General features: G+C 73.0%; 48 protein-coding genes, 1 tRNA gene and 1 pseudogene (1 of these 50 only partly in view). 18 read left to right on the forward strand and 32 right to left on the reverse strand.

Going from position 1 to position 53,978, the window contains the following annotated elements:
- The 4 genes from ABGB11_RS25575 to ABGB11_RS25590 form a co-directional block, all read right to left on the reverse strand.
- Positions 1-1,110: the 5' portion of a nucleotide disphospho-sugar-binding domain-containing protein gene (locus ABGB11_RS25575; protein ID WP_347636588.1), read on the reverse strand. The gene continues 111 nt to the left of window position 1, outside the view; 1,110 of the gene's 1,221 nt are visible here — the first part of the coding sequence; its start codon is at positions 1,108-1,110; its stop codon lies off the left edge, out of view.
- 43 nt (positions 1,111-1,153) lie between these two features.
- A complete protein-coding gene (locus ABGB11_RS25580; RefSeq protein ID WP_347636589.1) occupies positions 1,154-5,455 on the reverse strand; it encodes a beta-ketoacyl synthase N-terminal-like domain-containing protein in 4,302 nt (1,433 codons plus the stop codon).
- Complete coding sequence (locus ABGB11_RS25585; protein ID WP_347636591.1) at positions 5,452-11,928, reverse strand: SDR family NAD(P)-dependent oxidoreductase; 6,477 nt, start codon at positions 11,926-11,928, stop codon at positions 5,452-5,454. The genes ABGB11_RS25580 and ABGB11_RS25585 overlap by 4 nt, the downstream gene beginning before the upstream one ends.
- 215 nt (positions 11,929-12,143) lie before the next feature.
- Positions 12,144-13,166, reverse strand: coding sequence for an alpha/beta fold hydrolase (locus ABGB11_RS25590; protein ID WP_347636592.1), 1,023 nt, complete (start codon positions 13,164-13,166; stop codon positions 12,144-12,146).
- Between the two features lie 257 nt (positions 13,167-13,423).
- Here ABGB11_RS25590 and ABGB11_RS25595 point away from each other — a divergent pair, with 257 nt between their 5' ends.
- Together ABGB11_RS25595 and ABGB11_RS25600 are read left to right on the forward strand one after the other, a co-directional pair.
- The gene (locus tag ABGB11_RS25595; protein ID WP_347636593.1) at positions 13,424-15,157 is read left to right on the forward strand and encodes an HD domain-containing protein; all 1,734 of its coding nucleotides are present in this window, start codon (positions 13,424-13,426) and stop codon (positions 15,155-15,157) included.
- A gap of 32 nt (positions 15,158-15,189) precedes the next feature.
- Positions 15,190-15,633 (forward strand): universal stress protein, encoded by a 444-nt coding sequence (locus tag ABGB11_RS25600; RefSeq protein WP_347636595.1) that lies wholly within the window; start codon positions 15,190-15,192, stop codon positions 15,631-15,633.
- 13 nt (positions 15,634-15,646) lie between these two features.
- Here the strand turns inward: ABGB11_RS25600 and ABGB11_RS25605 are convergent, their stop codons facing one another.
- Together ABGB11_RS25605 and glnII are read right to left on the reverse strand one after the other, a co-directional pair.
- Positions 15,647-16,276, reverse strand: coding sequence for a hypothetical protein (locus ABGB11_RS25605; protein ID WP_347636596.1), 630 nt, complete (start codon positions 16,274-16,276; stop codon positions 15,647-15,649).
- Between the two features lie 159 nt (positions 16,277-16,435).
- Positions 16,436-17,449, reverse strand: coding sequence for a glutamine synthetase (gene glnII / locus ABGB11_RS25610; protein WP_347636597.1), 1,014 nt, complete (start codon positions 17,447-17,449; stop codon positions 16,436-16,438).
- Positions 17,450-17,855: 406 nt separating this feature from the next.
- On the opposite strand from glnII, the gene ABGB11_RS25615 reads away from it, so the two are divergent.
- Complete coding sequence (locus ABGB11_RS25615) at positions 17,856-18,917, forward strand: right-handed parallel beta-helix repeat-containing protein (RefSeq protein WP_347636599.1); 1,062 nt, start codon at positions 17,856-17,858, stop codon at positions 18,915-18,917.
- Positions 18,918-18,965: 48 nt separating this feature from the next.
- Here the strand turns inward: ABGB11_RS25615 and ABGB11_RS25620 are convergent, their stop codons facing one another.
- Positions 18,966-20,177: an MFS transporter gene (locus tag ABGB11_RS25620; protein WP_347636600.1), complete on the reverse strand. Its 1,212-nt coding sequence runs from the start codon at positions 20,175-20,177 to the stop codon at positions 18,966-18,968.
- An 88-nt stretch (positions 20,178-20,265) separates the two neighbouring features.
- Here ABGB11_RS25620 and ABGB11_RS25625 point away from each other — a divergent pair, with 88 nt between their 5' ends.
- The 4 genes from ABGB11_RS25625 to ABGB11_RS25640 are packed head-to-tail and all read left to right on the forward strand — an operon-like array spanning position 20,266 to position 22,873.
- Entirely contained in the window at positions 20,266-20,778 is a 513-nt protein-coding gene (locus tag ABGB11_RS25625) for a MarR family transcriptional regulator (protein WP_347636601.1), read from the forward strand.
- A gap of 52 nt (positions 20,779-20,830) precedes the next feature.
- Positions 20,831-21,538 carry a DUF899 family protein gene (locus ABGB11_RS25630; protein ID WP_347636603.1) on the forward strand — a complete coding sequence of 236 codons (708 nt, stop codon included), beginning with the start codon at positions 20,831-20,833 and terminating at the stop codon, positions 21,536-21,538.
- 22 nt (positions 21,539-21,560) lie between these two features.
- A complete protein-coding gene (locus ABGB11_RS25635; protein WP_347636604.1) occupies positions 21,561-22,481 on the forward strand; it encodes an RNA polymerase sigma-70 factor in 921 nt (306 codons plus the stop codon).
- Between the two features lie 38 nt (positions 22,482-22,519).
- Complete coding sequence (locus tag ABGB11_RS25640; protein WP_347636605.1) at positions 22,520-22,873, forward strand: DoxX family protein; 354 nt, start codon at positions 22,520-22,522, stop codon at positions 22,871-22,873.
- 95 nt (positions 22,874-22,968) lie between these two features.
- On the opposite strand, the gene ABGB11_RS25645 is transcribed toward ABGB11_RS25640, so the two are convergent.
- The 8 genes and pseudogenes from ABGB11_RS25645 to ABGB11_RS25680 all read right to left on the reverse strand — a co-directional run bounded on the left by ABGB11_RS25645 (position 22,969) and on the right by ABGB11_RS25680 (position 28,342).
- Positions 22,969-23,043: transfer RNA gene (locus ABGB11_RS25645), tRNA-Val, on the reverse strand.
- 235 nt (positions 23,044-23,278) lie between these two features.
- Positions 23,279-23,437: pseudogene (locus ABGB11_RS25650) on the reverse strand (FAD-dependent oxidoreductase); the annotation flags it as partial.
- The gene (locus ABGB11_RS25655; protein ID WP_347636607.1) at positions 23,437-24,072 is read right to left on the reverse strand and encodes a dienelactone hydrolase family protein; all 636 of its coding nucleotides are present in this window, start codon (positions 24,070-24,072) and stop codon (positions 23,437-23,439) included. The pseudogene ABGB11_RS25650 and the gene ABGB11_RS25655, both read right to left, overlap by 1 nt.
- Positions 24,069-24,488 (reverse strand): CBS domain-containing protein, encoded by a 420-nt coding sequence (locus ABGB11_RS25660; RefSeq protein WP_347636608.1) that lies wholly within the window; start codon positions 24,486-24,488, stop codon positions 24,069-24,071. The genes ABGB11_RS25655 and ABGB11_RS25660 overlap by 4 nt, the downstream gene beginning before the upstream one ends.
- A gap of 51 nt (positions 24,489-24,539) precedes the next feature.
- Positions 24,540-25,448, reverse strand: a complete 909-nt coding sequence (locus tag ABGB11_RS25665; protein WP_347636609.1) for a PAC2 family protein — start codon at positions 25,446-25,448, stop codon at positions 24,540-24,542.
- A 79-nt stretch (positions 25,449-25,527) separates the two neighbouring features.
- Positions 25,528-26,484 (reverse strand): CbbX protein, encoded by a 957-nt coding sequence (cbbX, locus tag ABGB11_RS25670; RefSeq protein ID WP_347636611.1) that lies wholly within the window; start codon positions 26,482-26,484, stop codon positions 25,528-25,530.
- Positions 26,481-26,909: a ribulose bisphosphate carboxylase small subunit gene (locus ABGB11_RS25675; protein WP_347636612.1), complete on the reverse strand. Its 429-nt coding sequence runs from the start codon at positions 26,907-26,909 to the stop codon at positions 26,481-26,483. Before ABGB11_RS25675 ends, cbbX begins: the two co-directional genes overlap by 4 nt.
- A complete protein-coding gene (locus ABGB11_RS25680; protein WP_347636614.1) occupies positions 26,909-28,342 on the reverse strand; it encodes a form I ribulose bisphosphate carboxylase large subunit in 1,434 nt (477 codons plus the stop codon). The genes ABGB11_RS25675 and ABGB11_RS25680 overlap by 1 nt, the downstream gene beginning before the upstream one ends.
- 182 nt (positions 28,343-28,524) lie before the next feature.
- Here ABGB11_RS25680 and ABGB11_RS25685 point away from each other — a divergent pair, with 182 nt between their 5' ends.
- Entirely contained in the window at positions 28,525-29,430 is a 906-nt protein-coding gene (locus ABGB11_RS25685; protein WP_347636615.1) for a LysR substrate-binding domain-containing protein, read from the forward strand.
- On the opposite strand, the gene ABGB11_RS25690 is transcribed toward ABGB11_RS25685, so the two are convergent.
- Positions 29,387-29,563 (reverse strand): hypothetical protein, encoded by a 177-nt coding sequence (locus tag ABGB11_RS25690; RefSeq protein ID WP_347636616.1) that lies wholly within the window; start codon positions 29,561-29,563, stop codon positions 29,387-29,389. The genes ABGB11_RS25685 and ABGB11_RS25690 overlap by 44 nt on opposite strands.
- A gap of 124 nt (positions 29,564-29,687) precedes the next feature.
- Here ABGB11_RS25690 and ABGB11_RS25695 point away from each other — a divergent pair, with 124 nt between their 5' ends.
- Complete coding sequence (locus ABGB11_RS25695; protein WP_347636618.1) at positions 29,688-30,866, forward strand: saccharopine dehydrogenase NADP-binding domain-containing protein; 1,179 nt, start codon at positions 29,688-29,690, stop codon at positions 30,864-30,866.
- Here the strand turns inward: ABGB11_RS25695 and ABGB11_RS25700 are convergent.
- A complete protein-coding gene (locus tag ABGB11_RS25700; RefSeq protein ID WP_347636619.1) occupies positions 30,838-32,007 on the reverse strand; it encodes a sensor histidine kinase in 1,170 nt (389 codons plus the stop codon). The genes ABGB11_RS25695 and ABGB11_RS25700 overlap by 29 nt on opposite strands.
- The gene (locus ABGB11_RS25705) at positions 32,004-32,660 is read right to left on the reverse strand and encodes a response regulator transcription factor (protein ID WP_347636621.1); all 657 of its coding nucleotides are present in this window, start codon (positions 32,658-32,660) and stop codon (positions 32,004-32,006) included. The genes ABGB11_RS25700 and ABGB11_RS25705 overlap by 4 nt, the downstream gene beginning before the upstream one ends.
- 159 nt (positions 32,661-32,819) lie before the next feature.
- Between ABGB11_RS25705 and ABGB11_RS25710 the strand changes: the two genes are divergently transcribed.
- Positions 32,820-33,791 carry a phosphoribulokinase gene (locus ABGB11_RS25710; protein WP_347636622.1) on the forward strand — a complete coding sequence of 324 codons (972 nt, stop codon included), beginning with the start codon at positions 32,820-32,822 and terminating at the stop codon, positions 33,789-33,791.
- Positions 33,792-34,017: 226 nt separating this feature from the next.
- On the opposite strand, the gene ABGB11_RS25715 is transcribed toward ABGB11_RS25710, so the two are convergent.
- From ABGB11_RS25715 to ABGB11_RS25740, 6 genes are all read right to left on the reverse strand, one after another.
- Entirely contained in the window at positions 34,018-35,076 is a 1,059-nt protein-coding gene (locus tag ABGB11_RS25715; protein ID WP_347636623.1) for an ion channel, read from the reverse strand.
- 81 nt (positions 35,077-35,157) lie between these two features.
- A complete protein-coding gene (locus tag ABGB11_RS25720) occupies positions 35,158-35,508 on the reverse strand; it encodes a hypothetical protein (RefSeq protein ID WP_347636625.1) in 351 nt (116 codons plus the stop codon).
- A gap of 82 nt (positions 35,509-35,590) precedes the next feature.
- Positions 35,591-36,052: a peroxiredoxin gene (locus ABGB11_RS25725; RefSeq protein ID WP_347636626.1), complete on the reverse strand. Its 462-nt coding sequence runs from the start codon at positions 36,050-36,052 to the stop codon at positions 35,591-35,593.
- 20 nt (positions 36,053-36,072) lie between these two features.
- Positions 36,073-36,501 (reverse strand): DUF3052 domain-containing protein, encoded by a 429-nt coding sequence (locus ABGB11_RS25730; protein ID WP_347636627.1) that lies wholly within the window; start codon positions 36,499-36,501, stop codon positions 36,073-36,075.
- 218 nt (positions 36,502-36,719) lie between these two features.
- The gene (locus ABGB11_RS25735) at positions 36,720-37,127 is read right to left on the reverse strand and encodes a YjbQ family protein (RefSeq protein WP_347636629.1); all 408 of its coding nucleotides are present in this window, start codon (positions 37,125-37,127) and stop codon (positions 36,720-36,722) included.
- 70 nt (positions 37,128-37,197) lie between these two features.
- Positions 37,198-37,395 carry a DUF1918 domain-containing protein gene (locus ABGB11_RS25740; RefSeq protein WP_347636630.1) on the reverse strand — a complete coding sequence of 66 codons (198 nt, stop codon included), beginning with the start codon at positions 37,393-37,395 and terminating at the stop codon, positions 37,198-37,200.
- A 218-nt stretch (positions 37,396-37,613) separates the two neighbouring features.
- On the opposite strand from ABGB11_RS25740, the gene aceE reads away from it, so the two are divergent.
- Positions 37,614-40,403 (forward strand): pyruvate dehydrogenase (acetyl-transferring), homodimeric type, encoded by a 2,790-nt coding sequence (aceE, locus tag ABGB11_RS25745; RefSeq protein ID WP_347636631.1) that lies wholly within the window; start codon positions 37,614-37,616, stop codon positions 40,401-40,403.
- 86 nt (positions 40,404-40,489) lie between these two features.
- Here the strand turns inward: aceE and ABGB11_RS25750 are convergent, their stop codons facing one another.
- Together ABGB11_RS25750 and ABGB11_RS25755 are read right to left on the reverse strand one after the other, a co-directional pair.
- Positions 40,490-40,864: a VOC family protein gene (locus ABGB11_RS25750; protein WP_347636633.1), complete on the reverse strand. Its 375-nt coding sequence runs from the start codon at positions 40,862-40,864 to the stop codon at positions 40,490-40,492.
- The gene (locus ABGB11_RS25755) at positions 40,861-41,343 is read right to left on the reverse strand and encodes an ATP-binding protein (protein ID WP_347636634.1); all 483 of its coding nucleotides are present in this window, start codon (positions 41,341-41,343) and stop codon (positions 40,861-40,863) included. The genes ABGB11_RS25750 and ABGB11_RS25755 overlap by 4 nt, the downstream gene beginning before the upstream one ends.
- Positions 41,344-41,554: 211 nt before the next feature.
- Between ABGB11_RS25755 and ABGB11_RS25760 the strand changes: the two genes are divergently transcribed.
- Genes ABGB11_RS25760 through ABGB11_RS25770 form a run of 3 tightly spaced genes read left to right on the forward strand, consistent with a single transcriptional unit; the run spans position 41,555 to position 42,785 of the window.
- Positions 41,555-42,409: a helix-turn-helix transcriptional regulator gene (locus tag ABGB11_RS25760; RefSeq protein ID WP_347636635.1), complete on the forward strand. Its 855-nt coding sequence runs from the start codon at positions 41,555-41,557 to the stop codon at positions 42,407-42,409.
- Positions 42,406-42,603: a DUF397 domain-containing protein gene (locus ABGB11_RS25765; RefSeq protein ID WP_347636637.1), complete on the forward strand. Its 198-nt coding sequence runs from the start codon at positions 42,406-42,408 to the stop codon at positions 42,601-42,603. Before ABGB11_RS25760 ends, ABGB11_RS25765 begins: the two co-directional genes overlap by 4 nt.
- Complete coding sequence (locus tag ABGB11_RS25770; protein WP_347636638.1) at positions 42,600-42,785, forward strand: DUF397 domain-containing protein; 186 nt, start codon at positions 42,600-42,602, stop codon at positions 42,783-42,785. Before ABGB11_RS25765 ends, ABGB11_RS25770 begins: the two co-directional genes overlap by 4 nt.
- 20 nt (positions 42,786-42,805) lie before the next feature.
- Here ABGB11_RS25770 and ABGB11_RS25775 read toward each other — a convergent pair whose 3' ends face one another.
- On the reverse strand, positions 42,806-44,293 hold the full coding sequence (locus tag ABGB11_RS25775; protein ID WP_347636639.1) for a DHA2 family efflux MFS transporter permease subunit: 1,488 nt from the start codon (positions 44,291-44,293) through the stop codon (positions 42,806-42,808).
- Between the two features lie 99 nt (positions 44,294-44,392).
- Here ABGB11_RS25775 and ABGB11_RS25780 point away from each other — a divergent pair, with 99 nt between their 5' ends.
- Positions 44,393-45,007 (forward strand): TetR/AcrR family transcriptional regulator, encoded by a 615-nt coding sequence (locus ABGB11_RS25780; RefSeq protein WP_347636641.1) that lies wholly within the window; start codon positions 44,393-44,395, stop codon positions 45,005-45,007.
- Between the two features lie 429 nt (positions 45,008-45,436).
- Complete coding sequence (locus ABGB11_RS25785) at positions 45,437-46,678, forward strand: hypothetical protein (protein ID WP_347636642.1); 1,242 nt, start codon at positions 45,437-45,439, stop codon at positions 46,676-46,678.
- Positions 46,679-46,749: 71 nt separating this feature from the next.
- On the opposite strand, the gene ABGB11_RS25790 is transcribed toward ABGB11_RS25785, so the two are convergent.
- From ABGB11_RS25790 to ABGB11_RS25810, 5 genes are all read right to left on the reverse strand, one after another.
- Positions 46,750-47,829 (reverse strand): endonuclease/exonuclease/phosphatase family protein, encoded by a 1,080-nt coding sequence (locus ABGB11_RS25790; RefSeq protein ID WP_347636643.1) that lies wholly within the window; start codon positions 47,827-47,829, stop codon positions 46,750-46,752.
- Between the two features lie 29 nt (positions 47,830-47,858).
- Positions 47,859-48,023 carry a hypothetical protein gene (locus ABGB11_RS25795; RefSeq protein WP_347636645.1) on the reverse strand — a complete coding sequence of 55 codons (165 nt, stop codon included), beginning with the start codon at positions 48,021-48,023 and terminating at the stop codon, positions 47,859-47,861.
- A 127-nt stretch (positions 48,024-48,150) separates the two neighbouring features.
- Positions 48,151-49,014, reverse strand: a complete 864-nt coding sequence (locus ABGB11_RS25800) for a DUF1963 domain-containing protein (RefSeq protein WP_347636646.1) — start codon at positions 49,012-49,014, stop codon at positions 48,151-48,153.
- Between the two features lie 21 nt (positions 49,015-49,035).
- Positions 49,036-49,743: a YafY family protein gene (locus ABGB11_RS25805; RefSeq protein WP_347636648.1), complete on the reverse strand. Its 708-nt coding sequence runs from the start codon at positions 49,741-49,743 to the stop codon at positions 49,036-49,038.
- A 240-nt stretch (positions 49,744-49,983) separates the two neighbouring features.
- Positions 49,984-50,934 carry an alpha/beta hydrolase gene (locus ABGB11_RS25810; protein ID WP_347636649.1) on the reverse strand — a complete coding sequence of 317 codons (951 nt, stop codon included), beginning with the start codon at positions 50,932-50,934 and terminating at the stop codon, positions 49,984-49,986.
- 161 nt (positions 50,935-51,095) lie between these two features.
- Here ABGB11_RS25810 and ABGB11_RS25815 point away from each other — a divergent pair, with 161 nt between their 5' ends.
- Both ABGB11_RS25815 and ABGB11_RS25820 read left to right on the forward strand, forming a co-directional pair.
- On the forward strand, positions 51,096-51,884 hold the full coding sequence (locus ABGB11_RS25815; RefSeq protein ID WP_347636650.1) for a 3-hydroxybutyrate dehydrogenase: 789 nt from the start codon (positions 51,096-51,098) through the stop codon (positions 51,882-51,884).
- An 11-nt stretch (positions 51,885-51,895) separates the two neighbouring features.
- On the forward strand, positions 51,896-53,779 hold the full coding sequence (locus ABGB11_RS25820; RefSeq protein ID WP_347636652.1) for a GAF domain-containing protein: 1,884 nt from the start codon (positions 51,896-51,898) through the stop codon (positions 53,777-53,779).
- The last annotated feature ends 199 nt before the right edge of the window (positions 53,780-53,978 follow it).

A 53,978-nucleotide genomic window follows, 5' to 3' on the forward strand; every position in this document is an offset into this window, starting at 1 on the left:
CGCGAGGGCGCCGCGCAGCTCGTCCGGACCGGCCTCGGCGAACGGGACGCGGACCCCGGCGCCGGCGGCCTCCACCCGACCGGCGATGACCGGCTGGTCGCCCCGAACGGGTGCCACGACCAGCGGGCGGCCGTGGGCGAGGGACTCGCAGACCGTGCCGTGGTCGCCGTGGCACACGACCGCGGCGACGCGATCGAGCAGCTTGTGCGCCGGGACGGCCTCGCGGACGAGGACGTTCGGCGGCGGCTCCCCCACCGCTCCGGGAGGCGCCACGAAGACCGCCTGGACGTCCATGTCCCGGACGGCATCGAAGGCGGCCTGAAGGAACCCCTCGCAGGGCGCGCCGCCGTCCATGCCCGCCGAGACGAGGACCGCGGGGCGGCCGTCCAGCCACTCCCACGGGAACGCGGCGGGCGCGGACCGTCCCGGGATCGGCCCGACGAACGCGAAATGGTCGGGGAAGAACGAGACGTCGCCGACCAGCGCGCCGGTCGAGAAGCACAGCACCAGGTGGTCGGAGAAGCGGAGGTCGAGCAGGTCGTCGATGCCGTGGTCGAGCTGGAAGTCGCCGATGCGGTCGCGCACCCACTGCTCGACCTCGGGCATGCCCGCGAGCGGCCGGGTGAACTCGGCCGGCGACGCCGCGGCGGTCGCCCAGGGGATCTCCCGCAGCCGCGCCGCGACCGGGGCGGCGAGGACGAGCTGGTCGCAGACCACGGCGTCCGGGCGGAACCGGTCGATCGCCCGCTCCACCCCGGGCATCATCGCCTGGCCGAGCGGGACGAGGAACTCCTCCCAGAAGAAGCGCAGGGCGGGGACGTCGCGGAGCCCCTCCCAGCGCGCCAGCACGGCTTCCGCGCGGGCGCCGAACTCGTCGGCGGCGCCGAAGACGCGGGAGCCCGGACGCAGCAGGGGCTCCAGGGACGGCCGGTGCCCCGTCCAGGCGATCTTGTGGCCCCGGCGGGCGAGCTCGGCCGCGACCGCGGCGACCGGGGCGACGTTCCCGGCGAGCGGCGGGACGGCGAACAGGAAGCGGCGCTCCGGTGCGCCCGCCCGCCGGATCCCGGGGTCGCCGAGCAGGGACGGGACCCGGACGCGGCGGGCGCTCATCGGACGGCCCCCGCGGGCGCGGCGGCGCGGTCCAGCTCGGCGTTCATGTTCGGCTCTCCTCCATGTCCGGGCCACCGGACTCCGCCGTCCAGGCGACGACGTGCCCGTCGACTTCGCGTGTCTCCACGGTGGTGACCGTGCCGCCGGCCGCGATCAGCAGCCGTTCGGCGTCGGCGACGGTCACGACCAGCTCGGGGCGGTCCGCTCCGGCGCCCAGCGCCCGCAGCACCGCCTGCTTGGCCGCGCGGACCCGCGCGTTCCTCTCGTCCTGCACGAGGGCGATGCCGGCCGGCACCCGGCCCGGTCGCACCAGGGCCGCGCCCAGCTCGTCGTCCGAGGCGACGGCGACCGTCAGCGGCTCGTCGAACGGTCCCGTCACCTGCGGGCCGAGGGGGCCGTCCCGGACGGTGAGCTCCGCCGCGAACAGGGGCCCGTGGCCGTCGCTCCACAGGTGGTGCCGGACGGCGTCCTTGGCCGCCATCCGTCCGAGGAGCCACGGCCCCTGCGCGTAGGACGGGAGCGCCTCGTACTCGGCTCGTTCGCTCGCGCACAGGTACTGGCGCATCAGCAGGTCACGGGACGCGCTGCCGTCCCAGCGCCGGCGGGCCAGGCACCAGCCGCCCGGTTGCGGTTCCCCCGTTCCCGACACCTCGGGGGTGAACTTCATCCGCCAGAGGGCTTCGTCGGTGTAGAAGCGGTGCGTCGTCCATCCGTCGATGCGGGCCCACACCGTGCCGTTGTCCCGGACCAGTTCCGCAGAGCAACGCATGGTCGTATCGGTCAGGGACTGGTTCCAGACCGTCGCCTCCAGGTGTTCACCCGGGGGCGGCAGCGGCCCGTAGAGGGAGAGCCGTTCGATCCCTACCGGGAACACCGTCTGGTTGGTGTCGCCGTAGACCTGGAGCCAATGGGCGCACAGTTGCCCCGCGCTGTCTATGAGCGCGCCCGGCGTGGGCAGAGAGGTCAGGACGGCGCGCACGCCGTCCTCCGCGAGCGCGGTGATCTCGCTGATGCCGCGGAAGAGCGGCCCCTGGAACATCCAGCGTTCCTCGTAGAGCCGTTCGGCGGTGACGATGGGCGGCCCTTCGATGGTGAGCGAGGTGTGGTCGGGTGCGGGCGGCATCGGGTAGTGCCCGGCGAGCAGGACCGTCCCGTCGGCGTGGCCCTCGACGACGACCTTCACCTTGCGCGGCCGGCCGCCCTCGCCGACGACATGGGCGCGGACGCGCGCCGCTGTCGGCGGGGCCGCGACGATCCAGCGGACCGCGCGGACGTCCTCGAACCCGGCGACCACCAGGTCCGGGACAAGTTCGCGCGCGGCGCCCGCCATGGTCTCCAGCAGCGTGGCCAGCGGGACGATGGGGAACCGGTCCGACATGTCCGGCCAGTTCGGCGGCTGGGGGACGACGCAATGGTGGGCCAGGTAGGGCATCGCGTCGAGCGAGAAGACGCGGGAGGCGTCCAGCTCCGCCGCCACCGGGGATCCGCCCGTCTGCGGCACCCGCGCTCCAGGCGGGTCCGTCTCCGGCGGGTCCGGCTCGGGTGCGCCCGCCGGCGCCGTCCGGCCGCCGTACGCCTCCACCACGGACTGCGCCCCGCTCGCGGCGTCGTCGAGCAGCGCCTCCAGCTCCGCGAGGACGGGATCACCGGGCGGCAGCGTCGGCTCCCCGGGCGTGAGCCGGATCGGCGGCACCGCCCCGTCCAGCGTGACCAGCGGCGTGCCGAGGTCGAGGCGCATCCCCGCGACCGGCGGCGGGGACGGCGGGGCCGCGCCGTAGCCCTCCGCCCAGAGCGCGGCGACGACGCGGCGGAGCTGGGCCATCCCGTCGCGTTTCGGTACGTTGACGGCCATCGCGAGGTGCTCGCGGCCGCCGAGCCGGTCGGCGACGAACCCGGTCAGGCTCCCCGGTCCCACCTGCACGAACGCGCGCACGTGCGCCGCGCCGTACAGCTCCTCGACCAGCTCGCCGAACCGGACCGGTTCGAGCAGGTGGCGGACGGCGAGGTCCCGCGCGTCGGGCGCGGACCGCGGGAACGGCGCGACCGCCGTCGCCGACCACACCGGGACGCGGGGCTCGTGGACCGCCAGTGCCTCGAAGGCGTGCCTCACCTGCTTCTCGAAGGCTTCGGCGAGCGGGGTGTGGAAGCCCGTCGCGAACGGGAGCTCCTGCCCGAGCACCCCCTCCGACGCCAGCCGGGCGAGGATCTCGCGGATCTCGCCGCGCCCGCCGCAGATCACCGACTGGTGCGGGCAGTTGTCGTGGCTGACGAAGACGCCGGGCCGCCCGCCGGCCGCCTCCCGCGCCTGCGCCGCGCCGCAGCCGAGCGCCGCGTACACGATGTCGGGGACGTCCGGGACCTCGCCGTCGAGCGCCTCGATGAGCGCGGCGGCCTGTTCCGGCTCGTACAGCCCCGCGACGGTCGCCGCCGTCCACTCGCCGAGGCTGTGGCCCGCCACGGCGTCCGGCTCCACGCCCAGCTCGGCGAGCGCCGCGGCGAGCAGGCTCCCGGTCCGGATCGCGTCGCCGGCGTGCCCGATGAGGTCGGTGCGGCCGGTGAGCCGGGCCTTCGGGAGCCCGAAATGCTCGGCGACGTCGTCCACCCGCGGGTCGAAGGCGGGCTCGAAGCCGGGGAAGAGGAACGCGAGCCGCCCGCCGTCCGCCAGCAGCGGGCGGGGCGAGAACCACACGTCGCTCCGGCCGCGCCAGGCGCTCCCGCGTTGGACGACCGCCCGTGCCAGGTCCAGCCTGCGCGGCGTGGGGCCGACGATGGCGAGACGGCACGGCAGGTCCGGGACGTCGCCGGCGACCTGCGCGAGCAGGTCCTCGTCGGGGACGGCCAGCGCCTCGGCCAGCTCGTCGGTCGTGCGTGCCGCCAGCCTCAGCACGCCCTCCTCCGAGGGCGGCGTGTCGAGCCTGCGCCGCCGGGCCCGGCGGGCGGGGGGCGGCTCCCGGAGGATCACGTGGGCGTTGGCGCCGCCGAACCCGAACGCGTTGACCGCGGCCTGCCTCGGCCCGCCGTCCCGGGGCCACTCCGCGGCCTCCCGGACGAGCCGCAGGCGGCCGTCCTCCAGCGCCGGATGCGGCTCGTCCGCGTGCAGCGTCGGCGGCAGCACGCCGTCGCGCAGCGCGAACGCCGCCTTGATCAGCCCGGCCATCCCGGCGGCCGGCATCGCGTGCCCGATCATCGACTTGACCGTGCCGAGCCCGACCGGCGGGCCGGCCGTGCCGAAGACGCGGCGCAGCGTCGCGAGCTCCGCCTCGTCGCCCGCGGGGGTGCCGGTGCCGTGCGCCTCGATCAGCCCCACCGCGCCGGGCGCGGCCGGGTCGAGTCCCGCGTCCCGCCAGGCCCGCTCGAGCGCGAGGACCTGCCCGTCCACCAGCGGGCTCAGCAGGCTCGCGGCCCGTCCGTCGCTGGACGACCCGGCCCCGACGATCACCGCGATGACCGGGTCCCCGGCCCGCTGGGCGTCCCGCAGCCGCTTCAGCAGGACGACGCCCGTCCCCTCCGCGAGGAGCGTCCCGTCCGCGGACCGGTCGAACGGCCGGATCGTCTCGCTCGGGCTCAGCGCGCGCAGCCGGCTGAAGACGCTCCAGACGGTGGCGTGCTGGGCGTGGTGGACGGCCCCGGCCAGCATCGCGTCGGCCTGCCCGCTCCGCAGCGCCCGGACGGCGTGCTCGACCGCGAGCAGCGACGAGGCGCACGCCGCGTCCAGCGTGTACGCGGGACCGCGCAGGTCGAAGGCGTGGGCGATGCGGGACGCGGTGAAGCTCGGCACGAGTCCGGCCGAGGCCTCCGGGGCGTCCGGGCCCAGCCGGTCACAGAACGCCCGGCGGATCTCCGCCAGCCGCCGCTCCCCGAGCTCCGGCACCAGCTCGGCGAGGATCCCGGCGACCTGGTGCGACGTCCTGACCCGCTGGTCGAACCGCGCCACACCCGGTGTGATGTAGCCGCCGCGCCCGATGACCACGCCGATCCGGGCCCGGTCGGGCAGCCGCTCGTCGCCGCCCGCGGCGGCGATCGCGTCGCCGGCGGCGCGCAGCGCGAGGAGCTGGTCGGGCTCCATCCCGGTGACCGCCGCGGGCGTGATCCCGAACCGGGCCGGATCGAAGGTCGCCTGCTCGTCGACGAACCCGCCGCGCCGGCAGTAGAACCGGTCGCTCTCCGGTTCCCGCCCGTACGCGCCGGGGTCGTAGTAGAGCGCGGGGTCCCACCGGCCGGGCGGCACGTCGGTGATCGCGTCGAATCCGGCGAGGACGTTGCGCCACAGCTCGGCCGCCGATCCCGCGCCGGGGAACACGGCCCCCGCGCCGACGATCGCGATCGGCTCCCGGGCGTCGTTCACCGGACGGCCCCCGTGAACACGACGTGCGTCTCGTCCCCGTGCGCGATCTCCGTGAGCAGCGCGGCGGCCGCGGCGTCCGGATCGACCGGCCCGAACCCCGGGTCCGGCGCCGCGGAGCCCGGCCACGGACCGCAGTCGGCGGCGAGCACCCGGCCGCGCAGCCGGGTCCGCCACACGTGCGCGAGCGTGCCGCACGCCTCGGCCGCGGCGGCGGGCCCGGCCTGCCCCCGCCCGCCGTGCGCGCCGTTGGTGCCGCCGAGGACGACGAAGAACTCCAGGTCGGACCGGACCGCCTGGACGAGCGCGGCGGCGCCGTCCACCCTGGTCCGGTACGCCTGCTCGAACGCCCCGGGCGCCGTGTCGCGGACGGGCCGGCCCGCGGCGCGCCCGGCGCCGTGGATCACCCCGTCCAGCCGCTCGTGGCGCTGGTAGACGGCGCCGACGACGTTCCGCACGGCGTAGGGGTCCCGCACGTCACCGGAGTGGTACCGGACGGAGGCCGCGTGCTCCCGCAGCGCCGCCAGGTTCCGGCGCGTCTCCCGTCCCGCCAGCACCCGGCGGATCGTCGTCTCGATCTCCTCCGGGCCGGCCTCGCCGCGCGCCACCAGCGCCCGGCGCAGGGCGGCCTCGTCCCCGGCCTCGGGGAACTCCGGCTCCCCGGCGGGTTCCGGGGCGCGTCCCATGATCTCGATGTGGCACCCGCTGGTCCGGGCCAGCTCCAGCGCGACGCGGGCGGTCATGCCGCGCGCTCCCCCGGTCAGCAGGACGACGCCGTCCGGCCCGAGGTCCAGGCCGCCCTCCGCGTGCAGGTCGGCGGGCACCGGCCCCAGCCCGTGCCGGAGGTCGCCCTCGTGGCCGACGGCGACCGGCCCGTCCGGGGTCAGCAGCTCGGCGAGGATCTGCCGGGCGATCTCGCGCGGGGTGTTCTTGGTGTCGGTGTCCAGCGCGCGGACGAGCACCTCGGGGTACTCGTGCGCGATCACCGTCGCCAGCCCGCGGAGCCCGGCCCCCGGCGCGGGGTCCCCCGCGCCGCGGCCCTCGAACCGCCGGCCGAACGTGCCGCCGGCCCCGCCGGCGAAGACGAGCCAGCGCAGCCCGCCGTCCAGCGCCCGCCGGACGCCCGCGAACGCCTCCGGCAGCACGCCCGCCGCCCCGGGACGCAGCGCCGCCAGATGGACGAGGCCGTCGCAGGGCTCGTCGACGTCCGTCGGGGTCCGCACCTGCGCGCCGTGCCTCTCCAGCATGCCCGCCAGTTCCAACGCGATGCCGCATCCGTCGTCCACGACGAGGAAGCGCCTCCCGGCGAAGGACGTCCCCGAGTCGGGCGGCGCCGGGAGCGGGTCCAGGTCGGCGAACCGCATGACGTGCCGCACGAGGCCGAGCGGGACGGGCTCTTCCTCCAGGACGCCGGTCACGCCGCCCGCCGCGGTCTCCGGGGGCATGGACGGAGACGGGGACGGAGACGGGGACGGGCCGCCGGACAGCGCCGCGCTCGTCACGTGGGCGGCGGACCGTGCCTGCGGCGGGACGGCCGGAAGCGCCGGTACGGCCGGCGCGCCGAGGCGGCCCTCCAGCCAGGAGACGATCTCCCCGACGGTGGTCACGCCGGTGAGGTGATCGGGATCGGGGAGGGCGACGCCGGTGCGGTGGGCCAGCTCCCCGGCGATCACCGTGCGCCCGGCGGAGTCGATGGCCAGGTCGGCCTCCAGGTCCAGGCCGTCGCCCAGCAGGGATTCGGGGCGCCCTGTCCGGGCGCTGAGCACGGCGAGCACGGTGGCGCGGACGTCGAGCGCGGCCCCGGGCTCCTCCCCCGCCGCGGCCTCCCCCGACAAGACCTCCCCCGACAAGGCCTCACCGGCCAGAGCCTCCTCGGTCACGACAGGACGTGGCGCGGGGACGGACGGCGCCGGATCGGCCGGAGCCGGGGCGGGTGCGGGCGAGCGCCGGTCCGCCAGGTGCCGCAGGACCACCTCCCGCTGGGCGGCGATCATCTCGCGGCCCGCGCGCAGGTACTCCAGGACGGCGGCCTCGGCGGCGTCCGCGCCGGGCATGCCGATCTGCTCGGCGGGCCGCAGCGCGCCCGGCGGGTGGCCGCCGTCCGCGGTGCGGATGAGGTGGCCGCCGACCAGCCAGCCGGGCGCGGCCGCGGGAGGTCCGTCGAGCGCGCGGGCGCCGCGCCCGGCGAACAGGGGCAGCGGGTCGACCGGGACGCCGGCGGCGGCCAGCTCGGCGAGCGCGGTCAGCAGTCCGGCCAGGTCGTTCTCGCCGGGGGCGTCGCAGCTCACGGCGATGTGGGGGCGGCCGCCGAGGATCCCGCCGACGAGGCCGGTGAGGGCCCGTCCCGGACCCGCCTCAACGAAGACGCGGGCGCCCGCGTCGTACATCGCCTCGATCTGCTTTGTGAACCGGACGGGCGCGGCGAACTGCCCGGCGAGGGTGGCGGCGAGCTCGTCCGGGGCGGTGCCGTACGGGGCGGCGTTCAGGTTCGACCAGACGGGGAACGCCGGCGATCTCAGGTCGTGGCCGAGCAGGTCGGCGCGCAGGGCGTCGGACGCGCCGGCGGCGGGCGGCACGCCCTCGACAGGTGACTCGGCCGCGGCGTGGGCGGCGCTCAGCTCGACCAGGCCGGCGTCGTCGACGACCCCGGCGGCGCAGAGCGCGGTCAGCTCGCCGGCGCCGTGCCCGGCGGCGAGATCCGGGTGGACGCCGACGGCCGTGAGCAGCCGGTGGACGGCCAGCCCGGCGAGGCCGGCGGCGGGCCGGCCGACCCGCGGGTCGGCGAGCCCGGCCCGGTGCCCGCGGGAGTCCGAGCGCGTGAACGCCGCGGGCGGGTACATCGCCGCCGCGTACCGCCCGCACGCCACGCGCAGGAGGCGCTGGAGCCGCGGGAACGCGACGAACAGTCCGGCGAGCATGCCGGGCCGCGCGCCGCCCTCGCCGGGGAAGAGGAACGCGACCTGCCCCGGCTCCCGGCCGGACGCGGTGAACACGCCGGGCGCCGCGCGGAACTCCGCCGCGAGGGCGAGCTTGGCGCGCAGGTCGTCCGGTCCGGAGGCGACCAGCGCGACCTGCACCGGCCCCTCGGACGAGGCGGCGGTGCGGGCGAGGTCGCGCAGCCGGGGCCGCCCCGCGAGCAGCTCGGTGAGCCGGTCGATCTCGGCACGGGCGGCGGACCGGTCGGCCCCGCGGATCAGGAACAGCTCGGCCGGCCATTCCGCCAGCCCGGACACCGGTTCGGGCACCCCCTCGTACCCGGCGAGGACGGCGTGGAAGTCCGCGCCGCCGAGGCCGGAGGCGCTCACCCCCGCGTACCGCCCGCCCGGACGGAGGGCCCAGGGCCGGGCGGACGCGGCGAAGGCGAACGGGCCGTCCGGCGTCCACTCGGGAGCGGGGCGGGTCAGGTGCAGCGTCCCCGGCAGCACCCCGGCGTGCAGGGCGTGCGCGGTCTTGATGACCCCGGCGAGCCCCGCGGCGCTCCGCGTGTGGCCGATCTGCGACTTCACCGAGCCGAGCGTGACGGCGCCCGGCGCGGCCGGCGAGAACACCGAGGCCAGCGCGGCCAGCTCCGCCCTGTCCCCGGCCTCGGTCCCGGTGCCGTCCGCCTCGACGAGCCCGACGGCGTCGGGTGCGACACGCGCGCGCTCGTAGGCGCGTTCGAGGGCGCGCCGCCGTCCGTGCGAGCCGGGCGCGGTGAGGCCGCCGCTCGCTCCGGCGACCGCCTTGACGACCGCGTAGATCCGGTCGCCGTCGCGTTCGGCGTCCGCGAGGCGCTTGAGCACGACGCACGCGACGCCCTCGCCCGGCGCGACGCCGTCGGCGGCGGCGTCGAACGCGGCGCAGCGCCCGGACGGCGACAGGGCGCCCGCCGAGGCGAGCAGCAGGTAGTCCTGGATGCCGGTGCGCAGGTCGGCGCCGCCGCACAGCACCATGTCGCTGGTGCCGGCGGCGAGGTCCTTGCAGGCGGCGTCGAGGGCGGCGAGAGAGGACGCGCCGGCGGCGTCCACCGTGTGACCGGGCCCGCCGAGGTCGAGGCGGTCGGCGATCCGCCCGGCGATCGCGCTGGTGAGCACCCCCGGGAGGGAGCCGCCGGACGGGCGCGGCAGCCGCTCGTCCAGGCCCTGCGGGACCTCGCCGTAGTAGGACGGGAGCGTCGCCCGCACCCCGTACGCGGTGCCGAGGTCGCCGCCGCCCTCCGCGCCGAAGACCACCGATGTGCGGGACCGGTCGAACGGGCGGTCGCCGTATCCCGCGTCCGCCAGGGCCCGGGACGCGACCTCCAGGGAGAGCAGCTGCACCGGGTCGATGCCGCCGAGGACATGGGGCGGGATCCCGTACGCGGAGGCGTCGAACGGGATCTCGGGGATGAACCCGCCCCACTTCGACGGCGTCCTGCCCTCCTCGTCCGGGGAGTAATGGACCTCGGGGTCCCACCGGGTGACCTCGGTGACCGCGTCGACACCGCCGACGATGTTCGCCCAGTACTCCTCGGCGTCGCGCGCGCCCGGGAAGACGCACCCCATGCCGATGATCGCGATGTCGGCCGCGGGCCCGGCGGCCGGCGCCGCGTCCGGTCCGGCGATGCCCAGCTCGGCGGCGCGGTCGGCCAGGAAGGCCGTCGCGCCGGAGGTGATCTGGTCGTGCAGGGCGACGATGGTGGTCGTGGACGAGCGGAGGGCGGCGGCCTGCCCGAGCGGGAACATGCCCTCCGCCCGCTGGACGGCGGCGTCCACCGGCGTGCTGCGGCGCATGCCCTTGCTCGCGACGCGCAGGCGGCCGAGGTTCAGCTTCTCCAGGCGGCGCCACACCTCCGGCGTGGGCGTCCCGACCTGCTCCAGCTCGCGGCGGGTCTCCTCGAACGTCCGGACGTAGGGGGTGCGGGCGCAGCGGGTCGCGTGCCCGGGGAACGTCTCCAGCAGGACCGTCGCGCCGCAGCCGAGCGCGACCTCCTGGAAGCACGGCGGGATCGCTCCGGCCGCGACCGCCTCCGTGGTGAACAGGTACGCGGTGCCCATCAGGACGCGGACGCCGGCGCCGCGCTCGGCGAGCGGCCCGGCGAGCGCGGCGACCATCGCGGCGGACCGCTCGTCGTGGACGCCGCCCGCGAACATCACCGACAGCTCCGCCGCGTCCCCGTCGAACGCCATCAGCCGCTCGACCTGCGCCTCCCACAGCGGGAAGCTCGCGCGCCGCCCGGCGTGGCCGCCGCACTCGGCGCCCTCGAACACGAACCTGCGCGCACCCTCGGCGAGGAACCGGTCGAGCAGCTCCGGGGACGGGACGTGCAGGTACGCGCCGATCCCGTCGGCCTCCAGCGGCGCGGCCTGCGCCGGGCTCCCGCCGGCGATGATCGCGTACGCCGGCCCGGCCTCCCGGACGGCCGCGATCTGCGCGTCCAGCAGCTCCGGCGGCGCGAACCCGAGGAGCCCGGCGCCCCAGGGCCGTCCACCGAGCCGGTCGGCGGTGTCGCGCAGCAGCTCCCGCGCCCGGTCGCCGTCCATCAGGCCGAGCGCGAGGAACGGCAGCCCGCCGTCCTGCGCGACCGCGCCCGCGAACGCGGAGCCGTCGCTGATGTGGATCATCGGCTTCTGCGCGGCGACCGGTTCCCCGCGCGCCGCGAGCGGCTCGGCCGCGACGGCGGCGCGCAGGTGCGTCTCGATGTGCTCCCGGACGGCCCGCACCACTCCCCCGGCCGTCCGGTACCGTCCGGCGAGCGCGGCGGCGAGCGGCGCGTCCTGCCCCACGGGCAGCGGCCCCCGCCCGGCGGCGCGGCTCGGCTCGTGCGGGCCGGTGCGGTGGCCGTCCACGACGGCGGTCTCGGTGCCGTCCATCGCCGTCAGCGCGGCCGCGACCCCGGCGGGCAGGTCCGTCTCGCGGACGAGCGCGAGCTGCACGTCGAGGACGACCCCGGACGCGCCCCCGGCCACCGCCGCCGCGGCGGTGTGCGGGCCGATCCCGCCCGCCGCGAACACCGGGACGTCCAGCTCGGCCAGCAACTCCTGGAGCAGCACGAACGTGGTCGGCTCGCCGACCCGCCCGCCGGCCTCGGCGCCCCGCGCGATGATCCCCACATCGCCGGTGAGGGCGCCGGCCGCGGTGATCGCCGTGCGCGCCTCGTCCAGGCCGACCGCCTCGACCAGGAGGCGGCGCCCGCGGGCGAACCCGGCGACGTCCAGGGAACCGTCCGCGTCCAGGCAAGGCGCGTCGAGCAGGACGGTGCCGACCGCGGGCGGCAGGTCATCGGGCCGGACCCGGCACCCGGCCGGCACGCGGACCCCGAACGGGCCCGTCCACCAGCGGCGCGCGTCGTCGAGCGCGGCGCCCCCGGCCGCGCGGTCGGTGCCGAGGTCGAGGACCCCGGTGCCGCCCGCGCGCGCGACGGCCACCGCGAGATGCGGCGCGGGACGGCCGAACGGGGTGACCCCGATGATCTCGGCTCGGGACCGGCCGCCGTGCGCGGTACCGCCCCCCGTCATGTCCCGCCCGCCGTCCTGCCCTCGTGCGCCGCCATGCCTGCCCCCCGACGTCCCGCGCGGCCCGGCCGTGGCCGGCGCGGTTCCGCAACAACGGTGCGCCACACTACGGTCGGCGACGGCCCGATCACCGGGGCGACACACCCGGGGGCGCGTTGATGGCGGCCCGGCGAAGGAGTCTGGAACGTCTTTTGACGTGCGGGAGGGCCCGGCCGGGGTCAGAGGGTGGCGGCGGCGCGCTGCGCGCGGATGCCGTGCCTGACGATGCCCTCGTCGAGCCACCGGTCCAGGTGCCGCCAGGTGGTCGCCTTGGCGGAGCGCCCGGTCAGCACGTCAAGGTGGCCGCCGCTCGCGATCTCGAACCGCACCTGCGGCGCCCCGCGCAGCAGCCGGACGAGCGGCCGGACGGCCCGTACCGGCGCGAGCGGGTCGCCGCGCCCGGCGATGGCCAGAACCGGCACGCCCACCCTGCCGAGATCGACCGTCCGCCCATTGATCTCGATGCCGCCCGCCAGCAGCGCGCCGTCCCGGGAAAGGGCATGGTAAATCTGCCGTGCGGCGCGTCCCGGATAGGACAGCAACGCGCCGGCGAAATGATCGAGCGCCTCAATCTGTGCGAGAAAGTCGGCATTGTCGAGGTTGATTATCGTCCGGTAGGGGCGCAGCAGGTAGGTGTCGATGCCGGCGAGCCCGGGGGCCCGCTCGCGCAGCGGCGGCGCCGCGGCCCGCACCGCGCGGGCGTCGGCCGGCGCGGCGATCGCGGCGACGGACGCGATCGGCAGCCCCGGATCGGCCGCGGCGGTCAGCAACGCGAAGATCCCGCCGAGGCACCAGCCGACGAGCTGGACCGGCTGCCCGCCCGCGTCCGCGCTGACCGCCCGGACCGCGCGCGGCAGCACGTCCTGGACCCACTCCCCGATGCCCAGGTCAGGGCCGCTCTCCCGGGCCGGCCCCGGGTCGAGCAGGTAGCTGCGCCGCCCGGCCCGGACGACGTGCTCGGCGAGGCTGCACCCCCGGCGCAGATCGAAGCAGCGCGCCGGGGCCGCGGGCGGCGGGACGAACAGCACCGGCGGGCCGGCCGGCACCAGCCCGTCCGGCGGCCGGTAGCGGTACACCGACCCCCCGGGGCCGTCGCCGACCATCTCCGCCGGCATCGGCCGCAGGTCGGCGATGTGGCCGTACAGCGCGAGCTGGAGAAGATTGGACGTGGCGGCTCGCAGGCCTCGCGGGGTGAGGATCATTTCGCCATTATCCATCCGCATTAGACGACCGCACCGGGCGCGCAATGGCCTAAGGCGGCCCCCACGCACTCCCGTATTCCTACCCTGGTCGCGGTACGGCCGAAATCGACCGCTTGTGAAGCCTTCGTTAAATCGGATTGACAGCGCGGGCCGGACGTGGACCGGCGCGGGTCTCGCGCACGCCCGGCCACGTCGCGCATAATGATGATCACAGTCCGTGGCGGCCGTGCCGCGGGCAGGCGTCCAGGCGGTGCGTGATGGCGACGCTCAACCCGGCGAGGGGGCGGTTCCGGATCCCCCCGCTCCGCTGGGGCTCCGCCACGCGCACCGGACCGGAGCCCGTGCGCGACGCCCTCGCGCCCCTGCTCGCCGCCCACCGCGCCGCCTACCCGGGCGCCGCCCTCCCCGGCACCGCCGAGGCCGGCCTGCTGCGCGGCTACACGGTCGCCGAGCGCATGCACCGGGGCCAGCTCCGCAAGTCCGGCGCCCCGTACATCACCCATCCGCTGGCCGTCGCGATGATCCTCGCCGGGATGGGCCTGGACACCACGACGCTCGTCGCGGCGCTCCTGCACGACACCGTCGAGGACACCCCGTACACGCTCGGCGAGGTCCGCGCCGACTTCGGCGACGAGATCGCCGTGCTCGTCGACGGCGTCACCAAGCTGGACGGCAGGCGCTGGGGCGACCGCGCCGAGGCCGAGACGTTCCGCAAGATCGTGCTGTCCGCGGCGGCCGACCTGCGCGTCCTGGTGATCAAGCTGGCGGACCGGCTGCACAACCTGCGGACGCTGCGGTACCAGCCGGAGCACAAGCGGGCCCGCTACGCCCAGGCGTCCCACGAGCTGCTGGTCCCGTTCGCCGACCGGCTCGGCATCCACGTCCTCAAGCGGGAGATGGACGATCTCGCGTTCGCAGCCCGCGACCCGCGCGCGCACGCCGCGACGCGCGCCGCCGTCCGGGACACGCTGGGCCGGGCCGGCCGGACGTTCGGGCCCGCGGCGACCCGGCTGCGGGCCTCGCTCGCCGAGCACGGCGTCCCGGCCCGCGTGCTGGTCAGGCCGTCCCATCTGTACGCGGTCCACCAGTCGTGCGGCGGCGACCTGGCCGGGCTGCGGCCGGGCGAGGCGGCGCGGGTCCTGGTGCTGGTCGACGGCGCCGAGGCCGACTGCTACATCGCGCTCGGCGCCGTCCACGCGGCGCTGCACCCCGTCGCGGGGCAGGTCCGCGACTTCATCGCGATGCCGAAGGACAACCTGTACCGGTCGCTGCACACCCGGGTGATCGGTCCGGACGGCGACCCGTTCGAGGTGATCATCCGAACCGGCGCGATGCACCCGGTCGCCGAGTACGGCATCGTCGCGCACATCAGGGACGCGGGCGGCGACACCGCCACCACCGTCGCGGGCCGCCGCGACCTGGTCTGGCTGAGCCGGCTGCTGGCCTGGCAGTCCGACGCGCCGTCCGCGGAGTTCCTCGACCGGCTGCGCGCCGACCTCGCCGCCGGCCACGTCGCCGCGTTCACCACCCGCGGCGACATCGTCGCCCTGCCCGCCGGCGCGACCGCGCTCGACTTCGCCTACGCGCTCGGCCCCGGCACCGGCGACCGCTGCATCGGCGCCGTCGTCAACGGGCGGCTCGCGCCGATGTCGGTGCAGATCCGCAGCGGCAACGTCGTGGAGATCCTCACCGACCCGGCGGGCGCGCCGTCGGAGGACTGGCTGGGCTTCGCGGTGTCGGTGCCCGCCCGCGTCCGCATCCAGCAGCGGCTCGCGCTGCGGCGCGCCGAGGAGGCCGCCGCCGCCGGACGGCGCCGCCTCGCCCTGGCACTCGCCGGGCGGGAGGTCGACCTGCTCGCGGCGGAGGCGCGCGGCGACTCCCTCGCCGTCGCCCGCGACCTCGGCTTCCCCGAGGTCGACCAGATGTACGCGGCGCTGAGCACCGGCGCGCTCGGCCTCGACGACCTGCTGGCCCGGTTCGCCCGCCCCTGACCCGGCGGTTACGCTGGCCGCGAGGTGATCGCATGGCACCGTTCGAGTACGGCGTCGACGGCCCGAAGGTGATCGTGGCCGGGGTGGACGGGTCCGAGACGTCGCTGCGCGCCGGCGCCTACGCGTGGGGCCTCGCGCGCCGCGGCGGCGCCCGGCTCGTCGTCGTGCACGTGGCGCCGGTCGCCTCGCTGAGCACCCTCACCCCGGGCGGCGCGTCCGCCCTGCGCGAGACCGCCGACGAGATCGCCGCGGAGATCCGCCGGGAGCTGGAGGCGGCCGGCGAGCGGATGCGCGTGGCCTACGAGTTCGTCGCCGAGCAGGGCGACCCGTACGGCGTCCTCGCCCGCGTCGCCGACGAGGTCCGCGCGGACGCCGTGATCGTCGGCGCGTCGACCCAGGCGGGGCACCGGCTCGTCGGGTCCGTCGCGGTCCGGCTCGTCCGGACGGGACGCTGGCCGGTGACCGTGGTGCCCTGACCGGGCCGGCCCCTCAGCGGCGGGTGCGTCTGGGCGGGCCCTCCCAGGGGGACTGCCGCGAACACGCCACCACCGCGGACAGCAGCACGACCACGCCCGTCCCGCCCGCCAGGTTGACGGCGGACGTCGCGAGGGCCGCGTCGAGGGGGCCGCGCAGCACCAGCGGCAGGACGGTCAGCAGCGCGACCGCGATGCCGCCGATCCACGCGAACGCGCGGACGGGCCGCGCCGCCGACGACAGCAGCAGGTGCATCAGCGCGGTCGCCTGCACCGTCGCCGCCATCGCGCACAGCGCGTAGCTGGTCGCGGCGGACGCGGTGCCGGCGTTGTCGCCCGCGAACACCGGAACCTCGACGCCGAACATCGCCCGCAGCGCGACCACCGCGACGAACGCCAGGCCCGCGCCGACCAGCGCGGCGGAGATCCCGGCCCACCACAGCGCCCGGAACGGCCGGCGCGCATCACCGGACATCTCCTCGTGCAGGGCGACGAAGTCCTCGTACCGCCGCGCCGGCGCCTCCTGCAGACGCCGCCGCACCGTGGAGGGGCAGCGGAACGAACGTTCCAACGCCCGTGACACAGGACGGCCGGCGTGCCTGCCGGGCAGGTCGCCGGAGTACCGCCCGAACGGTGAATCGGGCATCTTCCCTCCCCCGGTGCGAACGTAGACGTGCTACCCGGCACCGATGGGCGGAACTCACCCATGCCCACCATTTTGCAGATGTTTGGCTACGTTCCCGGCTCCGGACAGCGAGAATCCCCGGGGAACGCGGGCGTTCCCCGGGGATCGTCCGGTCGTCCGTCAGACCTGGCCGGCCTTCTCCAGCGCGGCGCAGCAGGTGCCCGTGATCAGGCGGGCCACCACGTACGGGTCGACGTTGGCGTTCGGGCGGCGGTCCTCGATGTAGCCCTTCTTCTCCACCTCGACCTGCCACGGGATCCGCACCGAGGCGCCCCGGTTCGACACGCCGTAGCTGAACTCGCTCCACGGGGCCGTCTCGTGCATGCCGGTCAGCCGCCGCTCGATGTCGGCGCCGTACCCGGCGACGTGCTCCTGCGCCTTCTCGGCGAGCGCCTCGCACGCCGTGATGACCGCGTCGTAGCCCTCGCGCATGGCCTTGGTCGAGAAGTTGGTGTGCGCGCCGGCGCCGTTCCAGTCGCCCTCGACCGGCTTCGGGTCGAGCGTGGCGGCGACGTCGTGCTCCTCGGCGATGCGGTACAGCAGCCACCGGGCGATCCACATGTGGTCGCCGACCTCGATCGGCCCGGCCGGGCCGATCTGGAACTCCCACTGCCCCGGCATGACCTCGGCGTTGATGCCGGAGATCTTCAGGCCGGCCTCCAGGCAGGCGTCCAGGTGCCGCTCGACGATCTCGCGCCCGAACACCTCGTCGGCGCCCACGCCGCAGTAGTAGAAGCCCTGCGGGGCCGGGAAGCCGCGCTCGGGGAAGCCGAGGGGGCGCCCGTCCTTGAAGAACGTGTACTCCTGCTCGATCCCGTACCAGGAGTCCTGCGCCTCGTACTGCTCGGCGACCGGACGGAGCAGGGCCCGCGTGTTGGTCTCGTGCGGCGTCCCGTCCACGAGGTACACCTCGCACAGGACCAGCTTGTTGTCGCCGCCGCGGATCGGGTCGGGGCAGGAGAAGACCGGCTTCAGGACGCAGTCGGACCGGTCGCCGGGCGCCTGGTTCGTGCTGGACCCGTCGAAACCCCAGTCCGGCAGGGCGGCACCGTCCGCGAGGATCCGCGTCTTCGACCGCAGCCGCGCGGTCGGCTCGGTGCCGTCGATCCAGATGTACTCGGCCTTATAGCTCAACGTCGATCCCCTTCGTGTCCGCCGGCCGTGGGTGGTTTCGGCTCCACAGAACGTGCCAACCAGGCATTTCGCATCTGTTGCCCTTATGTGAACGCCATGTAACACGCGAGGCGACCTGCTGAGATTCTGCTCACACCCGTTCGGGCGGCCGGGGACGCGCCGTCGCCCGGCTCGCCGGGCTCGCACCACCCCGTCCCACCGTCCAGACACGAGAATCCGGCGGTCAAGGAAACCCTGGACTTCCTCAAGCGGTGATAAACACCCATCGGCTTCCCTTAAAGCCTCCGAACGTTTACGTCCATGGCAATGACGCAATGGGCCGGCCACTCCAAGATGATCGAGGAACCGTCGGCGCCACGGCGCGCTTTCGGCTCCCCATCACAGTGAACAGATTCGGGGGAATGGGATGAAGCGAATTCTCGGCGCCTCGCTCGGCACGGTCGTCGCGCTGGGCGGGCTGGCCTCCTTCGCGCCGGCCGGCCAGGCGGCGACCGCCGGCGGGAAGGGCGGGCGGACCCATGTCGTGCGGCCGGGCCACTCGATCCAGAAGGCCGTCGACCGCGCGAGGCCGGGCGACGTCATCAAGCTCAAGGCCGGCCGCTACGACGGGGGCGTCCTGATCCGCAAGCGCCTGACGATCCGCGGCGCGGGCGACAGGACCGTCGTCCGGCCGGGCCGCAAGGACCACTGCAGGAAGGCCGGGGTGCCGGGCAACGGCTTCTGCGTGGTCGGGCGGGCCAAGCACCCGGTCAGGGGCGTCACGATCAAGAGCCTGAAGGTCGAGAGGTTCAAGGACACCGGGGTCTTCGGCACCTACACCGACCGGCTGACCGTCACGCACGTCCTCGCCGCGCGGAACGGCGAGTACGGCATCGCCGAGTTCAACTCGACCCGCGGTGCGTTCGTCCACAACCGCGCGATCGACAACCGCCTCGACGCCGGCCTCTACGTCGGCGACATCAGGAACGCGCGCGGCACCGTCGTCGCCCACAATCACGCTTCGGGCAACGCGATCGGCGTGCTGGTCCGGCACGCCCGGCACGTCAAGGTCTACGGCAACAAGCTCGTCGGCAACTGCACCGGCGTCGTCCTGGCCGACGACGGCCAGAAGGGCGGCCAGGGCCACACGAAGGTCTGGAAGAACCAGGTCGAGAAGAACAACCGGTTCTGCCCGGGCCAGGGCCCGGTCCCGCCGCTCGGCGGCACCGGCATCCTGCTCTTCGGCGGCGACCACAATTCGATCGAGAAGAACACCGTGAAGGGGAACCGCGGCAAGCTGCCCTACTCCGGCGGGATCGTCCTGTTCCCGAGCCCGGCCCAGCGCCCCGCGAAGCACAACCTGATCAAGTTCAACCTCGTCCGCGGCAATGCGCCGTTCGACCTGGTCGACAACAGCGGCAGCGGCACCAACCGCTTCCGCCACAACTCCTGCGGTACCTCCAGGCCGAACGGCCTGTGCCACCGCTGACGGCACGGAACCCCCTGTTCCCGCCGGGAACAGGGGGTTCCGCCGGGCTCACTTCTTGATCAAGCTGGGCTCCGCGGCCTCGGCGGCAGGACGCGACGCCCTCCGACCAGCCCCCGAAGTGACCAGCAGCGAAGCCGCCGTCAGCGCGACACCGAGCCAGACGACGCTGGTGACGCCCAGATGGTCGGCGAACAGTCCGCCGAAGAGCGCCCCGAGCGCGATGGACGTGTTGTACGCCATGGTGTTGAGCGACATCGCGGCTTCGAACGTCTCGGGTGCGGCGGCCAGCGTCATGTTGACCTGGGACAACTGCACGACGCCGAACGACAGCCCCCACAGCACCAGCGCGACGACCGCACCGACCTGGCTACCCCCGACCGTGAGCAGCAACAACAGGGACACCACAAGCCCCACGCCCCCCACCACGAAGCTGCCCTTGAGGCTCCTGTTCACCGTGTATCCGGCGACGAAGTTCCCGACCGCACCCCCGACACCGAAGACGATCAGCACCATGGTGATGAAGAGAGCCCCGGCGGACGCCTTCTCCTCCAGGAACGGCCGCACGAACGTGTACGCCCCGAAGTGGCCGAGCACGAACAGCACGACGGTGAACAGCACCGACCGGAGCGGCACGTTCTTCAGCGGAAGGCCGAAGACCTCGCGCACCGACACGGCGTTCGCCGACGGCAGCGACGGCACCATCACGGCGACCGCGAGGAGGACCGCCAGGCTGAGGCCGGCCCAGATCAGGAACGTGGTCCGCCAGCCGGTGAGGTCTTCCAGGACCGTCCCCAGCGGTATGCCCACCACCGTGGCGATCGAGATGCCGGACATCACGACCGCGGACGCCCTGCTCGCCTGACGCTCCGGGACGAGCCGCATCGCCATGCTCACGCCGATGGCCCAGAACACCCCGCTGGCGAACCCCATGACGAGCCGCGTCGCCAAGACCAGCGGATAGTTCGGCGACACAGCCGTGACCAGGTTCCCCACGGCCAGGATGGCCAGCAGCGTGGCGAGCAGCACCCTTCGGTTGACGCGCCTCGTCCACGCCACGATGAACGTCACGCCCAGCCCGGCCGAGACGCCGTACAGCGTGACCATGAGCGCGGCGACCCCGACCGAAATGTCCAGGCTCCCGCTCAGCGGAGTGAGGAGCCCGACGGGCATCAGCTCTGTGGTGAGGAAGACGAACAGGCTCGCCGTGATGGCGGCGACCCCTCCCCAGCCCCGCAGGGCCGGACGCGAAGGTACAGTCATCAGAACCTCTCAACGTTGAAATCTTCAACGCCGAGACGTTAACAAGCTGATACCTTGACGTCAAACAGTTCAACGCTAAGGAGTTCAGGTGACCCGTGACGCCGTCGACGTCGTCCTGGAACAGTGGGCCCGCGCCCGCCCGGACCTCGACGCGTCCCCCATGGGCGTCCTCGGCCGCCTCTCCCGGCTGACCCGCATCGTCGAACGCGACCTCAAGGCCCTCTTCGACGAGTTCGGCCTGGAACGGGGCGAGTTCGACGTCCTCGCCACCCTCCGGCGCGCCGGCTCGTCCGAGGGCATGACCGCGGGCGCGCTGGCCCGCTCCTCGATGGTCACCTCGGGCGCCGTCACGAACCGCCTCGACCGGCTCGTCGCCAAGGGCTACGTCACCCGCGACGTCGACCCCGCCAACCGCCGCACGGTGATCGTCGCCCTCACCCCCAAGGGCCGCGAGCTCATCGACCGAGCCGTGGCCGCCCACGTCGAGAACGAACACCGCCTCCTGGCCGCCCTGGACGACCACCAGCAGAACGACCTGGCCGCTACTCTCCGCACCCTCCTCCTGAGCCTCGGCGACAAACCCCCGTCCGGGGACCGATGAATCCGACGAACGGACGTGGTCCACATAAAGACCACAAGCTTCGGAGGAACAGATGAAGGCCCTACCGACCGTCGTGGACACCGAGACCTGGCAACGCCACCTCGACGAACTCCGCGCCCGGGAGAAGGCCGCGACCCGCGAACTCGACGCGATCGCCGCCCAGCGCCGCCGCATGCCCGCGGTCGAGATGCCCGACTACACCCTGGAGGGCGAGGACGGCCCGGTCTCCCTGGCCGACGTCTTCGACGGCAAGTCGCAACTGATCGTCTACAACCACATGTGGTTCCCGGGCGAGACCTGGCAGTGCCCGGGCTGCACGGGCCTCACGTCGCAGTTCACGCGGCTGGAGTTCCTGGACGCCTACGACGCCAGGTTCGTCATCGTCACCCAGGGCCCGATCGACGAGGCCCTCGCCTACAAGCGCCGCGTGGGCAACAAGATGACCTGGTACTCCACCGCCAACAGCACCTTCGGCACCGACGTGGGCGCACCCCCTGGCGGCGGCTTCGCGGTCAACGTCTTCCTGCGCGACGGCGACACCGTCTACCGCACCTGGCACACCAACGGCCGCGGCACCGAGCAGCTCACCCACACCTTCGCCCTGATCGACATCCTGCCCTACGGCCGCCAGGAGGAATGGCAGGACTCCCCAGAGGGCTGGCCCCAGTCCCCCACCTACAGCCGCTGGCCAGGCTCCGAAACGATAGCCGCAGCCTACGGCCCGGACGCCAATGGGCGCTGCCGGGTCGACCGCTGCTGACCGCTGGTAAGGGAGGACGGCAATGGCCGGCGACGCGGCGCCGCGCAGGGCCGCGGCCAAGCAGGCGTTCGCCGAGCACCGCAACCTGCTGCACGCCGTAGCCTACCGAGTATTGGGCAGTGTCACCGAAGCGGAGGACGTGGTCCAGGACGCCTGGCTTCGGTGGAGCCGCGTCGAGATCGGCACCGTCGCCGATCCCGAGGGTTACCTGGTGCGGGTGGTCACGCGGCTGGCGATCGACCACCTGCGCAGTGCACGCGTGCGGCGGGAAACCTATGTCGGGCCTTGGCTGCCCGAACCGCTGCTGACTCTTCCGGATGTCGCAGACAACGTGGTGAGCGCCGATTCGGTATCGACCGCGATGCTCCTCGTCCTGGAGGCCCTGACCCCGATGGAGCGCGCCGTCTTCGTGCTGAACGAGGCGTTCGGCTACAAACACGGCGAGATCGCCGCGTTCGTCGGGCGCAGTGAGGCGAGCGTCCGGCAGATCGCGCATCGCGCCAGGAAGGCGGTCGAGGCACGCCGCCGGCGCTACGACGCTGACCCCGCGACCAGGCGGCGGGTCACCGAGCGCTTCCTGGCAGCCTGCAACGGCGGTGATCTGGAGGCTCTGCTGGAGATCCTGGCGCCGGACGTGACCATGGTCAGCGACGGCGGCGGCCTCACCGGCGCGCCACGCAAGCCGGTCCACGGGCACCGGTACGTGGCCCACGCACTGATCGTCCTCTACCAGCGCAGGCCGGGCGACGCTCGGGCTCGGGTGCTCCCGGTCAACGACGGCCCGGGAATCGTCCTGTACTCACAACGCACACCCGTGCTGACGGTCACGTTGCACCTGGTCGACGGCATGATCGACACAATTCACGTGGTCAGCAACCCAGAGAAGCTGTCGGGCGTCCACCACGCAGATCTGTCACAGATCGGAGAGTCACCTCGTCCGTGAGGCGAACAACCGCCGTCCTCACGGAAAGGACACCTTTCGTGTTCGCGACCTACGTCCTGGTCACTGTGCTCGCCGCGGCCGTCAACGGCCTGGCCGCCATCGCCAACTTCATCGGCCACCCGTACCCGCAGAGCCAGGCGGACAAATTGCGCGTGCCCCGGACCTGGATGCTCCCACTGGGCACCCTACTGGCGGCGGGGGCGCTCGGGCTGGTGACCGGGTTCGCCGTACCGCCGCTGGGCACGCTCGCGGCCACCGGCCTGGTGCTGTACTTCCTCGGCGCGTTCGTGGTCCACCTGCGGGCCCGCGACTACCATCTCGGCGCTTGGTCCGTGTTCTTCTCCCTAGATGTGGCAGCCCTAACCCTCAACGCGACCCACCACGGCCTCTAAACCCCGCAGAGAGCCTTAACAATCCCGCCCCAAGAGGCGCGACCGCTCATGGCACGAACCCCCTGTTCCGGTGATCGGGAACAGGGGGTTTTCGCTGGTGGGCGCGGCAGGTTTCGAACCTGCGACTCCTCGCTTGTAAGGCGAGTGCTCTACCCCTGAGCTACGCGCCCTGGTGCCGGGAAAGCGTACCTGGTTCTGGAGGGGCTTCGCGAAACGGTCAGGGGAGGGCGCCGAGGGTCTTGAGGGCCAGGCGCATCAGGGGCGGGTGGGCGAGGCCGTGGCGGGTGGCCAGGCGCATGGCGCGGGGGTCGTCGATGGCGCGGGTGAAGGCGCGGCCGAGAGTCGGGGTGGTCGGTGCGGAGGAGGGCCACGCCGGGCGTTGCAGGTGCCGTCGCCCATGCCGAAAATCTCGCGGACGGCGCGGGGCGTGAGGCCGTCGCCGCAGATCTTCTCGCGGGGGAAGGACGTCTTCTCCAGGACGAGGACGTCCAGGCCCGAGCGGGCGAGGTGGGTCGCGGCGGCGGATCCGGCCGGGCCCGCGCCGACCACGATGACGTCGTGCATCACAGGTGTCGGTTGAACCAGTCGGCGGCCTGCGTGGTGACCTCTTCGAGCGCGCCCGGCTCCTCGAAGAGGTGGCCCGCGCCGGAGACGACGTGTATCTCGGAGTTCTCCAGGCTCTGGGCCGCCCCCCGGTTCAGCTCCAGGACCTCGGTGTCCCGGCTGCCGACGATCAGCAGGACGGGGGCCCGGACACGGGGCAGGGACGGGCCCGCGAGGTCGGGGCGCCCGCCGCGGGAGACCACCGCGCCGATCTGAGGGCGGGCCGCGGCGGCGGCGAGGGCGGCGGCGGCGCCGGTGCTCGCGCCGAACAGGCCGATGCGGAGCCCCGCGGTGTGGGGGGCGGATTCGAGGCCGTCCGCGAGCGCGTCGATCGCGCCGATGAGGCGGAGGGTGAGCATTTCGATGTCGAAGCGGAGGGCGGCCGTGACGCGGTCGATCTCGTCCTCGTGCTCGGTGAGGAGGTCGATGAGGAGGGTGCCGATGCCGGCGGCGTTGAGGCCCTGGGCGACCGCGCGGTTGCGGGGGCTGTGCCGGGAGCTGCCGCTGCCGTGAGCGAAGAGGACGGCGCCCGTCGCGGCGTCCGGGATGGTGAGGTCGCCTCCGAGCTCGGCGTCCGGCAGCTTCAGCGTGATCATGTGTTGGGCGGTTCGGCGCTGATGTCGGCGAGGGCGGAGCGCTCGTCGCGCTGGACGGCGAGGTCGCCGATCGAGACCATGCCGATCGGGCGGTCGCCGTCGACGACCGGGAGGCGGCGGACGGCGTGCCGCCGCATGAGGCGGACGGCGGCGTCGGCGTCCTCCCCGGGCGTGATCGTGATCATGTTGGTGGAGCAGATCTCGGCGACCTTGGTGGCGGCCATGTCGCGCTGGGCGGCGACGGCGCGGACGACGATGTCGCGGTCGGTGACCAGGCCCCGGAGGCGGCCCTCGTGGACGACCAGGACGTCGCCGATGCCGTGCCGGCGCATCAGGTCGCCGACCTCCACCAGGCTGGTGTCCGGGGACACCGCCACCGGCACCGGCGTCATCACTTCGTTCACCTTCTGGGCCATGCGGACCTCCCCTCTCGGGGCGTCGCCTACCCACCGGCGGACGGGATATGTCTACCCGGCCGTGTCCGGGCCGTCCTGCTCGGCGAGGAAGCGCTCGAACTGGGCGCCGAGCTCCTCGGCGGTGGGCATGTCCTGCGATTCGGCGAGCAGGTTGTCGCGCTCGGCGGCGCCGGCGAACGCGTCGTACTGCTGCTCCAGGGCCCGTACGACCTTCTCGACCTCGTCGTTGCCGTCCACCTGCTCGGCGATGTCGGCGTCGGTGGCGGCGGCGGCCTCCCGGAGCCGCTCGACGGGCAGCACGAGCCCGGTGACGGAGACGATCGCGTCCAGGGCGGCGACGGCGGCGGCCGGGTAGGCGGACTGCGCCAGGTAGTGCGGGACGTGGACGGCGAACCCGACGGCGTCGTGGCCGGCCTCGCCGAGCCGCAGCTCCAGCAGCCCGGCGGCGCTGCCGGGCACCTGGACCTTGTCGAACCAGGAGTTGCGGGTGATCAGCTCGGGCCGGGTGGCGTGCGCGGTGGTGCCGACGGGGCGGGTGTGCGGGACGCCCATCGGGATGCCGTGGAAGCCGACGACCAGCCCGACGTCGAGCCGTTTCACCAGGTGCAGGATGGACGCGGTGAAGCCCTCCCACAGCCGGTCGGGCTCGGGGCCGGACAGCATCAGGAACGGGCTGCCGACATCGTCGCGGAGCAGCCGCACGACCAGCTCGGGCGCCTCGTAGGAGGCCCAGTGGTCGCGGTCGAAGGTCATCGGCGGCCGGCGGGCGCGGTAGTCGATCAGGGAGTCGACGTCGAAGCGGGCGATGACGCGGTGCTCCAGCGCCTCCAGGAGGTGCTCCCGCACGAGCTGGCCGGTGGACCCGGCGTCCACGAAACCGTCGAGGCTGTGCAGCAGCACCGGACCCGTCATCTCCGGCAGGTCGCCGTCAAGCTCGTACAGATCCTCAGGGTTCAGCAACTTCTCCCCCACCTCCACGTGTCCTGCGCACAACACTAGGACATCTGGAGGCTCATCCCCGGTTCGGACGTGACGCCGGTCACGTGCCGGGCCGGGCGGCGTCGCCCTGGAAGACGCGGCTGGGGAGGAAGTCGTCCGGGTGGAGGGTGGTGAGGTCGTCGCGGCCCACCTCGCCGGCGGCGAGGAGGCGGCCGGCGTGGCGGAGGCGGGCGCGTTCGATGGCGTTGCGGACGGAGCGGGCGTTGGCGAAGCGGGGCTGCTCGCGGCGGCGGGCGAGGTAGTCGCGGAAGACCGGTTCGGCCTCGGGGGCGAGGGTGTAGCCATCGCGGGCCATCATCAGCCGGCCGATGGCCTCCAGCTCCTCCGGTTCGTAGTCGGGGAAGTCGATGTGGTGGGCGATGCGGGAGCTCATGCCGGGGTTGGACGCGAAGAAGGAGTCCATGCGGTCCTTGTAGCCGGCGAGGACGACGACGAGGTCGTCCCGCTGGTTCTCCATGACCTGGAGGAGGGTCTCGATGGCCTCCTGCCCGTAGTCGCGCTCGTTCTCGGCCCTGTAGAGGTAGTAGGCCTCGTCGATGAACAGGACGCCGCCCATGGCCCGTTTCAGGACCTCCTTGGTCTTGGGGGCGGTGTGGCCGACGTACTGGCCGACGAGGTCGTCGCGGGTAACGGAGACGAGGTGGCCGCGGCGGACGTAGCCGAGGCGGTGCAGCAGTTCGGCGAGCCGGACGGCGACGGTGGTCTTGCCCGTCCCGGGGCTGCCGGTGAAGCACATGTGCAGGCTGGGACGTCCCGAGTCGATGCCGAACCGGGCCCGGACGCGGTCGACGAGCAGCAGCGCGGCGATCTCGCGGATGCGGGTCTTGACCGGGGCGAGGCCGACGAGGTCGGCGTCGAGGGCGTCCAGGACGGCTCCGGCCTGCGAGTCGTCGCGTTCCCTGGCGAGGTCGACCCGGGCGCCGGGCGGGAGCGGCTCCCCGGCGTCCTCCACCGGGGAGCCGTTCCGGCGCATCCCGAAGCCGGGCCGCTCGGTCAACGTCCCGCCCCGTAGCGGTCGCCTTCGGGACGGTCGAGCGCGTAGGGGTGCAGCGTGTACCGGACGCGCCGGTCGGACGTCTCGGTCCGGTCGAGCCGGAAGCCGGGCTCCTCGGCCGGGCGCTGGACGATGAACTGCAACGCGGTGGTCTGCCGTCCGTAGCGGGCGTCGTAGGCGCTCAGCCGGATGTAGTGGTGCGGGTACGCCGTGCGGCACTCGTTGATCTCGTAGAGGACGCCGGCCGGGTCGGCGAGGTCGAACATCGGCAGCCCCCACATCTCCCAGTAGGGGTTGCGCGGGTGCGGGTCGTCGGTGAACTCGACCGAGCACGGCCAGCCCTGGCCGAGCGCGTAGGCGATCTGCGCGGCGATGTCCTCGTCGGTGAGGTCGGGCAGGTAGGAGAAGGTGCCTTGGGTGATCCGCATCAGATGCTCACCGGGGTTTCGACGACGTCGGGGGTGTCGGTGGACTCGTAGGTGAAGGTGATGTCGCCCCAGGTGGACAGGGCGATGTCGAGCTCGCGGCTGTGCTTGGCGGCGGCGCGCAGGATGTCGGGGCCCTCGGCGAGGTAGTCGCGGCCCTCGTTCCGGGCCTTGATCATCGCTTCGAGCGCGACGCGGTTGGCGGTGGCGCCGGCGGCGATGCCCATGGGGTGGCCGATCGTCCCGCCGCCGAACTGGAGGATCGAGTCCTCGCCCAGGTAGTGCAGGAGCTGGTGCATCTGCCCGGCGTGGATGCCGCCGGAGGCGACGGGCATCGTCCCGGGCATCGACGCCCATTCCTGGTCGAAGTACAGGCCCTTCACCGGATCGGCCTCGACCTTGTTCAGGCGGAGCGTGTCGTAGTAGCCGCGGACGCTGTTCGGGTCGCCTTCCAGCTTGCCGACGACCGTCCCGGCGTGGATGTGGTCGACGCCCGCCAGGCGCATCCACTTGGCGATGACGCGGAAGTTCACGCCGTGCGTTTTTTGCCGCGTGTAAGTGGAGTGCCCCGCGCGGTGCAGGTGCAGAAGGACGCCGTTCCTGCGCGCCCATGCGGCCATCGACTGGATCGCCGTGTAGCCGATCGTGAGGTCGATCATCACGACGACGCTGCCGAGCTCCTTCGCGAACTCGGCGCGCTCGTACATGTCCTCCATCGTCGCGGCGGTGACGTTGAGGTAGTGGCCCTTGACCTCACCGGTCGCGGCCTGGGCCCGGTTGACGCCCTCCATGCAGTAGAGGAATCGGTCCCGCCACCGCATGAACGGCTGGGAGTTGATGTTCTCGTCGTCCTTGGTGAAGTCGAGGCCGCCGCGGAGCGCCTCGTAGACGACGCGTCCGTAATTACGCGCGGACAGGCCGAGCTTGGGCTTGACGGTCGCTCCCAGTAGCGGACGGCCGAACTTGCCGAGGTACTCGCGTTCCATGACGATGCCGTGGGCCGGCCCCTGGAACGTCTTCACGTAGTGGGGCGGGATTCGCATGTCCTCCAGGCGCAGCGCCTTGAGCGCCTTGAATCCGAAGACGTTCCCGATGATGGACGACGTCAGGTTCGCGATCGACCCTTCCTCGAACAGGTCGAGGTCGTAGGCGATGTGGGCGATGAACTGGTCGCCCTGCCCCGGGACGGGTTCCACCTTGTAGCACTTGCCCTGGTAGTTCTCGTAGGACGTGAGCCGGTCCGTCCACACGACCGTCCAGGTCGCGGTGGACGACTCGCCCGCGACGGCCGCGCCGGCCTCCTCCGGCGGCACGCCCCGCTGGGGGGTGATCCGGAAGGCGGCGAGGATGTCGCTGTCCTTCGGCTCGTAGTCCGGACGCCAGTAGCCCATCTCCGCGTAGGGGATCACGCCCGCCGACCATCTGCCCGAGCTCATCGCCGCTCTCCTTCAGCCTGGAGCCTCGTGGAACCGTGACGGGTCGAGCTTCGCGGCCCGACACTTGCGCTGTCCATCAAGTGTTCTACGGTGACCATCAAGCATTCGCTTGACCATGCTGCCTGTGGGAGGCGACCCCCCACGCCCCGAGCCGACTTCGTCGGGATTAGGAGGCCGGAAGCGTGACGGAAGCACGGCTGCGGACGTTCGTCGCGCTCGCCGACACCGGGTCCGTGCGGGCGGCGGCGCGGCGGCTGTACGTGACCGAGTCCGCGGTGTCGGCGGCGGTGGCCGCGCTGACCCGCGATCTCGGCGTCCCGCTCGTCCGCAAGCAGGGGCGCGGCATCGGCCTGACCGCGGCGGGCACCGCCTACGCCGGGTACGCGCGGCAGGTGCTCGGGCTGCTGGAGGAGGGGCGGGCCGCGGCGCGCGGCGCGGCCGATCCCGGCCGCGGGACGCTGCGGCTGGCGGCGGTCACGACGGCCGCCGACCAGCTCCTTCCCGAGCTGCTGGCCTCGTTCCGGGAACGGTGGCCCGAGGTCGAGCTGACGCTGGAGGTGGGGCCGCGCCGCCAGGTCTGGAGCAGCCTCGCCGCGCACGAGGCCGACCTCGTGCTGGCCGGCCGTCCCCCGGCGGGGGCCGCGGCGACCGTGCTGGCGAGGCGCCCGAACGAGCTGGTCGTGGTCGGCGCGCCGGACGTCGCGGCCGGGTTCGACCTCGCGCGCACGCCGTGGGTGATGCGCGAGCCGGGCTCGGGGACGCGGGCCAGCGCGGACGCCTACCTGGCCGAGCGGGAGACCGCGCCGCCGCGGCTCGTGCTCGGCTCGAACGGCGCGGTGGTCGCGGGCGCGGCGGCGGGGCTGGGGGTGGCCCTGGTGTCGCGGGACGCGGTCGGCGCCGAGCTGGAGGCGGGGCGGCTCGTGGTGGTCGGCGCGCCGGGAATGCCGCTCGACCGGCCGTGGCACGCGGCCTCCGGGGCCGCGCCGACGCCGACGACGCTGCTGTTCGTCCGGCACCTGCTGGACGCGCCGGGCTGGACCCCCGCTAGGGCAGGCTCCACAGCGACACCGACAGCAGCCCCAGGCTGACCGCGATGAGGACCATCGCGACGGACCGGCCGCCCTCGTCGCCGGGCACGCCCCTCCTGCGGGTCACCAGCACCAGGAACCACGCGAAGAACCCCGCGGCGACGACGTCCATCGCCACGGCGAGCCCGGTCACCACGCCACCATCCGCATCACCGGAGCAACCCTAGAGGAGTGCGGTCCCTCACATCGGCGTGCCCGTGCACACGCCGAGGCCCGAAAACGACAGAATCGGGTTCGGAACCGTGAAAGGGGCCCTCATGACCGCCGAACGCCCGTACGACGTCGTCCTGTTCGGCGCCACCGGCTTCACCGGCGCCCTCACCGCCGAGTACCTGGCCCGGCACGCCGGTCCGGGCACGCGCTGGGCGCTCGCCGGCCGCAACCGGGCGAAGCTGACCGCCGTCCGCGACCGGCTGGCGAAGCTGAACCCCGCGTGCGCCGACCTTCCGCTGCTGCACGCCGACACCACCGACGCCGCCTCCATCGAGGACGTCGCGACGTCGGCGCGTGTCGTCATCACGACGGTCGGACCCTACGTCCGGTACGGGGAGCCGCTGGTGGCGGCATGTGCGCGCGCGGGCACGGACTACGTCGACCTCACCGGCGAGCCGACGTTCGTCGACCGGATGTACGTCGAGTACCACCGGGAGGCCGTGCGCAGCGGCGCCCGGATCGTGCACGCCTGCGGGTTCGACTCGATCCCGCACGACCTCGGCGCCTACTTCACGGTCAAGCAGCTCCCGGAAGGCGTCCCGCTGCATGTGGAGGGGTTCCTGCGCGTGCGCGGGGACGCGTCCGGCGGCACCCTGCACTCGGCGGTCGGCATCTTCGCGGACGCCGCGGGCATGGTGCGCGCCGAGCGCGAACGCCGCAAGGTGGAGGAGCCGCCCGCGGGCCGCAGGGTCCGCATCTCGCGGCGCCCGGCGCCGAAGGCCCGCATCGGCGGCGGCTGGACGCTGCCGCTTCCGACCATCGACCCGCAGATCGTCGTCCGGTCGGCGGCCTCGCTCGACCGGTACGGGCCCGACTTCTCCTACGGCCACTACATCGCGGTCCGGCGCCTCGCCACGGCCGCCGGGATGGCGGCGGGCTCCGGCGCCCTCCTCGCGCTCGCCGCGCTCCCGCCCACCCGCAACCTGCTGCTGCGGCTCCGCACGCCGGGGGACGGGCCGTCCGAGGAGCAGCGCGCACGCCACTGGTTCCGCATGACGTTCGTCGGCGAGGGCGGCGGCGAGCGCGTCGTCACCGAGGTCGCGGGCGGCGATCCGGGCTACGGCGAGACGGCGAAGATGCTCGCCGAGTCGGCGCTGTGCCTCGCCCACGACGACCTGCCCGCGACGTCCGGCCAGGTCACGACCGCCGCCGCGATGGGCGACGCGCTGACCGACCGGCTGGTGAAGGCCGGGATCACCTTCCGGGTGCTGGATCCGGCGTGACCCGGCGGCGGCCGGGGATCGGGACGACCGCCTCCACGGTCGTGCCGGCGCCCGGACGGCTCGTCACCGTGAACCGCCCGCCGAGCAGCTCGGCGCGCTCCCGCATGCCGCGCAGCCCGTAGGAGTCGGGACGGCGGCCCCGGCCTCCCTGCGCGAGCACGTCCCGGATGGAGAAGCCGGCCCCGTCGTCGGCGACCTTCAGCCGGACCCGGTCGCGGGAGTGCTCCAGCAGCAGGTCGACGCGGGTCGCGTCCGCGTGCCGCAGGCTGTTGCCCACCGCCTCCTGCGCGATCCGGTACAGGGCGGTCTGGACGTGGTCGGGCAGCTCGTCCTCCAGCTCGCCCTCGACGGTGACCGTCACGTCGAGCGGGCCGGACGGGGCGCCCGGCCCGTCCCCGGCCTCCCGGGCTAGCGTGGCGAGCGCCGCCGACAGGCCGAGATCGTCCAGGACGGGCGGGCGCAGGCCCCCGATCGCCGCGCGGGTCTCGGCCGCGGCCAGCTCGCAGAGCCGCCGCGCCATCATGATCTGCGCGAGCCCCTCGGGATGGTGCTCGGGGATCGCGCGCTCGGCCGCCGACAGGTGGAAGCCGAGGCTGGCGAGCCGCTGCGCGACGCCGTCGTGGATCTCGCGGCTCAGCCGCGACCACTCGGCCTCCTGCGCCTCGACGGCCCGTTCGGCGAACCGCTCGGCCGCGTGCTCGCGCTCCCGGGCGGCGCGCAGCCGCCGGCACGAGGACAGCACCGGCGCGAACAGCCCGGCGAGCGCGGCGGCGAGCGCCAGGTCGCCCGGCGGGCACGGGCCCGCGGACCGGACGTCCACGACCGCGATCACGGCGCCCTCGTCGTGCACGGGGATCGCGGCGCCGCGCCCGTCCCGATGGGCGCGGACCCGGCCGTGCGCGGCGGCCCGGCCGGCGTCCCCCTCCCCCAGCGGGACGGCCGCGCCCGGCCGTTCGAGGACGCGCCCGTCGTCGTCCAGCACGTAGACGTCGCAGAACGTGAGCGCCTCCGCGGACCGGACGACCAGCTCGGCCAGCCGCTCGGCCATCCCCGGCAGCTCGCGGCCGGAACAGGCCACCCCCGCGACGCGGACCAGGAGGTCGCCGCCGCGCCCGGCGAGCAGCTCCAGCGGGGCCGTCACCGGAACAGCCCCTCCCGCAGCGCGACCGCGATCGCCGCCGACCGGTCGGTCACCTCCAGCTTGCGGTACAGGGCGCGCAGGTGGCTCTTCACGGTCTCCTCGCTCAGCACCAGCCGCGCCGCGATCGCCTTGTTCGACAGGCCGCCGACGAGCAGCGACAGCACCTCGCTCTCGCGCTGGGTGAGGCCCCGGTTCGCGCCGGGCCAGAACTCGCCGCGGGTGAGGCGCGCCGCGGTCACCGCCATCCGGCCCGCGAGCGTCGGGTCGACGACCGTCTCGCCCTGCGCGACCTCCTCCAGCCGCCGGACGAGCTCCGGGCCGTCCACCCGCTTGAGCAGGTAACCGCCCGCCCCGGCCCGCAGCGCCTCGAAGACGTACTGCTCGTCGTCGTACACCGACAGGAACACCACCCGCGACTCCGGCACCCGGCCCGTGATCAGCCGGCACAGGTCGAGGCCGCTCTCGGGGCCGAGCCGCACGTCCAGCAGGACGACGTCCGGGCGCAGGGCGGTGACCAGCCGGGCCGCCTCCTCCCCCGTCCCCGCCTGCCCGACGACGCGCACCCGGCCGGAGAACCCGGCCAGCATCGCGGTCAGCCCGGCGAGGATCATCTCGTGGTCGTCCACCAGGACGACGCGTACGGGGGCGCCCATCCCGGCACGATAACAACCGGAAGCTACTCATCAGTAGCCGTGCCGGGGAAGGCGTCCCGCGGGTTCACCCCCGCTCTCCCCTGTTTGGGGGAAGAACGGCCCGGCGCCCCCGCCTACGCTGCACCACGAAAACTGAATTCCGCAGGACGGAGGAGCCAGGTGCCCCATCGGATCGTGCATATGCTCCGGGCGCGCGGGTCGGGCCGCCGCCCCGTCATGCTCGCCATCGCGGGGGACAGCGCGGCGGGCAAGACCACGCTGACCAGGGGGCTTGTGCGGTGTCTGGGGGCCGACCGGATGACCGCGGTGTGCGTGGACGACTACCACCGCTACGACCGCGCCGAACGGGCCGGCAGGCCGTTCACGGCGCTGCACCCCGACTGCAACCACATCGACGTCATGGAGCAGCACCTGCAGCTGCTGTCCATGGGCGAGCCGATCCTCAAGCCGGTGTACGACCACGCGACCGGGAAGCTCGTCCGGCCGGAACTGGTCGAGCCCCGCGACTTCGTGATCGTCGAGGGGCTGCTCCCGCTGCACACCCGGCTCGCGCGGGCCTGCTTCGACATCACCGTCTACCTCGACCCGCCCGAGCCGCTGCGGCACTCCTGGAAGGTCCGCCGCGACTGCGAGAAGCGCGGCTACAGCCCCGAGCAGGTCATGGCGGAGCTGGCCCGGCGCGAACCGGACAGCGCCGCCTACGTCCGGCCCCAGCGCAAGCACGCCGACATCGTCGTCCGGTTCGCGCCGGTCGCCGGCCGCCTCGACCCGCCGGGGACGCCCCTGTCGGCGGAGCTGCTGCTGCGTCCGACCATCGACCACCCCGAGCTGGCGGACGTCCTGGACGGCGGCGCCGGCGACACCGGGACCGCCATGCACCTGCGGCTGCACCGCGACACCGACGGCCGTCCCGTCGACGCCCTGCACGTGCACGGATACGTCTCGCCCGAGGAGTCGCAGGTGGTCAAGAAGGCCATCTGGGAGCGTCTCGGCCCCCGCGCCGGCACCGGTCTCCCCGACCCCGGCGCGCTCGGCCGCCTCGGCGACTCCGGAACCAGCGACCCCCTCGCCATCACCCAGCTGCTCCTGCTGTACCACCTGCTCGACGCAGACCACCGGCAAGCAGCTTGAGCGAAGCGAACCGGGGGGTGTGGGGGGTCGCCCCCCCACAAAGCACACGCTTGAGCGAAGCGAACCGAAGGGCGTGGGGGGGCGCCCCCACAGAGAACACGCATAACGCGCTTGGCTCCGCGTGTGCGCGGGGAGGCCCCGGGGCTTCGGACCTGTGCCCCGGGCCGCGCGCTCGCGGCCACCGGGAGAGCGCCCATGCGGGCGCGCGGGGCGCTCTCCCGGTCCCTCACAGCTCGTGCCAGGGGATCTCCGGGCGGTCGGGGGCGACCACGGCGAGGGACTGGCCGCCGCGGATGCGCTCGTCCGGGAGGGCGGTGAGCCGGAACCGGGCGTTCGGTCCGTGCGATTCGCCGACCGCGAGCAGCGTGCTCCCCCGGTGCAGGAGGAAGACCGCGACGTCGAGGCGCGACCACTCGCCGGCGTCCTCGGGGACGTCGACGCGGTAGAGCGTCCCGTCGCTGTCGAGCGTGCTCGCGAGGTTGTGGTAGATCGCCGCGACGCCCGGGTTGCGGATGGCGACGGCGACCACGGCGGGGTCGTCGATGTCCACCGGCTCGATGTCGGTGCTGATCAGCTCCAGCGCCTCGGTGATCTCCGCGCGGCGGCCGCCGTCGCGCACCCCCGCCAGCAGGTGGACCGGAGGCGCGCCCTTCCGCCGCAGGTAGGCCGCGACGCCGAGCATCACCCGGACGGTCTCGTCGTCGGAGTGCCCCACGACCACGGCCGTGCGCGCGTGCTCCATGCACGCCCTCTCGTAGGCGGTCTCGTCGAACGCGACGACGTCGTACAGGTCGGGATCGGGGTTCTCGCCCGCCAGCTGCCCCGGCCAGAAGACCGTGACGACGGGCGTCCGCGCGAAGTCGGGGTCGGCGCGGAGCTGGCCGATGACGGCGCGCAGGGCGTCCCGCTCGTATCCGACGATCACGACGTGCCGCCGCCTGTGCAGCCGCGCCTGCCCGCTCGCCTTCATGGTCCTGCCCTTCGCCATCCAGAGCGTCAGCTCGGCGAACAGCACGAGCCCCGCGGTGAGACCGGCCACGATGATCAGCACGCCGCCGATCCGGCCGCCGACCGTCTCCGGCGCGAGATCGCCGTACCCGGTGGTGGTGCCGCTGACCAGGAAGTACCAGATGTACTGGGACGGGTTCTTGAGATCCGCGCCCGGCTTCTCGAACACCGCGATCAGCAGCCAGCCCAGCAGGAACGCGCCCGCGAGGACGAGCGCGGGCACGCGCCAGGACCGCCCGGTGATCCGGTTGACCAGGCGTAGCAGGACGATCGGCACCCGCGAAGCGTCGCAGCAGGCGAAACACCCCGTCAAGACCGGACGAGGCGTACGAATCGGACGCCGCCCTCGGCGCCCGGATCAGCCGGCCGGGCCCCGTTTCAGGACGCGCGACAGCGCCGCCGCGACCTCCTCCGACAGGCCCCCGTCGGCGGGAGGCTGCGCGCCCGAGTGCACCAGGTCGGCGTCGCCGAGATCATCCCGGACGGCGTCGCGGGTGTGCCCGCAGTCGCGGCACTCCACCTCTCCGAGCCGGCAGACCAGGGCGGCCGAGCCGCACGCCGCGCAGCGGTCCAGGGCGTCCGCCCAGTCGTGGACGGCCTGGCAGGCCGGGCAGACCAGTACCTGGTGGTCGGCCCGCACCCCGCGCTTCCACGGGCTCGCGCCGCGCACGGGGTCGGTCTGCCGCGCCCCGCAGCGGAAGCAGGGCATCACACCTCCAAGGGTGCGGGGGACCGGTTCCGGCCATCCGTTCCGGATGGTCTCGGACGGCACCGGAACCGGTCCGTTTCGCTCAGAGTTCGGCGAGCGCCTTGCGGTACTCGCCGATGTCGCGTGCGTCCGGAATGGCGTTCACGACCTTCCAGCGCACCACGCCCTCGGTGTCGATGACGAAGGTGCCGCGCAACGCCAGCCCCTTCTCCTCGTCGAACACTCCGTAGTCTCGTGCCGTCCCGCCGTGCGGCCAGAAGTCCGACAGCAGCGGGAAATCGAATCTCTCCTGGTCGGACCAGGCCCGCAGCGCGAACATCGAGTCGACCGAGACCGCGAGCACCTGCACGTCGTCCGGATCGCCCAGGCTGGGCAGTTCGTCCCGGATCGTGCACAGCTCGCCCGTGCACACGCCGCTGAAGGCCAGCGGGTAGAACACCAGGACGACGTTCCTGTCACCGCGGAAGCCCGACAGCCTCACCGGGGCGCCGTGCTGGTCCCTCAGCTCGAAGTCCGGCGCGGCATCGCCTACGTCGACGGCCAAGAGTGGCTCCAGCCCCGCCGCTACTTGCGGACCTTGGGCGCGACCAGCCGCGTGCCGGACCATTCCTTGGCGGCACTGACGCTGCTGGTCTGCGACAGGCCGGCGGTCTGCGCCGCCTCGCCGATGTCGCTCGGCTCCACATGCCCGTCCCGGCCCGCCTTCGGCGTCAGCAGCCAGATGTTGCCGCCCCCGGTGAGCGGGATCATCGCGTCGGTCAGGCCCTCGAACAGATCGCCGTCATCCTCGCGCCACCACAGCAGCACGATGTCGACCACGTCCTCGTAGTCCTCGTCGACCAGCTCGTTCCCCGTGAGTTCCTCGACGGAGCGACGAAGCTCCTCGTCGACGTCGTCGTCGTAGCCGATCTCCTGCACCACCTGGCCCGCCTTGAGGCCGAGCCGTTCGGCCAGGCTGCGCTCAGACTGCGCCTGACCCGCGGTCGCGCTCACGAAAGTCCTCCCATTGTCGTCAGTCCGCACGGTGCCGTGCTCGTGTCCTTCCGACCCCCCGAGACGGGTGGCCCGTCCGCACCTGCGCGGTGTTTGCGGGACAGTTCACACAAGTGAGGCCCCGTTGCGCAAGTGTCTTCCCGGCATTTGGTGGCCTCATCGACCCGAATACGGAGATCGCCGTCACCGCACGTCCACGGAGGGTGATAGGCCTCAACTCATCCTTTGACGAAAGACAACCGAACCTGGCGCTCCGCATTGTCCACGTTGAGGTCGACCAGGGCCACCGACTGCCACGTGCCGAGCGCGAGGCGCCCGCCGACGACCGGCAGCGTCGCGAACGGCGGGACGATCGCGGGCATCACGTGCGCCCGCCCGTGCCCCCGCGACCCGTGCGCGTGGCGCCACCGGTCGTCCGCGGGCAGCAGGTCGCCCAGGGCCGCCAGCAGGTCGTCGTCGCTGCCCGACCCCAGTTCGATGATCGCCACGCCGGCGGTGGCGTGCGGGACGAAGACGTGCAGCAACCCGTCGCCGCCCGCCGACGCGGCGAACCGCTCGCATTCGGCCGTGATGTCGTGCACGGCCTCGCTGGTACCGGTGGACACCCGGACCACGGTGCTCTCCATGATCCCCGGTGTACCCGATCGGCGCCGCGGAACGCGTCCGCGGCGGCGCGATCTCCGGCCGCCCGTCTGCTCAGCGCGAAACCTGCTCGCGGGGCTCGATGACGGCGTCCGGCCCCGGGTAGACCAGGGTCTCGTGGCCGTCGTCGAACCGGACCAGGTACGGCGGGCCGCCGTCCTCTCCGCGTACCTCGATGATCTCGCCCGTGCGGTCCGGCTGCCCGACGACGTTGCCGTGGACGTGCAGCCGGTCTCCGATCCGTCCGTTCATCATTACTCCCCATGTCGCCGGAAAAACGACTCTCCACAGGGTGGGTACCCCGGTTGACCGGGGAGAATGGTTACCGGTTGGTAGAGATGCGTTAGCCGTCGTAAACGGCGACGATGGATCACGAACCGAGGCGACAACAGTCTGCCGGGGACCGACCGCCTCCCGCTCGGTGGCGCGCAGGTCTCACCAGCAAGGACGGTAAGGACAGAGGGGACCCCGTGGCTTCCGGACGTCAACGCTTTTCGATCATCAGCGACGGGCTGCCGAGCCAGCTGCCCGACATCAACCCGGACGAAACCCGGGAATGGCTGGAGTCGCTGGACACGGTCATCAAGACAGAAGGCCGCGGCAGGGCGCGCTACGTGATGCTGCGGCTCCTGGAGCGGGCGCGCGAGCAGCAGGTCGGGGTGCCCGGCCTGCGCAGCACCGACTTCATCAACACCATCCCGCCGGAGTCCGAACCCTGGTTCCCCGGCGACGAGCACGTCGAGCGGCGCATCCGCGCCTACATCCGCTGGAACGCGGCGATCATGGTGTCCCGGGCGAACCGGCCCGAGCTCGGCGTCGGCGGCCACATCGCCACCTACGCCTCCGCCGCGTCCCTGTACGAGGTGGGGTTCAACCACTTCTTCCGCGGCAAGGACCACGGCGAGTCCGGCGACCAGGTCTTCATCCAGGGCCACGCCGCCCCCGGCATCTACGCCCGCGCGTTCCTGGAGGGCCGGCTGCCCGAGGACAAGCTCGACGGGTTCCGGCAGGAGCACTCGCACCCGGGCGGCGGCCTGTCGTCCTACCCGCACCCGCGGCTCATGCCGGACTTCTGGGAGTTCCCCACGGTGTCCATGGGCCTCACCGCGATCGACTCGGTGTACCAGGCGCGCTTCAACCGCTACCTGTACAGCCGCAAGATCAAGGACACGTCCCGGTCGCACGTGTGGGCGTTCCTCGGCGACGGCGAGATGGGCGAGCCGGAGTCGCTCGGCGCGATCGGCCTCGCCGCCCGCGAGGAGCTCGACAACCTCACCTTCGTCGTCAACTGCAACCTGCAGCAGCTCGACGGCCCGGTGCGCGGCAACGGCAAGATCATCCAGGAGCTGGAGTCGTTCTTCCGCGGCGCCGGCTGGAACGTCATCAAGGTCATCTGGGGCCGCGACTGGGACCCGCTGCTCGCGCAGGACGTCGACGGCGTGCTGGTCAACCAGATGAACACCACTCCCGACGGGCAGTTCCAGACGTTCAGCGTCGAGTCCGGCGAGTACATCCGGGAGAAGTTCTTCGGCGCCGACCCGCGGCTGCGCAGGATCGTCCAGCATCTGTCGGACGACGACCTGCGCAAGCTGTCCCGCGGCGGGCACGACTACCGCAAGGTGTACGCGGCGTTCAAGTCGGCCCGCGAGCACGTCGGCCAGCCGACCGTCATCCTGGCGCACACCATCAAGGGCTGGACGCTCGGCTCCGACTTCGAGGCCCGCAACGCCACCCACCAGATGAAGAAGCTCACCAAGGCGGAGCTGAAGGAGTTCCGGGACCGGCTCTACCTGGACATCCCCGACTCGGCGCTGGAGGCCCCGCTGCCTCCCTACTACCACCCGGGCGAGGACTCCGACGAGATCCAGTACATGCGCGAGCGCCGCGCCGCCCTCGGCGGGTTCCTGCCGAAGCGGGTCGTGCGGGCCAAGCCGCTCAAGCTGCCGGGCGACCCCGTCTACAGCGAGATGAAGAAGGGGTCCGGCAAGCAGAACGTCGCGACGACCATGGCGTTCGTCCGGCTGCTCAAGGATCTGATCAAGGACGAGAACATCGGCGCCCGGTTCGTGCCGATCGCCCCGGACGAGTACCGCACGTTCGGCATGGACTCGCTCTTCCCCACGTCCAAGATCTACTCGCCGCAGGGGCAGACCTACGACGCGGTGGACCGCAAGCTGCTGCTGTCGTACAAGGAGTCCGAGAGCGGCCAGATGCTGCACGAGGGCATCAGCGAGGCCGGCTCGATGGCGTCCACCATGGCCGCGGGCACCGCGTACGCCACGCACGGCGAGCACATGATCCCGGTCTACATCTTCTACTCGATGTTCGGGTTCCAGCGGACCGGCGACCAGATGTGGGCGCTCGGCGACCAGATGGGCCGCGGCTTCCTGCTCGGCGCCACCGCCGGACGCACCACCCTCACCGGCGAGGGCCTGCAGCACGCCGACGGCCACTCCCCGCTCCTCGCGGCGACGAACCCGGCGTGCGTCCACTACGACCCGACGTGGGCGTTCGAGCTGGCGCACATCGTCAAGGACGCGCTGCGCCGCATGTACGGGACGTCCGAGGAGCACCCGAACGGCGAGGACGTCTTCTACTACCTCACCGTCTACAACGAGCCGTACCAGCAGCCCGCCGAGCCCGAGAACCTCGACGTCGACGGGCTCCTCAAGGGCCTGTACCTGTACCGGGGCGCGCCCGAGGTCACGTCCGGGAACGGCGAGACCCCGCGGGCGCAGATCCTCGCGTCCGGCGTCGGCGGCCGGTGGGCCCTGGAGGCCCAGCGCCTCCTCGCCGAGGACTGGGGCGTCGCCGCGGACGTCTGGTCGGCGACGTCGTGGAACGAGCTGGCCCGCGAGGCCCGCGCCTGCGACGAGTGGAACCTGCTCAACCCCGACGCCGAGCAGCGCGTCCCCTACGTCTCCCGGACGCTCGACAGCGTCGCCGGGCCGATCGTGGCGGTATCGGACTTCACCCGCGCCGTACCCGACCAGATCGCGCCCTGGGTCCACGGGGACTTCTCCTCGCTCGGCACCGACGGGTACGGCTTCTCCGACACCCGCGCCGCCGCCCGCCGGTTCTTCCACGTGGACGCCGCGTCGATCGTCCTCGCGGTGCTCACCCGGCTCGCCCGGCACGGCGAGGTCAAGCCGGAGACGCTGTCCCAGGCCATCAAGCGCTACCGCCTCGACGCCGGCGTCAGCGACGTCTTCGCGGGCGGCGTGGGCAGCGCCGAGAGCAACACCGGCGGAGACGCCTGATTCACCCCAGGTGATCGCGGAGGTGTAGGCCGCGATCACCGGTGAAGGGCCCCGGGACGGTTCCCGGGGCCCTTTCGCGTTCCAGGTCAGCGCGCCGGGGGCGTGAACACGGCGAACTCGTTGCCCGACGGGTCCGCCAGGTGGGCGAACTTCAAGCCGTTGCCCGTCGTGGTGGCGGGCGCGGTGACCTTGCCGCCGTGCTTCTCGGCCTCGGCGCAGGCGGCATCCACGTCCTGGACGAGGACGTAGAAGATCGCGTGGTTGCCGGACGCGTCGGGCATGTGCGCGATGCCGCCGCTGGGGATGTCGGCCTCCGGGTAGTTGATCAGGTCGTAGCCGTCTTCGTCCGGGTCGAGGTTGAACTGCCAGCCGAACATGTCGCCGTAGAAGCGGCGGGCCTCCTCGGGCGCGTCGGTGCCGACCTGGAACCACGCGACGGTGTTGAACGCGGGAACACTCATGGATCTCCTCCTTCGAACGCTGTGGGCACCAGCTTCCGGGAGCGTCCCGACAACCCCCTGTCGGTGTTTGCGGGCAAGATTCCACACGGCGAAGGGAACCGTGCCCAGACGATGGTGCGGTCGCCGTCCGTCCGGAATCCCCAGGCCTCCGCGAGGGCCTCGACGATCCTGAGCCCGCGCCCGCCCTCGGCCCCGGTCTCCGCCTTGACCCGCGGCCGCCCGCCGCCCGCGCCGTCGTCGGCGACCTCCAGCAGGTAGTAGTCGCCGCCGCCGAGCAGGCTGACCGTCACCCGTCCACCCTTGCCCGAAGCCGTGTGGGTGATGGCGTTGCAGACCGTCTCGCTCCCGACCGTCACCAGGTCGTCCAGCGCGGGATGCCCCGGAGGCAGCAGGTCGCGCAGGAACCGCCGCGCGAACCCCACCGACCGCCGGACGCCGGGCAGCGTGAGCGTGCCGAGCACGACCAGCCCACCGCTCACCACGCCGCCACCCACGACACACCACGCCGGACCGCCGGCGTCCTTCTCGTCTCGGACGCTTCCATTCGCGCGTCTCCCTTCGATTCGGAGTCGCCCGCAACATTCACCGCCCGAAGTGCTCGTGTCGCCCGCCCTGAACGTTTCCCGACTGAACGTTCAATGCGCCGCGATTCCGTGTACGCACGACCACACAGAGTGACACGCTGGAGAGATGCCTTCCGGGAACGCCCCCACCGTTCGCCAGCGCCGGATCGGCTCGGCGCTCCGCAAAGCCCGCGACCGCCACAACCTGACCGTCGCCACCGTCGCCCGCCGCTTCGGCCGCTCGCAGGGCTGGATGAGCATGGTCGAGAACGGCCTCCAGGTCATCTCCCCCGACGAGCTCAACGACCTCCTCGACTTCTACGCCATCGAGGACGGCCCCCTCCGCGAGTCCCTTCTCCACCTCGCCACCCACAAACCCGGCCGATGGGTGCGAGAACGAGTTGGTCGTATATCCGCCGCCGCTCTGGACCTGGCCAGTCTCGAAGAAGACGCTGCCGAGATCCGCAATTTCGAGCCCAGCATCGTCCCTGGACTCCTCCAAATCCCTGACTACACCCGCAAACTCATCGCCGTCGGCCCCGCGAAACACTCACGGAACGCCGAGACGCTGGTCGATTTCCGGCTGTCTCGTCAACGGGTACTGAGCCGTCCCGACCCACCCCGCTACATGCCGATCATCGCGGAGGCGGTCCTCCACAATCAGGTCGGCGGCGACCCCGCGCTCCTGCGCGCTCAGGTGCGAAGGCTCTCCGAGGTCGGCCGCCTCGATCATGTAGAGCTGCGCGTGCTCCCCAGCGCCGCCAGCGAACACTTGTGGTTCGGCAGCCCGCATCTCCTCATCTCCCTGCGCCCGCCTGGCCGGCTCACCGTGTCCGTGATCGACCGGTTCACCCAAAGCTTCTTCGTCGAGGAAGAAAACGAGGTCGCAGGCCACGAGGAAACCTTCGAGTTGCTGCGCTCGGCGGCCCTGAGCAGAACCGCTTCGCTGAAACTCATAGACGAGATAGCGTCGGAATCATGAACGCCCCCGACCTGAGCCAGTCCCTCTGGCGAAAGAGCACCCACAGCGGCGGCGACGAGGGCAATTGCGTCGAGATCGCCAACCTGAACGGCCGCATCGCCTTCCGCGACAGCAAGAACCCCGCCGCCGGACACCTCGCACTCACCCGCGAGAACTTCGCCGCCCTCCTCGCCCGCCTCACCGCGCAGCCATGACCACCACATCCCGCTGGCGTAAGAGCGCTCACAGCGGCGGAGCCGAGGGCGAATGCGTCGAGATCGCTGCCCTGAACGGCCACGTCGGCATCCGCGACAGCAAGGCGCCCGCCGCTGGGCATCTCGTCCTCTCCCGTCAGAGCTTCGCCACCCTCCTCGTTCGGTACGCCGGACGGTCGTGAGCAACCCGCTCCGCTGGTGGTCAGTGGGCGGGCGGTGCCGTTCGTTCGGTCTTGAGTTCGGGGGTGGCCGCGAGTAGGGCACCCGTTGTGGAAGTGGGTGCGGGCTTGGGCCTTGCCAGGCCGAAGCCTGTGAACACGGCGGCGGCCAGGGTTATGGCGGCGGCGGCCACGAAGGCGGTGTTGAGGCCGGTCTCGAAGGATGCGCCGCTGGATTCGCTGGTGCGGACGATCGCGCCGAGCACCGCCACGCCGAGCACCGCGCCGATCTGCCGGGTGGTGCTGCTGACACCCGATGCGAGGCCGCCCTCCTGCGGCGCGACCGCCTCGATCGCGGCACCGGTCAGCGGGGACATCGTCAGGGCGAAACCGGCGCCGACGACAGCCAGCCGCCACCACATGTTCCCGTAGCCGGTGTCGGCGTGCACCTGGCCCAATGCGAGCAGCCCCGCTCCGGCCAGCGCCAAGCCGATGCTGACCACGATCCGGAAGCCGTACCTGGCGGCGAACCGGCCCGCGAACGGGCTGACGACCACCATGGCCAGGGTGGCGGGCAGGGTCTGGAGGCCGGCGCGCAGGATCGAGTCGCCCTGGACGTACACGAAGAACTGGGAGAAGAAGAACGACGACCCCATGAGCGCGAAACCCACCACGATCATCGCCGTGTTGGACACCGTGAACAGCCGCTGACGGAACAGCCGCAGCGGCAGCATCGGCGTCGCACGTCGCCCTTCGACCACGATGAAGGCGGCGAGCAGCATCACCCCGGCGGCGAAGCCGCCCAGGATCAATGGTGACGTCCAGCCTCGGGAACCGCCCTCGATCATCCCGAAGGTCAGCGCTCCCACGCCTAGCACGGACAGGACCGTCCCCGGAACGTCGATCGCGGGGGCGCTCGGATTGCGGGACTCACCCAGGACGCGCAGGCCGAGCGCCAGCAGGACGGCGCCGATCGGCACGTTGACCAGGAAGATCGCAGGCCAGCCGAAGGCCTCCGTCAGCACGCCGCCGGCCAGGGGTCCGGCGGCCAGCCCGATACCGCTCAGTCCGGCCCACAGCCCGATCGCCTTGACCCGCTCCTGCGGAACGGGATGGGCGGCGGCGAGCAGGGCCAGCGAGGCAGGGCTCAACGCCGCGGCCCCAATGCCCTGCAGCACCCGTCCGCTGATCAGCCAGCCGAGCGAGGGCGCGACCGAGCACAGCACGGACGCGGCGGTGAAGACCGCGACGCCGGCCAGGAACACCCGCTTGCGGCCGAAGCGGTCGGCGAAGACGCCGCCGGACAGCAACAGCATCGCGACCAGCAGCACGTATGCGTCGACGATCCATTGCAGGCCGGTCAATTCGACATGCAGCCGCCGCTGCATGTCGGGCAGCGCCGCACCGACGATCGTGTTGTCGAGCAGCACCATGAACTGCCCCAGGCACGTCACCGCGAGTAGGGCCGCCCGGTTCGGCCGCGTGCCCGCGGCCGCAGGCGACGCCGCCCCCGTCGGGTTCTCGTGTGTCAACTCCCCGTCCCCTCACTAACGCAGTTTCTCACTGCGTTAGTCGGACCATAAGGCAGCTCGCCTCGTAAACGCAAGCGGTGACTGCGTTAGGGTGAGAGCGTGGAGGAGCAGCAGCGAGCCCGGCGGCCCGGCGGGCGCAGTGCCCGCGTCCGCGCGGCGGTGCACGAGGCGGTCACGGACCTGGTGAACGAGCGCGGTTACGGCAACTTCACCGTCGGCGAGGTCGCGGGCCGCGCGGGCGTGGCCGACACCAGCGTCTACCGCCGGTGGGGCAACCTGGAGAATCTGCTCGCGGACGTGGTACTCGCGCGCCTCAACGAGCGGTCACCGATGCCCGACACCGGGAGCCTGGACGGCGACCTGCGCACCTACGCGGCCAACGTGGCCCGTGAGATCACCGGACCCGACGGCTTGGCGGTGCTGCGCCTGGTCATCGCCCTGTCCGGCAAGGGCCAGGAGGGCCTGCGAGCACGTGATGACTTCCTCGCCGAACGCAACCGGCAGCTGCAGTCCATGCTCGACCGCGCCCGCGAACGCGGCGAGAACCCACCCGACGCGCTCGGCGTGCTCGACCACGTCATGGCGCCGATGTACATACGCGTCCTGTTCGACGTGGGCCCCCTCACCCCGGACTACGTCGACGGGCTGGTCGACCGGTTGCTCTCCCACGGAGGCTCGGCGCAGGCGCCGTCCACGCCGCGGAAGTCCCGGTAAGCGGACTTCACCACGGCGCTGGCCCGCGCCGGTTTCCGGGAGTACGAGATCGAGGGCGTGCATGAGCCCGCCCGGCGGCCCAGCGAGTACCTCTACCTACGATGGCGGGAGGGGCGCTGGGTCGTCGGGCTCTGCGAGCGCGGCGTATACGTCCCCATTCGCCGTTTCACCGACGAAGAGCGGGCGTGCCGCTTCTTCTACGGCCTCGTCACCTCCTCAAGGCCACCCCCACCGCCGGATGAAACCCCGACCGTTGAGGAACTGAGGCAATCGCAGGACATCGCATGGGAGGAATACCGCCGCGCCCACGACGCCAAGGGAAACGGCGAGCCTCCACCAGACGGGGCCGGGTAGGTGCATCCCCACCGGCTTCCTTGAAGGCCTCACGGGCTTGCCGAGCTGCGATCATGTAGGCTCTTGGGACAATTGATGATCTTCACGCTCAACGATGGCCGGCGGCCCCTTCAGGCCCCTGGGCTCCCCACAGGGGTTGAACCGATGCAGGATCCGCTCATGGCTTCCGATGCCGGCACCATCGTCGAAGTCGGGCACGTTGTCGGCCGGGTTTCCGAGGTCGACCCTGGCGGACGGTATGTGGCAGTCGCACGGGGTGGGATCGTGACGGTTCATGATGCCGATGCCGGGCTGAACGCGGTGATGTCCTGCGCACCGACCGAACCGTTCCACCAGCTTGCTGTTCATCCCGGCGGGGAGAGCATCGCCGTGCTCGGCGGGGAGGGCTTGACGGTCGAGTTGTGGCGATCCGACGGCACGGTGCAACGGTTGCCGGATCGCGAGGCAGAGCGGGACGGCGCAGCGGACAAGGGCCGACGCGGATCCTCGGCCTTCGACTGGGCAGAACGCGGCTGGCTTCAGTTCACCGCCGACGGCGAGTACCTGATCTTCGGGGAAAGCTCGCCGGAGGGCCGTGCCCGGTTGCACCTGCTCGATGCGGCGACGCTGGCGCGCATCGACGATGTCTCGACCCTGCAAAGCGCCACGGGTGATGTGTTGCTCGAAGACTGGGGCGAGGGGGTGGTGGCCGGCTGTGCGGCGGCGCCGTCGACCGCAGTCGCCTTCGCGGCCTGCTCCGGCGATGACACCGTGGTCCTGGCCGTCGCCGAGGTGGTGGAAGATCGGTTGCGGCTGTACGGGGCCGTGCCCGGCCAGACACCGCTCGCCGGCGGCATCCCCGGCGAACGGGTGATGGGGCTCGCGTTGCCGGCGTCGGGTGAGCTGGTGGTGCTCGACTCCGACGAGTTCCTGTCGGCCATCCACTTGCGTGACCCCGCAGCAGGAACACGTTGCATGACCAGTGGCCGCTGGCTTCTCCGGGGTCACGATGGCGAATCGCTTCCGTTGCTCGCCACCAGGTATGGCGCTCTGGGGGCCGGTGACCTGACAATCGGCTTGAACGGTCCCTTGTTCACCCGGGGCCGGCTGCTGGCCATGGCAGTCGAAAAGGAGCGGCGAATAGCGGGCGGCTGGGACTGGCGAACCGTCGGCTTGGTCTTCCTGGACGTTCAGACCGGTCAATGGCTCGATTTCCTGGAACTGCCCGGGACGGAGCACCACGAGCGGGTTCTTATTGACAACGGCATCCTCTATCAAAATGGTGAAGAACGGACGAAGATCTTGCGGTGGCTGCCGCCGTCAGAGTTCGGCGCTTGAGTAGCGGAGCGGCCAGTAACGCCGAAGACCCGCCGGGTTCATGGCAACGGACCGTTCGAAAGTGGTTCGGGTTACCAGGTGATTGCGGCTGCTACGGGCAGGTGGTCGCTGCCGGTGGCCGGAAGCACCCGCGAGCTCACCGGGTTCACGCCCTTGACCATGATCTGGTCGATGCGCGCCACTGGGAACTTCGCCGGCCAGGTGAAGCCGAAGCCGTCCCCGGCCGCTTCATGGGCCGAGCGCATCTGCGAGGTGATGCCGGCGAAGGCGCGGTCGTCCATGGTGCCGTTCAGGTCGCCGAGCAGCACCACCCGCTCGTTGTGCTCGGCGGCGATGGCCTCCCCGAGGGCCCGAGCATTCCTGTCGCGGTGGACCGTCCAGAAGCCCGCCCGGGGATTCACCCGCGCCGACCCGAGGTGGGCCACGTACACCGCCAGCGGCCCGTGGTCGGTCGCGACCGTGATGCGCAGCGCCCGAAGGTATTCGTTCGTGACCTCGGGCGGTCTGGTGGCGGCCAGCGGCCCGTAGTCGGTCTGGATGTCGACCGGCCCGGTGTCGGACAGCGGCAGCTTGCTCCACAGCCCGACCGTGCCCTGGATCACACGGTGCGGGTACGCCTCCGCCAGCTCCCGCTCATAGATGAGCTTGGCCTCCTCGGTCAGCTCCTCCAGCGCCAGCACGTCCGCGCCGGACGCGGCCAGGGCACGGGCGGTGCCGGCCGGGTCGGGGTTGTCCGCGCCGACGTTGTGGCTGGCCACGATGAGGTCGCCACGCGAGTGCGACGTGCCGACGAATTGCCCACTGAAGAGGCTCAGCCATGCCACGAGCGGCAGCAGCAGTGCGGCCACCGCGGAGGCCGAGCGGCGCCACAGTGCCCCGGCCAGCAGCACAGGGACGAACAGGCCGAACCACGGCAGGAACGTCTCCACCAGGCTGCCGACGTTCCCGACCCGGTTCGGGACCTGCGCGTGCAGCAGCATGAGCAGGCCCAGCAGCACCGCCAGCGTCGCGAGGATCGGGCCGCGCTTCCAGGGACCCGGCCGGGAGACGGCGCGGACCGCCTGGCGGGTGCGCGAGCGCCACGTCCCCGCGTCCTCGGCTCGCGGGTCGGTGGCGTGGGCTTCGCCCTCCGCCGTGTCCGCCTGTGTCATCGACCGTCCTGGCTCCCCACCTGCGGTGATCATGCGGCCTTGAACTTCCCGGCCTTGAACAACGCGTCCGCGTCACCGCCGTCGGCGTGCGCCGTGCCCGCCCCGCCCGGCAGCGGCGCGGTCGCGGCGGCGCCGGCCACCACGGCCGCCACCTCCAACAGCGAACGCCGGTCCCAGCCTCCGTCACCGGCCACGGCCTTCTCCTTCTCCGGAGCCGGGGCGCCCTGCCCTCGGCACGGACCGCCGTGGTCCGCGCCCCCTATGGAAGACGGGGCGCTGTTGCGGTGGCGTATGCGTTTTTCGATACGCCCGCGATACAGGTCAGGGATTGGCGTACATGGTGACGGCCGTGCGGTCGAAGCGCAGTACCACCAGGTCCTCGCGTCGCATCGCCCAGTACATGGTGGCCATCTCCAAGCCGGTCATCGCGGGGCTCCATTCGGCGAGAAGCACCCAGTCCTGAAGGCTCCCCGGCTCGGCGCTCTCTCGTGCACAGTCGACGACGGGGTCGCCCCATCCCTCGGCGTCCGAGGCGTATCCGCCGATCTGGAGATGGGACCACTTGTAGACCCGCCGCTCTTCGGCCCAGATCTCTTCCCACACCGCCCGCAGTTCCTCGGCGCGAGGATGCTCGGCGGTGTCGACGGTCACCTCGTCATCGGCGATCTCGTGGTTGGGCAGGGAGGCGTTGGGCTTCAGGCGCAGTTCGCCTCGCAGCTCGTTGTCGAAGTCCAGACTCGCCAGGTGGTCGCCCGGGTCGTAGTGGTATTCCACCCGGCGTTCCTCGACGGTCGTGCCCGCGGGGACGTAGACGGCGGCACCGGTGGCGCCGTCCAGGCCGGGAACCGCGAACAGCAGCAGGTGACCGTCGGGCGGCATGGGCAGATCGGTCGCGTCCTCGGGCAGTGCCGCGAGGTCGAGGTCCGCGATCAGGTGATAAGGCATCTCATACGAGCGGCCCATGGATGTGAAGGAATTCGCGGGAACGGCGACGCCGGGCGGGAGCATCACCGGTCCTCCGAGGCGGCCCACGACCGGCCCGTCCTCCTCCGGCGACAGGTCGGCGCACCGGCGGGCCAGCCCGAGCCAGCGTTCCACGTCCGCGGACGGGATGCCCCGTCCGAGCGCCTCCGAGCGGAACCGTCGCAGGCTGTGCGGCATCCCGGAGTCCGGTGTGTCGGACATGCAGATCTCTCCTGGGCAGGCTCAGACGAATTCGAGCGGACGTACCACGAGGTCGGACGGAAGGTCGTCGTGCACGGCCTCGGCGGCGCGGTCGGGGGCGGTCTCCTCCAGGAGGACGGCGCGGCGGACGCGGTCGGTCCGGAAGACGCGGCAGCCGCCCCGCATCCGGCAATAGGCGGTCAGGTACCAGCCCTTGTCCGACGCGGTGAACGTGACGGGCTCGACGTCGCGCTCGGTCTCGCTGCCGGTCCGGTCGACGTAGGTGAGGCGGACCACCCGGCGGGACAGGACGGCCTCCTCCAGCACCGCCGGAACGGACGCCCGGTCGTCGTCCCCGGCGGGGGCCAGGAAGCGGATGCGGGCCGCCAGCTCGCGGGCCGAGGCGCCGTCGTCCGCCGACATCGCGGCGACGATCTTGTGGAGTGCGGTGCGGGCGGAGCGCGAGTACGGAGAGCCTTCCGCGCGGGACAGGGTGATCGCGACGGCGACGGCCTCAGCGGGGGTGAAGTTCAGCGGCGGGAGGGTGCGGCTCTTGTCGAGGGTGTACCCGCCGCCGCGGCCGACGTCGGCGTAGATCGGCACGCCGGCCTGCTGGAGCGCGCTGATGTCGCGTTCGATCGTGCGGACGCTCACCTCGTAGCGTGCCGCCAGTTCGCGCGCGGCGAGCCGGCGGGGCGCGCAGGCGCGCAGTTCCTCCACGAGCGCGTACAAGCGGTCGGTCCGGTTCACGCGCCCGACCGTACGGGACGGCACCGACATTTTTCGGCGCTGAGGGAAGCGCCAGAGGCGCACGGTCCCGTTGTAGCCGCCCGCCCCGGCCGCGAGCAGGCGGTGAAGGTCATTCGTGCGGAGCCTGTCGGCCGTCCGAAGTTCCGTGTGCGGTTCGCGCGTGAGGTCCCATCGGGCGGCTCTCCCGTCCACTCGGCGGCTCCCGCGGTCTCCTCGCGGGATGTGACGCCGCCCGGGCGCCTAAAGATCGCGGAGGAAGGCGAGCAGCGCGTCGTTGACCTCGGCGGGGCGCTCCTGCTGCGTCCAGTGACCGCATCCGGACAGCCAGACGGTGCCGCGGAGGTCCGGCACGAAGTCGGACAGGGAGTCGATGACGTGGCGGGCACCGAGCGCCACGCCGTCCCGGTCGCCGGCGATGAAGAGGGCGGGCGTCCTGATCGGGGCGCGGTGCCAGGCGGCGGTGAGCTCCCAGTTGCGGTCGAGGTTGCGGTACCAGTTGACCGGGCCGGTGAAGCCGCTCTCCGCGTACTCCTCGACGTAGGCGGCGATGTCGTCCTCGGTGAGCCAGCCCGGCAGCTTCTCCGGATCCGGGAGGACGTCGAGGAACCCGCCGTCCTCCGGGGCGACCAGCATCGGGCCGGGGCCGTCGCCGGCCATGCCGTACAGCATGCGGCGGAAGGTGGCCGCCCGGTCGCGGTCGAGTTCGGCCTCGGGGACGTCCGGCTGCTGGAAACGCACCATGTAGAAGCCGTCGCCGAACATGCGGCGCATCGACGCGACCGGCGGTCGGCTGCTGCGCGGACGGTGCGGGACCGACATCCCGACCACCCCGCGCACCTTGTCCGGACGCATCTGCGCGACGGCCCAGGCGACGGGGGCGCCCCAGTCGTGGCCGACCACGACCGCCCGGTCCTCGCCGAGGGCGTCGATGAGCCCGACCGCGTCCCCGGCCAGGTGCAGGATCGTGTACCGGCCGGTCTCGGCGGGGCCGCCGGTGCGGGCGTAGCCGCGCTGGTCGGGCGCGACGGCGTGGTAGCCCGCCTCGGCGAGCGCGGTGAGCTGGTGCCGCCAGGAGTACCAGCATTCGGGGAAGCCGTGCAGGAGCAGCACGAGCGGCCCCTCGCCCGCCTCGGCGACGTGCATGCGCAGCCCGCTCTGGGACTGGACGTGGCGATGCTTGATCTCGGTCATCGGCACCCCTCCCGTGCGCGCCCCACGGTAAGCCCTCCGGGTTCCGGTGAGCCGACCGGGAGGGGCGATCGCCGCGAATGCCGCCCGTCCATACCGTCCCGGACCGGATTGTGTGCGCGGGCCACATGGGAGGACACGGTCGCACTCCGTAGGTTCTGCCCATGACGAGCGTGACGCCGCGGGCGGCCGCGGGGACTTCGGGGACGCTGGATCTGTCGGGCCGGCGCGCCCTGGTCACCGGCGGCGCGAGCGGCATCGGCCGCGCCTGCGCCCGGCGGCTGGCGGCGGCCGGCGCCGAGGTGGTCGTGGCCGACATCGACGGGGACGCGGCGGACCGGGCGGCGGCCGAGATCGGCGGTGCCGCGGTGCGCGCCGACCTGGCCGACACCGGCGCCGTCGACGGGCTCGCGTCCGGGGTCGACATCCTGGTCAACAACGCCGGGATCCAGCATGTGGCGCCCGTCCACGAGTTCCCGCCCGAGACGTTCGCGCGGATCCTGCGGCTGATGGTCGAGGCGCCGTTCCGGCTCGTCCGCGACGCGCTGCCGGGCATGTACGAGCGGGGCTGGGGACGCGTCGTCAACATCTCGTCCGTCCACGGGCTGCGGGCGTCGCCCTTCAAGTCGGCCTACGTGACGGCGAAGCACGGCCTTGAGGGCCTGTCCAAGGTGGTCGCCCTAGAGGGGGCCGCACACGGCGTGACGTCCAACTGCGTCAACCCCGCCTACGTCCGGACACCGCTGGTGGAGAAGCAGATCGCCGACCAGGCGCGCGCCCACGGCATGCCCGAGGACGAGGTCGTCGAGCGCGTCATGCTCGACCACGCCGCCCTGAAACGGCTGATCGAACCGGACGAGGTCGCCGAACTCGTCGCCTATCTCTGCTCGCCGGCCGCGTCGATGGTGACCGGCGCCTCGCTCACCCTCGACGGCGGCTGGACGGCGCACTGAGAATGGGCCGTATGACCTGCGGCGTCTTCCTCGAACTCCTGGCCCGGGAGGCCTCCCCCGTCGAGTTCGAGGGTCCCCTCGTCGAGGCGCGGGCGGCGGGCGCGTCTCCGGCCGTCCTGGAGGAGCTGGAGGCGGCCAAGCTGGCGGCGCTGCGGGTCCGCACGATCATGCGGCGGCACGCGCGGCGCGAGGCGGAGCTGGCCGCGCTGTTCGACACCGCGGGCGACCTCGCCGGGCTGCGCGACCTCGACGCGGTGCTGGAGGCGATCACCCGCCGCGCCCGGCGGCTGCTGAACGCCGACATCGCCTACCTCACGCTGAACGACGACGAGCGCGGCGACACCTTCATGCGGGTGACGGACGGGTCGGTGTCGGCGGCGTTCCGGCGGCTGCGGCTGCCGATGGGCACCGGCCTCGTCGGGCTGGTCGCGCAGACCGCGATGCCCTACAACAGCGCCCACTACCTCGGGGACGAGCAGTTCCAGCACCGCGGCTTCATCGACGACGCGGTCGCCGAGGAGGGACTCGTCGCCATCCTCGGCGTGCCGATGAAACTGGGGAGCCGGGTCATCGGCGTCCTGACGGCCGCGAACCGCAGCGAGCGCCCGTTCGACCAGGAAGAGGTCGCCCTGCTCGGCTCGCTGGCCGCGCACGCCGCGATCGCCATCGACAACGCCCGCCTCCTGGAGGAGACGCGGACCGCACTGGACGAGCTGAGCGCCGCCAACGAGGAGGTCAAGGCGCGCAGCGCGGCGGTCGAGCGGGCGGCGCGCGCGCACGACCGGATGACCGCCGTCGTCGTCCGCGGCGGCGGCGTGGAGGACGTCGGCGCCGTCGTGACCGAGCTGCTGGGCGGCACGCTGCACGTCCTGGACGCCGACGGCCGCCGGCTGGCGACCACGGGCGCCGTGTCGGCGCCGCTGAGCGACGAGGAACTGGTCGGCGTGTCGGCCTCCGCGCACTCCGCGCGCGCCCAGGGCCGGACGGTCCGGCGCGGCGACCTGTGGATCGCCTCGGTGTCCACCGGCGACGAGATGCTCGGCACGCTGGTGCTGCGCACCTCGGACGAGGTGGACGACGCCGACCAGCGGATCCTGGAGCGCGCGGCGCTCGTCACGGCGCTGCTGCTGCTGTTCCAGCGCAGCGTCACCGAGGCGGAGGGGCGGGTCCGCGGCGAGCTGCTGGACGACCTGCTCTCCGGCCGCCGGACGGGCACCGACGCCCTGACCGCGCGGGCCCGGCGCGTCGGCGTCGACCTGAACGCGCCCCACGTCGTGCTGTGCGCCAAGTACGAGCACCGCGAGCACCGGCAGCGCGCCGCGTTCTGGGCGTCGTCCTTCGCGGCCGTGGAGCACGGGCTGGCCGCCTCCCGGCCGGAGGAGGTCGTCCTGCTGCTGCCGGGCGACCGCCCGGGCGACACCGCGCGCCGGATCGCCAAGGAGCTGGGCGCCTCCCTCGGCGGGCCCGCCACGGTCGGCGCGGCCGGCCCGGTGACCGGGCCGGGCGGCGTCGCGTCCGCGCACCGGGAGGCGCAGCGCTGCGCCGACGCCCTGCTGGCGCTCGGCCGCCGCGGGGACGGCGCCGGCGCGTCCGAGCTCGGGTTCGTCGGCCTGCTCGTCGGGGACGACCGGGACGTGGCCGGGTTCCTGCACGGCGCGCTCGGGGCCGTCCTGGAGTACGACGAGCGCCGGGGCACCTCCCTGGTGCAGACCCTGGAGGCGTACTTCGGCACCGGCGGCAGCCTGTCGCGGACGGCGGAGCGCCTGCACATCCACGTCAACACCGTCAGCCAGCGCCTGGAGCGCATCGCCCGCCTCCTCGGCGACGACTGGCAGACCCCCGAGCGCGCTCTGGAGCTCCAGCTCGCCCTGCGCCTCCACCGCCTCTCCCGCTGAAACGCGGCGTGCCGCCTCGTGGACGGCACGCCGCGTTGGCGGGTCAGGCCGGGGTGTCGACGGGTTCCTTGCTCTCGGTGGCCGGTTGGCCGGGTGCGGGTGGGCGGCGGGTGGCCAGCAGGTGGCGGGCGGTGCCCCAGATGCCGCGGCGGAACAGCAGGACGATCACGATGAAGATGGATCCGGTGACGATGCCGGT

It is taken from the genome of Actinomadura sp. B10D3, from assembly GCF_039871695.1.
GTDB lineage: Bacteria > Actinomycetota > Actinomycetes > Streptosporangiales > Streptosporangiaceae > Spirillospora > Spirillospora madurae.

Bases quoted from the DNA above. Each gene is read 5' to 3' on its own strand.
- ABGB11_RS25695 (WP_347636618.1), top strand. From the start codon at position 29,688: ATGACCGCCGAACGCCCGTACGACGTCGTCCTGTTCGGCGCCACCGGC.
- ABGB11_RS25620 (WP_347636600.1), bottom strand. From the start codon at position 20,177: ATGACTGTACCTTCGCGTCCGGCCCTGCGGGGCTGGGGAGGGGTCGCC.
- ABGB11_RS25735 (WP_347636629.1), bottom strand. From the start codon at position 37,127: ATGGAGAGCACCGTGGTCCGGGTGTCCACCGGTACCAGCGAGGCCGTG.
- ABGB11_RS25750 (WP_347636633.1), bottom strand. From the start codon at position 40,864: ATGAGTGTTCCCGCGTTCAACACCGTCGCGTGGTTCCAGGTCGGCACC.
- ABGB11_RS25810 (WP_347636649.1), bottom strand. From the start codon at position 50,934: ATGACCGAGATCAAGCATCGCCACGTCCAGTCCCAGAGCGGGCTGCGC.
- ABGB11_RS25605 (WP_347636596.1), bottom strand. From the start codon at position 16,276: ATGCCCGATTCACCGTTCGGGCGGTACTCCGGCGACCTGCCCGGCAGG.
- ABGB11_RS25655 (WP_347636607.1), bottom strand. From the start codon at position 24,072: ATGATCACGCTGAAGCTGCCGGACGCCGAGCTCGGAGGCGACCTCACC.
- ABGB11_RS25635 (WP_347636604.1), top strand. From the start codon at position 21,561: ATGGCCGGCGACGCGGCGCCGCGCAGGGCCGCGGCCAAGCAGGCGTTC.
- ABGB11_RS25615 (WP_347636599.1), top strand. From the start codon at position 17,856: ATGAAGCGAATTCTCGGCGCCTCGCTCGGCACGGTCGTCGCGCTGGGC.
- ABGB11_RS25815 (WP_347636650.1), top strand. From the start codon at position 51,096: ATGACGAGCGTGACGCCGCGGGCGGCCGCGGGGACTTCGGGGACGCTG.
- ABGB11_RS25675 (WP_347636612.1), bottom strand. From the start codon at position 26,909: ATGCGGATCACCCAAGGCACCTTCTCCTACCTGCCCGACCTCACCGAC.
- ABGB11_RS25585 (WP_347636591.1), bottom strand. From the start codon at position 11,928: ATGACGGGGGGCGGTACCGCGCACGGCGGCCGGTCCCGAGCCGAGATC.
- ABGB11_RS25630 (WP_347636603.1), top strand. From the start codon at position 20,831: ATGAAGGCCCTACCGACCGTCGTGGACACCGAGACCTGGCAACGCCAC.
- ABGB11_RS25740 (WP_347636630.1), bottom strand. From the start codon at position 37,395: ATGAACGGACGGATCGGAGACCGGCTGCACGTCCACGGCAACGTCGTC.
- ABGB11_RS25595 (WP_347636593.1), top strand. From the start codon at position 13,424: ATGGCGACGCTCAACCCGGCGAGGGGGCGGTTCCGGATCCCCCCGCTC.
- ABGB11_RS25800 (WP_347636646.1), bottom strand. From the start codon at position 49,014: ATGTCCGACACACCGGACTCCGGGATGCCGCACAGCCTGCGACGGTTC.
- ABGB11_RS25720 (WP_347636625.1), bottom strand. From the start codon at position 35,508: ATGCCCTGCTTCCGCTGCGGGGCGCGGCAGACCGACCCCGTGCGCGGC.
- ABGB11_RS25790 (WP_347636643.1), bottom strand. From the start codon at position 47,829: ATGACACAGGCGGACACGGCGGAGGGCGAAGCCCACGCCACCGACCCG.
- ABGB11_RS25590 (WP_347636592.1), bottom strand. From the start codon at position 13,166: ATGATCCTCACCCCGCGAGGCCTGCGAGCCGCCACGTCCAATCTTCTC.
- ABGB11_RS25600 (WP_347636595.1), top strand. From the start codon at position 15,190: ATGGCACCGTTCGAGTACGGCGTCGACGGCCCGAAGGTGATCGTGGCC.
- ABGB11_RS25765 (WP_347636637.1), top strand. From the start codon at position 42,406: ATGAACGCCCCCGACCTGAGCCAGTCCCTCTGGCGAAAGAGCACCCAC.
- ABGB11_RS25680 (WP_347636614.1), bottom strand. From the start codon at position 28,342: ATGAGCTCGGGCAGATGGTCGGCGGGCGTGATCCCCTACGCGGAGATG.
- ABGB11_RS25760 (WP_347636635.1), top strand. From the start codon at position 41,555: ATGCCTTCCGGGAACGCCCCCACCGTTCGCCAGCGCCGGATCGGCTCG.
- ABGB11_RS25770 (WP_347636638.1), top strand. From the start codon at position 42,600: ATGACCACCACATCCCGCTGGCGTAAGAGCGCTCACAGCGGCGGAGCC.
- ABGB11_RS25785 (WP_347636642.1), top strand. From the start codon at position 45,437: ATGATCTTCACGCTCAACGATGGCCGGCGGCCCCTTCAGGCCCCTGGG.
- ABGB11_RS25705 (WP_347636621.1), bottom strand. From the start codon at position 32,660: ATGGGCGCCCCCGTACGCGTCGTCCTGGTGGACGACCACGAGATGATC.
- ABGB11_RS25660 (WP_347636608.1), bottom strand. From the start codon at position 24,488: ATGGCCCAGAAGGTGAACGAAGTGATGACGCCGGTGCCGGTGGCGGTG.
- ABGB11_RS25820 (WP_347636652.1), top strand. From the start codon at position 51,896: ATGACCTGCGGCGTCTTCCTCGAACTCCTGGCCCGGGAGGCCTCCCCC.